The organism is Streptomyces sp. NPDC048295 (assembly GCF_040652135.1).
Classification (GTDB): domain Bacteria; phylum Actinomycetota; class Actinomycetes; order Streptomycetales; family Streptomycetaceae; genus Streptomyces.
Genome location: NZ_JBEZLL010000038.1, coordinates 1 through 57671 on the forward strand (window position 1 = coordinate 1; position 57671 = coordinate 57671).

Genomic DNA, 57671 nt, shown 5'->3' on the forward strand with positions numbered 1-57671 from the left:
GGGGGGCGGGGTGGGGGGGGGCCCCCGCCCCCCCCCCGCGGGCCGCCCCCCCCCCCCCGCCGCCCCCCCACTGCCGATGGCCGCCCAACAATCTACGGAGCCCCCATGTTCCGCACATCGCCCTCGCTCCGACGCGCCGCGCTGCCGCTGCTCGCCTGTCTCTTCCTCGCCGGCTGTTCCTCCGACGCCACGGACGGCTCGTCCGCCGCGATGCCCGGCAGCGGCACCACCGCCACGGTCGGCACTCCGGCACAGGATGGTTCGACGGGGACCGGGAAACCCGGGGACTCCCCGGCGGCCGCCCCCGTCCGCATCAGCATCCCGTCGCTCGGCATCGACAGCGAGCTGATGCGCCTCGGCCTCAACCAGGACGGCACCGTCGAGGTCCCGCCCGCCGAGAAGGGCATGACCGCCGGCTGGTACACCGGCGGTACTGCTCCCGGAGAGCGCGGCGCCGCGGTCATCATCGGACACAACAACACCCGTTTCGGGAAGGCCGTCTTCCACGATCTGAAGAAGATCGGCAAGGGAGCGGACATCGCCGTCCGCAACGACCGCGGCGCGGAACTCCACTTCCGGGTCACCGCGACCGAGACGGTCAGCAAGAAGGCCTTCCCGACCGAGAAGGTCTACGGCGCGACCAACACGCGCACCCTGCGCCTGATCACCTGCGACGGCGCCTTCGACGACCGGGGCCACCCGGTGGACAACCTCATCGTGTACGCGAACCGGAGCTGAGGGCGGGGCCGGGGCCCCCGAGGTGTGCGAGACCGTCTCCGGTCCCACGAGCGGGCCGGGGGCCGGGGCGTCGCAGGGCCAGCGCCGCCAGCGCCCCGGGGGCACCCTTCGGGCCGCGGATGCCCGGGAAGGCGTTGATGTCGACGACGACGGGCTCCCCCTCGCGGTCCAGCAGGTCGACACCGTAGACGTCCAGGCCGAAGACCTCGCCCGTGCGCAGGGCGAGCCGGGTCCAGTCCCGCGGCAGCTCGCGGACCAGCGGCGCGGGCCGCACACCGTCCGGGGGTGCGCCCACCGGAGCGGGGCGCACCGCCGCGAACACCTCTCCCGCGATCACCCAGAGCTTGTGGTCCCAGCCGCTGTTCGCGATGAACTCCTGCAGCACGACGGGCTCGTCGGACCACTCCGCCGCAAGGGACCGGAGCCCGGCCGGGCCGTCCACGCGGGCGACCAGGTCCGCGCGGCGGCTGTGGCGGCTCTTGACCATGAACGGATAGCCGCTGTCCGGCAGTTCCGGGCCGTGGAGGACTTCGGACAGTGAGCCGAGGGTCCGGGTCCGGGGCATCGGCAGACCCGCGCCCTCCGCCACGGCGGCGATCCGGCTCCTGTCCTGGCACAGCTCCGTCGCCGCGGCGGAGTTCACCACCCGGGCGCCGAGCCCTTCGAGGGACCGGGCCAGCGCGAGTGCCCGGGGGGTGTGGGCCTTGAGGAGGTAGACGTCGGCGAGACCGTCCGCGGCCTCCGGTCGCGACGGGGATCCGGTTCCGGCGTCAGGGTCCAGGAACGTCACCCGGTGCTCCGCCCCGGTCAGCACGGAAGCGGCCGCGGCGAGCATCGGATGGTCCGGCTTGTCGGTCAGCACACAGACCCTCATGTCCGCGCGCCTTCCGGTACGGCTGCCGCCATGTCCGCCACGGGCCCGGGGCCGGAGGGGGGCGGACGGTGCCGGCCGTGGGAGATCTCCGGCTGCACGGGAATGCGCGGGGCAGGAGCGATCGCGCCCTTCCGGTGGGAGCCGCCGGTCCTGGCCAGCTCCAGAACGGCGCCGGCCAGCCGGGATGCGGCATCGGGGACGCGGCGGAAGCTCGGGAAGTCGTTGATGTCGACGATCACGGGGCCGTCGGGGCCCAGAACCACGTCGATGCCGTAGAGGTCGAGGCCGAAGACCGCTCCCACCTTCGCCGCCGCTTCGGCCACTTCGGCGGGCAGCGGGACGGCTCTTTCGTCGACCGGTGCGTCCGGGTGGAGCGGGGAGCGGCGCACGGTCGCGTGGAACTCGCCCGCGAGGCAGTAGACCTTGAGGTCGGAGCCCGCATTGGACACATAGGGCTGTGCGATGAGCTGCCCCTCGCCCGGCTGCTCCGCGTCCGCCAGCCGCCCGGGGTCCGACACCAGTCGCACTCCGCGCCCCGAGCTGCCGTCGGCGGGCTTGACCACCAGGGGGAAGAGCTCCTCGGGAACGTCCGCGAACAGCGTGGCCCTCGGTGCCGAATAGGTCACCGGGACCGGCAGCCCGTACTGCCGCGCGATGACCGAGGTGAGAACCTTGTCGCGCACCGCACGGATCGACCGTGCGTCGTTCACCGTGGTCAGCCCCACCGCCGCCGCGGCCTCCAGCAGGGTGAGCCCGGGTCCGCCGGACACGGTCTTGAGTACCCAGGCGTCGTGGGTCCCCGCCCGCACCTCCTCCGATATCCGCAGGAGTGAGCCGCCGGGGCGCACCACGTCCACGTGGTGTCCCCACGACGTCAGTTGCCGGACGACGTCGAGCGGCATGCCGTCATGCCGGTACAGCTCTTCGACGAGGAAGCAGAGCTTCATCCCAAAACCCCTCGGTGCCCCACAGCTGGTGGGGGCACAACGGTGCCTCGCGGTGCTCCTTCGAACACCACCAAAAGGGCAACGCTACGTCACGTCTGCCCCAAAGCAACCTCGGCCGTGGGTTACTGATGGTCCGTTCCTTCGCCGGTGATTGCCGTCAGAAGAAGACCCCGCACCGCAGCAGCACATTCGCGTACGGCCGCGCCTCCCCCGTCCGCACCACCAGCCGGGCACCCGCCGAGAGTGCCTTCAGTTCCTCATGGGGTACATGGGCGAGTTCCGGAAGGCGCTCCGCCAGGAGGCGCGCGGCCTCCGGGTTGGCCTCCCGTACCTCGCGCGCCGCTGTCGCGCCCTCCACCACCAGTTCGTCCAGCAGCCCGTCGAGCACCTCCGCGAACGAGGGGACACCGGCCCGGAAGGCCAGGTCGACGACGCGCGGACCGTCCGGGATGGGCATGCCCGCGTCGCAGACCAGTACGCCGTCGCCGTGGCCCAGTCCGGCCAGCGCTCCGGCCAGACGGCGGTTGAGGATCCCTGCCTTCTTCACAGCGCGGAGACTTCCTCTGCGGTCGGGAAGGACGCCTGAGCACCGCGCCGGGTGACGGCTGCCGCGCCCACCCGGACGGCGAACGCGACGGCGTCGGCGAGCTCCTCGCCCAGGCCCAGCCGCCAGGCCAGGGCGGCGGTGAAGGCATCGCCCGCCCCGGTCGTGTCCACGGCTTCGACCTCGACGCTCGGTACGCGTACGACCTCGTCCCCACGGCTGTCCGCGACCAGTGCCCCCGCCGCGCCCAGCGTGACCACGACCGACCGCGGGCCGAGCGCGAGCAGCGCCCGCGCCCAGTCCTCCGGCGTGGCGCCCGCTGCCCCGCCCAGCATGTAGCGCGCCTCGTGCTCATTGACCACCAGCGGGTCGCAGGCGGCCCGCACGTGGTCGGGCAGGGGCGCGGGCGGGGACGGGTTCAGCACCAGTCGGGTACCCGGTGCCATCGCAGCGGCCACCTCGGCGACCGTGTCCAGCGGGATCTCCAGCTGTACGGAGACGACCCGGGCCGCGCCGAGCAGGTGGCCGGCCGCCCGGATGTCCTGCGGGGTGAGGCGGGCATTGGCCCCCGGCGACACCACGATGCTGTTGTCACCCGAGGGGTCCACGGTGATCAGCGCGACGCCGGTGGGGGCCCCGCCCACGAGGACACCCTCGGTGTCGACGCCCGCCGCCCGCTGCGACTCCAGGAGCAGACGGCCATGCGCGTCGTCACCGACCCGGGCCAGCAGGGCCGTACGGGCTCCGAGGCGGGCTGCGGCGACCGCCTGGTTCGCCCCCTTGCCGCCCGGGTGGACGGCGAGGTCGGAGCCGAGCACGGTCTCGCCGGGGGCGGGGCGCCGCTCGACGCCGACGACCAGGTCGGCGTTGGCGGAGCCCACGACCAGCAGGTCGTACCGGTCGTGGTCGTTATCGCTCTCGTACATGGTTCCTGCTTTCCGTGTTCGGACGGCTGTTCGGGGCGGGCCGGGCCGTGCCCGCGAGTCCCGATCAGCCACGCCGGGGTCCCGTCGGGCCGGGCTCAGGAGAAATCGGCGACGTTGCTCTTGGTGACGACCTTGACCGGCACCATCACCGTGCTGCCGACCTTCTTGCCCTCTGCCGCCTTCACCGCGTTCTGCACGGCGATCCTGCCCAGTTCCTTGGGCTGCTGGGCCACGGAGGCGTACAGCGTGCCCGCGGCAACCGCCTTCAGGCCGTCCGGGGTTCCGTCGAAGCCGACGACGGAGACCGACTTTCCGGCCTTGCCGCCGAGCGCCTTGACCGCGCCGAGCGCCATCTCGTCGTTCTCGGCGAAGACACCGCTGATGCCGGGGTGGGACTGGAGCAGATTGGTCATGACGTCCAGGCCCTTCGTGCGGTCGAAGTCCGCCGGCTGCTCGGCCACGACCTTGATGCCGGGGTACGCCTTGAGGCCTTCGGCGAAGCCCGCGCCGCGCTCGCGGCTGGCCGAGGTGCCTGCCGTGCCCTGCAGGACGGCGATGCTGCCCCTGCCCCCGAGCTTCTCGGCCAGCGCCTTGGCCGCGAGCCTGCCGCCGGCGACGTTGTCGGACGCGACGAGCGTCGCGGTCCGCGCCTTGTTGACGCCCCGGTCGGCGGCGATCACGGGGATGTCCGCCTTGTTGGCGCCCTGGACGGCGGGGCCCGCCGCGTCCGAGTCCACCGGATTGACGATGATCGACTTCATGCCGGAACTCGTGAAGTTCTGGAGCTGGTTGGCCTGCTGCGAGGCGTCGTTCTGGGCGTCGGTGACGGTGAGGTCGACCCCGGCCGCCTTCGCCTCCGCCTGTGCGCCCGCCTTCATCTGGACGAAGAAGGGGTTGTTGAGCGTGGAGAGCGACATGCCCACCTTGGTGTTGCCGCCGGAGGAACCGGAGTTGAAGTACGACACCCCGCCCACGACGACGGCCACGCACAGTGCGGCGATGCCGAACTTGACCGCCCCCGCACCCTTGCGACCGGATCCCGGTGAGCCCGGCGCCGCGGACGAACCGCCCGGTGCGGCGGCTCCGGAACCGGCCTTGCGGCGCAGTGTGTCCAGCAGCACCGCGAGCGCGATGACGACGCCGATGACGACCTGCTGCCAGAACGCGGAGACGGAGAGGAGGTTCAGCCCGTTGCGCAGGACCGCGAGGATGAGTGCGCCGATCAGGGTTCCGGACGCCTTGCCGACGCCGCCGGCGAGACTGGCACCACCGATGACCACCGCGGCGATCGCGTCGAGTTCGTAACCCTGCGCGGCCTGCGGCTGCGCGGAGGTCAGCCGGGAGGCGAGGACGATGCCCGCCACCGCGGCGAAGAGCCCGGACAGGGCGTAGATGGCCAGCTTCTGCCGCTTGACGCGCAGCCCGGAGAGCCGGGCCGCCTCCTCGTTGCCGCCGATCGCGTACATCGATCGGCCGATGTAGGTGCGGGCCAGGATCAGTGCCGCGATCAGCCCCATCACGATCATCACGAGGACCGGGACGGGCAGCCAGCCGCCGAGCGTGTCACCGAGCGCCGAGACCGGGTCGGGGAAGTCGATCGGCTTGCCCTGGGAGATGACCAGGGACAGCCCGCGCGCGATCGACAGCATCGCCAGGGTCGCGATGAACGGCGGCAGTTTCCCGTACGAGACCAGCGCCCCGTTGACGAAACCGCACGCGATGCCGGTGGCGGCGGCGAGGACGAGCGCCAGCCAGACCGGCAGCCCCTCCGAGGTCGCCGTCCAGGCCAGGACGGTCGCCGAGAGCGCGGCGACCGAGCCCACGGACAGGTCGATGCCCGCCGAGACGATGACGAAGGTGACACCGAACGCGAGGATCGCGGTCACGGCGGCCTGCACACCGATGTTCAGCAGGTTCTGGGTGGTCAGGAAGTCGCCGGAGAGCAGCGACATCGCCACCAGCAGGACGACCAGGGCGCTCAGGGCGCCGTTGTCGAGCAGGAGACGGCGGACCGTGTGCCCTGCGGCGCCACTGGCGCCCGTATTGCTCTTGAGCGTGTCAGTGGCCACGGGGGCTCTCCTCAGTCGTCGTGGACGATGCGTCGGAAGGTGTTGTGGGGGGTGTTGTGGGAGGTGCGCTGACGGCGAGGGCCATCACCGCGTCCTGGGTCGCTTCGTGCGCGGCGAGTTCCCCCGCGATCCGCCCCTGGGACATGACCAGCACCCGGTCGCTCATGCCGAGGACCTCGGGCAGGTCGCTGGAGATCATCAGGACCGCATGGCCCGACGCCGTGAGTTCGTTGATGAGCTGGTAGATCTCGACCTTGGCGCCGACATCGATGCCGCGCGTCGGTTCGTCGAGGATCAGGACCCTGGTGTCGGCCAGCAGCCACTTGCCGATGACGACCTTCTGCTGGTTGCCGCCGGAGAGCGTACGGACGTGCTGGCCGAGGCCCGCCATCCGTACGCCGAGCTGTTCGGCGATCCGGGCGGCCGCCGCGCGCTGCCCCTTGAGGTCCACCAGCCCGGAGCGGCTGGCCGAGCGCAGGGTGACCAGGCCCAGGTTCTCCTGCACCGAGGCGTCGAGCACCAGGCCCTGCCCCTTGCGGTCCTCGGGCACGAGGCCGATCCCGGCGCCCATCGCCGCGGTGACGTCGTGCTTGGCCAGCCGCTCGCCGAGCACGTCGACGCTGCCGCCGTCGTAGGGGTCGGCGCCGAAGACGGCGCGGGCGACCTCGGTGCGTCCGGCACCGACGAGACCGGCCAGACCGACCACCTCGCCGGCCCGCACCTCGAAGCTGATGTCATGGAACACGCCGTCGCGGGTCAGACCTCGCACGGACAGCAACGGGCTGCCGGCCTCCGGTCGTTCACGCGGATACTGCTGGTCGATGCTGCGTCCCACCATCAGCTGTACGAGCTCCGCCTCGGGGGTCGAGGCGGGCACCTGGTCGATGCTCCGGCCGTCGCGCAGCACGGTGACCCGGTCGCCGAGTGCCGCGATCTCCTCGAGGTGATGGGTGATGAAGACGACACCGACGCCGTCCGCGCGCAGCTGCCGCACGATCCGGAAGAGCTTGTCTACCTCCTCCGAGGTGAGGACCGCGGTCGGCTCGTCCATGATCAGGACGCGGGCGTCCAGGCTCAGCGCCTTGGCGATCTCCACCATCTGCAGCCGGGCGATGCCCAGTTCGCGGATCCTGGCCCTCGGCGAGACATGCAGGCCGACGCGGCGCAGCAGCACCTCGGCGTCCGCCTCCATGCGACGGCGGTCGATCAGCCCGAAACGGCGAGGCTGCCGGCCGAGGAAGATGTTCTCGGCGACCGTGAGATCGGGGACCAGGTTGAACTCCTGGTAGATCGTGGCGATTTTGAGCCGCTCGGCGTCCTGTGCGCCGTGGATACGGACCTCGCGCCCCTGGGCGAAGATCCGGCCGCTGTCCGGGCGATAGGCGCCGGAGAGCATCTTGATGAGTGTGCTCTTTCCGGCTCCGTTCTCGCCGAGCAGGACATGTACTTCGCCGCTGCGCAGGTCGAAGTCCACGCTGTCCAGCGCGACCACGCCGGGGAAGGTCTTGCGTACGCCTTCGATGCGCAGCAACTCGTCGGGACTGCTCACCAGTTGCTCCTCTGGTCCGAAGTGGGTTCGCCGCAGGAACGGCGTACGACGAGGCGGGCCGGCAGGGTGACGGACTGCGGGGACCGGCCCTCGACGATGTCGACGAGTGCGCGGACGGCGGCGCGGCCGAGCTCACCGGTCGGCTGGGCGATCGCCGTGATCGGCGGGGCGGTGTGGACGAACCACGGGATGTCGTCGAAGGCGGCGAGCCCGATGTCCTGCGGGACACGCAGGCCGGCCGCACGGATGGCGTCCAGCGCGCCGAGTGCCATCAGGTTGTCGGCGGCGAAGACGACCTCGGGCGGTTCGGGAAGTGCCAGGAAGCGCTCGGTGACCCTCCGGCCGCTGTCCGCCTGGAAGTCGCCCTGGCCGATGTAGGCGTCGGGCAGCACGAGCCCGTACGCACGCAGCGCCTCGCGGAAGGCCTCGACGCGCTCGTTGCCCGTGGTGGTGGCCGCGGGGCCCGCGATGATCGCGAGCCTGCGGCGGCCCAGCGCGTGCAGATGGGCGACCAGGTCCCGGATCGCGAGGCGGCCGTCGGCGCGTACGACGGGGACGTCGACACCGGGCATCCACCGGTCCACGAAGACCATCGGGGTGCCGGCGCGTGCCACGTCCGCCATCAGCGGGGAGTCGCCGTCCGCGGGAGAGACGAGCAGCCCGTCGATCCTCCGGTCGAGGAGCGTGCGGACGTGGTGGTCCTGCAGCTCCGGCCGCTCGTCGGCGTTGCCGATGATGACGCTGTAGCCGAGGGCCCGGGCCTCCTCCTCGACGAAGCGGGCCAGTTCGGTGAAGTACGGATTGAGCACATCACTGATGACCAGGCCGAGGGTGCGCGTCTGGTCGGTGCGCAGCGAACGGGCGACGGCGTTGGGCCGGTAGCCGAGGGCGTCGACGGCGGCGAGGACTCGTGTCCGCGCGTCCGGGCTGACGGAGGGATGACTGTTGAGAACACGGGAGACCGTCGCGACAGAGACTCCCGCCTGGGCCGCGACGTCCTTGATGCTCGTCATGTCCGGACCACCTCCTTGTGGTTTCCATGAGCCTCGAAACCAGCGGGCCGGAGCTGTGGACCGGAACCGTGGAATCGATTACAAGGATGATTGGAAACGATTACACAGCCCGATACAAGACCCCACCCGACGTCCGAGACCGGATCGTAACGAGCGTGACGGAGGAGACGGGAGTGAGCCGAGCGCACGATCGGGCACGGCATCAGAGGGAACATCCGGGCGCGGGCCCGCAACGCGAAATGCCGATCGGGAGTAATCCCGACCGGCATTCGACCGATTTCCTACTGGTGTCCGAGGGGGGACTTGAACCCCCACGCCCGATAAAGGGCACTAGCACCTCAAGCTAGCGCGTCTGCCATTCCGCCACCCGGACCAGGTGGTCGGCCCCGGTTTCCCGTGGCGACATGGAAAACAATACCAGGGGTTCGGGGTGGCTCTCACCTGCGTTTCCCGTGGTCAGTGCGGTGCGGCGGACGCACCTGGCACGATCCGGCCCCACATCCGCCGTCGCGACCACCGTCCGCGTTCACGCCCGTACACACAGTGGATCGCCACCGGCCGCCCCATTCCGCGCCGGCCGGGCCGCCCACGCGGCCGAGAGCTGCGGCCGGACCGGCGGAAGGCCCGGCTGCGCGGCCGTCACGACGGCCCTCCCCGCCGCTTCGCGGGGAGGGCCGTCGTGCGTGCGGTGGGTCAGCAGCCCTTGCGACGCAGGGTGTGCAGATATGCGGCCGAGCGGCGGGCCGTGGTGAAGGAGTCGACGATCGGCTGGTCGTGCTCCACCTGCCAGTGGTGGTCACGGCGGCCGCCATGGGTCCTGGTGACGGCACTGAGGAACTTCTTGTAGTCGATGTCGCCGTCCCCGACGTCCACCATGCGGTAGCCGTCGCGGGCCGCTATGTCGTGCTCGCCGTCCTTGACGTGGAAGAGCGGATAACGGTCGGGCTGCTTCAGTACGTAGTGCAACGGGTCGAAGGTGTCGGGGGTGCCGTCGGCCCGCTTCCCGAACCGGAACTGTCCGACGTAGGCCCAGTAGATGTCCATCTCCAGGAAGACCAGATCGGGGTCGGTCTCCGCGAGCAGTACGTCGTAGAGGCGGACGTCGGGCCGGTCGGTGGCGAAGGAGAACTCCTCGGCGTGGTTGTGCTGGTAGAACTTCATGCCACGCTTCCTGGCCGCGGCGCCGTAGATGTTGAACTCCTCGGCGGCGCGCTTCCAGGCGTCGACCGTCGACCCGTAGCGGAACGGTCCCGACGCGGTTCCGACGTGCTTGAGGCCGAGGGCCTGGGCGTCGTCGAGGACCTTGGTCAGGTTCTGCGCGAAGGTGTAGGCGTTGGGGTTGTTGTTGTCGTAGTAGCCGACGTGGCTGCCGATGCCCTTGAGTCCGTGGTCGCGGGTGAGCTGCTTGAGCTGGGCGAGGGTGATGGCACCGGCCGAGCCCTGGGTGTATCCGGCGTACTCGACCTCGTCGTAGCCGTACGCCTCCAGTTCGGCGAAGACCTTGTCGAAGCCGAGGGTCGAGACCTTGTCGCGGAGGGTGTAGAGCTGGATCCCGAGACGGCCGGGCGGCAGCAGCGGGTCGCCCTGGGGCCGGCCCTGGGCGGTGGCGGACGGGGCGGCGGCACCGAGGAGGGCGGCTGCGGTGGCTCCGGCTGCGACGCCGAGCATGGAACGCCTGCTGAGCTTATGGGCGAGTTCGGCGTCGACGGGGGTGCGGCGGCTCATGGCGGAACTCCTTCTGGGGGCGGGACGTTGTCAGTGCAGTCCGGCAAGCTCGAGGAGCAAGGACTTCACTTCGGTGGCCCGGACGGGGCCGGTGAACGCGTGGGGGGTGGAGCACAGGATGAGCGGACCTTCTTCGTCGCTCTGCGGAAGTCGGCCGTGGCTGCCGCGAATAGGTGACGGGTCCAGGGGCACGACCGCCATGCGGTAGCGCATGCCGAGCTTCTTCCGGGCGACGGCCGCGGCGGCCTTGACCCGGACGTACGGGTCCTGGGGGTCCAGGAAGAGTTCGACGGGGTCGTAGCCGGGTTTGCGGTGGATCTCGACGAGCTGCGCGAAGTCGGGTGCGCGGTCGTCGTCGAGCCAGTAGTAGTACGTGAACCAGGCATCGGGGTCCGCGACGGCCACCAGTTCGCCCGAGCGCGGGTGGTCCAGGCCGTGCGCCTTCTTCCCCTCGTCGTCGAGGAGCTGCTCGATGCCCTGAAGGTCCTGGAGGGCTTCGCGGGTCGCTTCGAGGTCCTCGGGGCGGCGTACGTAGATGTGGGCGAGCTGGTGGTCGGCGACGGCGAAGGCGCGGGAGGCCATCGGGTCGAGGTACTCCATGCCGTCCTGGGTGTGGACCTCCAGGAGACCGGCCCGGCGCAGCGCCCGGTTGATGTCCACGGGCCGGTCGACCCGGGTGATGCCGTATTCGGAGAGGGCGACGACGGTGCGGCCCTCGCGGCGTGCGTCGTCCAGGAGGGGGGCCATGGCGCGGTCGAGCTCGGCCGCGGCGCGATGGGAGCGCGGGTCGTCGGGGCCGTAGCGCTGAAGGTCGTAGTCGAGGTGCGGGAGGTAGCACAGGGCCAGGTCGGGGTGGCGGGTGCCGAGGATGTGCCGGGTCGCGTCGATGATCCACTGCGAGGAGACGATGTCCGCGCCGGGGCCCCAGAAGTGGAAGAGGGGGAAGGTGCCGAATTTCTCGGTGAGTTCGTCGTGCAGAGCGGGCGGACGGGTGTAGCAGTCGGGTTCCTTGCGGCCGTCGGCGTAGTAGACGGGGCGCGGAGTGACGGTGATGTCGGTGTCGGCGCCCATCGCGTACCACCAGCAGATGTTGGCGACGGTGTAGCCGGGGTGGGAGCGGCGGGCGGCGTCCCAGAGTTTGTCGCCCGCGACCAGTCCGTTGTGCTGACGCCAGAGCAGGACGTCGCCGAGTTCGCGGAAGTACCAGCCGTTGGCGACGATGCCGTGTTCGGCGGGGGTGGTGCCGGTGAGAAAGGTGGACTGGGCGGCGCAGGTGACGGCGGGGAGGACGGTGCCGAGGGAGGCGTGGGTGCCTGACCGCCCCAGGGCCTTCAGGTGCGGCATGTGGTCCAGGAGCCTCGGGGTGAGACCGACGACGTCGATGACGAGGAGAGGGGTGGGGGTGGTGGGCCCGGTGGGCTGCTCGGCGGTGGTCACGGGAGCTCCTTGAGGCCGAGGTCGACCAGGAGGTCGCGGGCGAGGGTGAGTTCGGCGGCGATGCCGTCGGCGAGCTGGGTGCGGGTACGGGGGCGCTGCGCGGCCGGTAACGCCTGCCAGGTGTACGTCTCGACCTCCAGGTGCCTGGTGAGGGGCCGTGCGCCGCCCACCAGGCGGGTCAGTGCGGATCGGAGCACGGGAAGGGTGGAAGCGAGAGGTGGTGCGGGTGGTGTGTGCAGGGGGACGTGGAAGTGGGCGCGCCAGGGGGCGCCGTCCGGCAGGACCCGGCCGGTGACGGCCTCGCCGAGGTCGTCGGTGCCGCGCAGCCCGGCGGCGGTACGGGTGCGGGTCTGGTGCAGGAAACGGGGCTCCGCGAAGGCGGCGAGTGCGGTGCGCACTTCGGGGAGGTGGGGGTGTTCGGCGTGCAGGGCGGCGGAGAGTTGTGCCTTGGCGATCGGGATGTCCGCTGCGCCGAGCGCGTCGACGGCGGTGCCGGGGTCCTCGAAGGAGGTGGCCAGGTGGCAGGTGTCGATGCAGATGCCGATGCGTGGGTGCCCGACGGAGGTGAGGGGTGCGATGGCGTCGGCGGTGGTCTCGACCGTGCAGCCGGGTTCGGGTTCGAGGCCGATGCGGATGGACTTGCCGGTGAGCTCGGCGAGTGCGTCGAGCCGTTCGCCGAGGGTGGTGAGCGCGGTGTGTGCCGTGCGGGCCGCCTCCGGGTCCGAGTCGAAGGGTGTGCGCCAGGCGATCGGGAGGGTGGAGATGGTGCCTTCGGTGGCGTCGTCGGGGAGCAGGCCGGCCAGGAGCCGGGCGAGGTCGGTGGTGTGGGAGAGCCGCTCGGGGTCCGTCCAGTCCGGCTTGTACACCCGGTACTTGACCTCGTCGGCGCCGAATCCCTCGTACGGGAAGCCGTTGAGGGTGACCACCTCCAGGCCGCGGCGGTCCAGTTCGGCGCGCAGGGAGCGCAGTTCGGCCGGGTCGTTGATCAGGGCACGGGCCGCATCCCGGGCGAGCCAGAGACCGATGCCGAGCCGGTCGCGGCCGAGGCGTCTGCGGACCGGTTCGCAGTGGTCGCGCAGTTGGGCGCGGACGCCGTCGAGCGTTTCGGCGGGGTGGACGTTGGTGCAGTACGCGAGGTGGACGGTGGAGCCGTCGGGGTGGCGGAAGCGCATCGCCTCACTCCCCGCCGCGCAGGATGGAGTTGCCCTCGTGGAGGGGTTCCGGCGCGGCGACGCCGAGCTGGAGACGGCCGCTCTGTCCGTAGAAGGCGACGGGGTTGCGCCAGAGCACCCGGTCGACATCGTCGTCACCGAACCCGGCGGCGAGCATCGCGTCGCCCACCTTGCGGGTCTTGAGCGGGTCGCTCCTGCCCCAGTCGGCGGCCGAGTTGACCAGGATCCTCTCGGTGCCGTGGGTCCTGAGGATCGCGATCATGCGGTCCTCGTCCATCTTGGTGTCGGGGTAGATGGAGAAGCCTGCCCAGCAGCCGCTGTCCAGGGCGTCCTTCACGGTCGTCTCGTTGAGGTGGTCGAGCAGGACCCGTTCCGGGGAGAGGTGGGACTCGCGGATGACGTCGAGGGTGCGGTGCAGCCCGGCGAGCTTGTCCCGGTGCGGGGTGTGCACGAGTGCGGGCAGTTCGTGGTCGGCGGCGAGCTGGAGCTGGGCGGCCAGGGCGGTGTCCTCGGCCGGGGTCATGGAGTCGTAGCCGATCTCGCCGACGGCGACGACGGAGTCCTTGACGAGATAGCGGGGCAGGGCGTCCAGGACGGGGGTGCAGCGCGGGTCGTTCGCCTCCTTGGGGTTGAGGGCGAGCGTGCAGTGGTGGGCGATGCCGTACTGGGCGGCGCGGAAGGGTTCCCAGCCGAGCAGGGCGTCGAAGTAGTCGAAGAAGCTGGCGGGCGAGGTGCGGGGCTGGCCGAGCCAGAAGGAGGGTTCCACGAGGGCGCGGACCCCCGCGTCGTACATCGCCCGGTAGTCGTCCGTGGTGCGGGAGGTCATGTGGATGTGCGGGTCGAAGATGCGCATCAGGACTCCTCCGTGGGGGCGGCGGCACCGGGGGTGGTGAGTGCGAGGACGTGGGTGAGGTCGGCGGGGACGGCGCGGCCCGCTGCGATGCGTTCGGCGGCGAAGTCGCCGAGCATGCGGGCGAGTTCGGCGTCGCCGCGCGCGCGTCGGGCCAGTCCGTCGACGGCGTCGACGGGGACCTCGGTGAAGAGGCACTTGAGGATGGCGTGGCGCCAGTTGTGCGGGTCGAGATGAACGGCGGCGTACGGTCCGACGGCTGCGGCGACCAGCCGGGTGTCATTGGTGCGCAGGGCGTCCTCGACGAGCGGAAGGGCGGTGGGGCCGAGGTCCAGCCGGTGCAGGGTGAGCAGGACGGCGCGCCGCTCGGCGGCGGTGCCCTGTTCGTAGAGCCTGGTCAGGGCGGGCAGCGCGACCCGGGCCTCGATGAGCAGCAGGGCGCGTACGGAGTCGGCGTGTTCGAGTCCGCAGTGCCGGCCGGCCGCGGCGTACCGCAGTTCCCACGACGGGGCGGCATACGGTCCGCCGGGCTGTTCGGCGTCCTGGTGGGCGGCGGAGTGCTCCGCCTCGGCGAGGGCCTCGTCGAGCCAGGCGCGTGCGGCTCCGCCGAGCTGTGCGTCGAGTTCCTTGCGGGTCAGCAGTGGGGGGTTCGTCGGGGACATCGGCATGGCCTCGCTCCCTTCGGCGGTTCAGCGGCTCGACGGGCTGTGTTTCGACCGGCTGTGTCGCGACGGACTGCGGCCCGGCGGGTTGTGGCTCGGTGGGCGGTCCTTCGACGGACTGTGGTCGCGGAGGAATTCGATGGAGGTGCGGGCCAGTTCGGGGCCGGCGTGGGAGTGGCGGGGCAGTTCGACGACGGCGAGGCCGCGGTAGCCGGTGTCCGAGAGGGTGTCGAGTGCTTCGAGCACGGGCGGGAAGTCGATCTCGCCCTCGCCGAACGGGAGGTGTTCATGGACGCCGCGGCGCATGTCCTCGATCTGGACGTGGCGCAGCCAGGGTGCGGCGTCGCGGACGCAGTCGGCGGGCAGGGCGGGCTCCAGGCACTGGCAGTGGCCGATGTCGAGGGTGAGCCCGAGCGGTGCCGGGTCGCCGCTGAGGACGCGCAGATGGTGGAAGTCGGCGAGGTTGGCGAGGAGGTGTCCGGGCTCGGGTTCGATCGCCAGGGGAATGCCGACGCGGTCGGCGGCCTCCAGGACCGGGGTGAGGGAGCCGGTGAGCCGCTGCCATGCGGTGTCGGGGGTGGTGTCCGGCGGGGTGATGCCGCTGAAGCAGTGCACCGCGTGGGCGCCGAGGTCGGCGGCGATGCCGACGGCCCGGACGAGCAGCCGGGTGCGGGCGGCGCGGGCCTCCGGATCCGGGTCGAGGAGGGACGGGCCGTGCTTGCGGCGCGGGTCGAGGATGTAGCGGGCACCGGTCTCCACGGTGACGCCGAGCCCCAGTTCCTGGAGCCTGGCCGCCACGTGGCGGGTGCGGGCGGCTGCGTCCGGGGCGAGGGGGTCGAGGTGCATGTGGTCGAGGGTCAGGCCGACGCCGTCGTAGCCGAGGTCCGCGAGGAGTCCGAGGGCGTCGTTCAGGCGGAGGTCGGTGAGCCCGTTGGTGCCGTAGCCGAAGCGGATCGTCATGTCGGGCTCACCTTCCGGGCGAGGGTACGGGCGATCGGGACGAGTCCCATGACGGCGAGGCCCGTCCCCAGTGCTCCCGCGCGGGCGGCTAGGGCGGCCTGGAGCGGGATCATCGCCCGGATGCCGCCGCCGACGGCGCGCTGGGTGAGCGGTGGGGACGGGTTGAGCGCGGCGTGCAGGAGGGGGACCGCGGCGGTCCTGAAGTAGGAGCCGGTCAGCGCGGTGCGCACGAGACCGGGGACGGTCGGGGCGGGGGACACCGGCGAGCGGTGCGAAGGGTGTGACCGGGGTGGCTCGTTCCTGCTGCCGTCGCCGGTGCGCGGATCCGTCTCCCGGGCTCCGCGCCGTCCACGCTGCTCGTGCACGGCCGCGGCTCCCAGGGCGGCGACGGCGGCGAGCGCGGCGAGGGGTGCGGTGGTGGATCCGCCGTGCGCCTCGTGCCGGGAGACTGCGGTGACGGCGTAGGTGTGCGCACCCAGCAGGCCGGCGGCCGGAAGGGCGGCGCGGACGGAGCCGCGCCCAGCAGGATCCGAACCTCGGGCGGACCCCGTGCCCGGCATCGCCTCCGGACCCGGCCCCCCACGGGCCGCCCCCGTCGTCCGCCGCGCCGCCCCGGTCGCGGTGGCGCCGAGGAGCAGGTCGAGCCCGCGCGCCGCCGCCATGGCCGCCGGACCGGCCGGGGTGTGCTTCAGGCGGAGGTCGTACGCCCATACGGTCGCCGCCAGCCCCGTGGCCACCGCGAGGGCCGGGCGGCCGGCCCGGGCTGCGAGGCCCAGCCCGGCGGCCGTCAGCGCGCCCGCCGCCGCGAGGGCCGCGGCGGGTGCGATCCGGCCCGAGGGGATCGGCCGGTGCGGGCGGTCGATGGCGTCCTCCTCGCGGTCGGCCCAGTCGTTGAGCGCCATGCCCGCCTCGTACAGGCAGAGCGAGGCTCCGACGGCGAGCGCGGTTCCGCGGTCGGGACGCCGGCCGCTCGCCGTCGCCCCGGCGAGCGCGTCACCGGGGACGGTGAAGAGCGCGGAGATCCGTAGCAGCTCCGCCCAGGCGCGTGCGGTCACCGTTCCCCCCGCAGCGTCCCGGCGAAGGCGAGCAGCGCGAGGTACTGCTCGAAGAGCGCGGCCGGGCCGCCGTCCGGGTCCTTGAAGTAGAAGCCGAGCTGGGGAAGCGGGCCGCTCATGCCCCGCTCGTGGGCGCGGGCCACCAGTCTGGCGAGGTCCAGGACCAGGGGAGCGGCCAGCGCGGAGTCACAGCCCTGCCAGGTGGTCTGGAGCACCATCCGCGCGCCGAGGAATCCGTCGAACGCGATGTGGTCCCAGGCGGTCTTCCAGTCGCCGAGGGCCGGTACGTCGTCGATGTGGACCTCGCCCTCGGGGGCGGCGCCCAGGGTGTCGGCGAGGACGCGCTCCTTGCCCGCGTTCTTGGCGGCCGCGGCAGCGGGGTCGGCCAGCGCCGCTCCGTCCCCGCCGCCCAGCAGGTTGGTTCCGGACCAGGCCCGTACGGGCAGGGCGCGCTGCACGAACATCGGGGCGAGCACGGAGCGCAGCAGCGTCTGGCCGGTCTTGCCGTCGCGGCCCGCGTGAGGAAGTCCGCAAGCCGCGACGGCGTCCTGGAGGGCGGCGGTGCGCAGCCCGGTGGAGGGGGTGAAGTTGATGTAGGGGCAGCCGGCCCGCAGCGCCGCCGCCGCGTAGAGCGAGCTGGCGGGCAGCCGCTGTTCGCCGGGGGCCGGGACGGGTTCCGTGGACGCCACATTGACGACGACCGTCCTGGCCAGGCCGTTGCGGTGCCCGAAGCCGGTGAGGTCGGCGGCGAACGCGGTGATGAGTTCCTCGTCGTCGCGGGTGTCGCCGGGCAGTGGCCCACCGGGCCGTATCTCCGCGTCCGCGGCGGCGAGTTCGGAGTGCACCGCCGAGGGCAGGCCGTGCGGCAGCACTCCCCCGGCCGCCAGTGCCTCGGCCCGTTTCGGCAGCGGGCAGCCGGCCGTGTCGTGTCCGCCGAAGACGAGTGACGTCAGTGCGGGCAGCCCGCTGCCGGTGAAGGGCGGGGTCTCGGTGACCATGCCTGCCGCCGGGTGCAGCCCTGCCGCGATCGCCGCGCACCCCGCGGTGGCGGTGGTGGCGACGGAGCCGCGTGCTCCGATGAACCAGACTCCGGTACGTACGGCGGTTGCTGACACGGGCTGCCTCCCTGGCTGGGGGTGCTGGCTGGGCAGAGCGGGTGGCGCTGTACGACAGGGGACCGGGATCGGGCGGGGACGGCGGGCGGGGAGGGTGTCCCTTCCTCGCCCGCCGTCACCGGGACGGGCGCCCTACGCCGAGGGCAGTTCCTTCAGCTGGATGTTGCGGAAGGACACATGGTCGTCGGCACCGTGGTTCTGGATGCCGATGTAGCCGTTCTTCAGGCTCCGCACGGGATCGGTGTTGGTGAAGTCGTTGATCTTCACCCCGTTGAGGAAGACCTGGAGGCGTTCGCCCTGGACCTTGATCTCGTAGCTGTTCCACTGGCCGGGGGGCCGCAGGACCTGGTCACGGGCCTTGGCGTTCGCCGCCTTGAAGGTGTAGACGGAGCCCGTGGTGCGGTCGGGCGCGTCGGTGGCGTCGATCTGGACCTCGTAGCCGTTGTTCACCGCGGACCAGGGGTCGTCGGACTCCGGGAAGCCGACGAAGACACCGGAGTTGTCGTCGCCCTGCATCTTCCAGTCGAGCTTGAGGGAGTACGAGCCGAGCTCCTTGGCCTGGTAGGTGAGCAGGCCCATGCCGCCCTGCGAGCGGAGTTCACCGTCGACGACGTCGAACTTTCCGGGGCCCGCCTGCTTCCAGCCTTCGAGCGTCTTGCCGTTGAAGATCGACCGGTAGCCGGTGTCGGGCTTGCAGTCGGCCTTCACCTGTCCGGCCGCGTACCGCATGCCGCCCTGGAGCAGCTGGCGGAAGGCCGGTTCGGCGTACGACTCCTTGGTGTGGCCGAGGCCGGTGTAGAAGGAGCGGCCGCCCTGGTAGGTCTGGCACCAGGTGATGGGGTGGTCGCCCTTCATGGAGCCGCCGGTGTAGGTCGTCTCGTCGAGTGTCGCGAGGACCTTGGCCTGGCCTCGCGGATTGGTGCGGTAGTTGTACCACTCGTCGGTGCGGTTCCATTCGTCGTCGAGGTGCGCGGTGGCCGGATGCTTGTGGTCCTCGACGCGGACGGTGGCGGGCTGGATGGCGGGGTGCGAGGAGAAGTAGGCCCCGACGAGTCCGCCGTAGAACGACCAGTCGTACTCGGTGTCCGCCGCCGCGTGGACGCCCATGTAGCCGCCGCCGGTGGCCACGTAGTTCTCGAAGGCCTTCTGCTGGTCGGCGTTGAGCACGTCACCGGTGGTCGAGAGGAAGACGACGGCGTCGTAGCGGGCCAGGTTGCTGGTGGTGAACTGGCCTGCCGCCTCGGTGGCGTCGACGGTGATGTTGCTGTCCTTGCCGAGTTCCTTGAGCGCCGCGATGCCATCAGGGATCGCGTCGTGGCGGAAACCGGCCGTCTTCGAGAAGACCAGGACCCGCTTGGCGGTCTTGTCGGGGGCGCTGTTGGAGAGCTCGAAGTCGTCGATGTCGAAGAGCGCCCCGTCACCGCCCTTGAAGACCAGGAAGAGTTCGGTGCTCTTCTGCGGGACGCCGCGCAGCGGTACGTCGATGTCCTGGAAGTTGTCCCAGGCACCGGTCACCGGGACGGGTGCGGAGCCGAGGATCTTGCCGGTCGCCGAGCCGGCGCGCACTTCGAGGAAGCCGCCGGCGCCGCCGGAGGAGATCCGCGCGGTCAGCTTGGTGGAACCGGCCAGGAGGTACGGCTTGAAGGAGATCCAGTCGTCGTTGTGGATGTCGCCGACCGTCTTGCCGCCATGGGCGGTCGCCTTGTTCTGCGGGGCGACGCCCTGGGAGGCGCTGTAGTGCTCGGCCTGCCGGTGGCGGGGCTGGAGCTCGGACTGGTCGTGGCCGGACAGGGGGGCCTGGCCGCCTCCCCCGCCGTCCGTGTACGAGGCGTCGATGACACCGAAGATGTTGGCGTTGGGGTCGTGTCCGCCGTCCATCTCCGTCTTGATGGTGCCGGTGCAGCCGTGCGCCGAGGTGATGGGGTGGCCGTGGCTGTCGTGGCCGAGGATGAAGCGGACCTCGATCTTCGAGCAGTCGATGGTCCCGTCCTCGGGGTCGGTGACGGTCACCTTGAACGGGATGTCGTCGCCGAAGGAGAACAGCTGCCCGTCACCGGGGAGTTCCAGCTTCACCACCGGAGCGGTGTTGCCGACCGTCACGTGGACGTTCGCCGAGCCGGTGCGGCCGGTGGGGTCCGTGGCGGTGACGGTGGCGGTGTAGGTGCCGTTCTTCTTGTACCTGTACGTGGGGTTGGCGGCGGTCGATGTGCCCCCGTCGCCGAAGTCCCAGCTGTAGCTGAGCGTGTCGCCGTCGGCGTCGGTGGTTCCGGCCGAGGAGAAGGCGACCTTGAGAGGTGCGGTGCCCGAGGTCTTGTCGGCACTCGCCTCGGCGATCGGCGAGCGTCCGCCGGTGGCGTTCTCGATGCGGTAGAGCGCCGAGTTCTGGTCGCCGCCGAAGTAGCCGGTGCCGTAGTCGAGTACGTACAGCGCGCCGTCGGGACCGAACGTCATGTCCATCACCTGGGTTCCCGACCACGGGAAGGCGTTGATGGACTTCACCGTGCCGTCGGTGTCCTGGTCGATGCGCTTGATCCAGCGCCGGCCGAACTCACCGGCGAAGAAGTTGCCGTCGTAGGCCTCGGGGAACTTCACGGGCGAGTCGAGGTCGGCGTCGTAGTGGTAGACGGGGCCGCCCATCGGGGACTCGGATCCGGTGCCGAACTCGGGCACCGAACCGCCGTCGTACGGGATCCAGGCGGGCTGGGACGGCGGCAGGTCGACCAGTCCGGTGTTGTACCGGGAGGTGTTCTTGGGCGCGGCGCAGTCGAAGGTCTCGCCGGAGGTCTTGGTCGCGAAGTCGTAGTCGACGAACGGGTCGTTCTTGCCCGTGCAGAACGGCCAGCCGAAGTTTCCGGCCTCGGTGACGCGGGCGAACTCGACCTGGCCGCCGGGTCCGCGCTTGGGGTCGGCCGCGCCGGCGTCGGGCCCGTAGTCACCGACGTACACGATGCCGGTGGGCTTGTCGACGGTGAAGCGGAAGGGGTTGCGGAAGCCCATCGCGTAGATCTCGGGGCGGGTCTTGTCCGTGCCCGGGGCGAAGAGGTTGCCCTCGGGGACGCTGTACGAGCCGTCGTCGGCGACCTTGATGCGGAGGATCTTGCCGCGCAGGTCGTTGGTGTTCCCCGAGGTGCGCCGGGCGTCGAACGCGGGGTTGCGGTCGGGCCGGTCGTCGATCGGGGTGTAGCCGTCGGAGGCGAACGGGTTGGAGTCGTCGCCGGTCGACAGGTACAGATTGCCCTGCGCGTCGAAGTCGATGTCACCGCCGACGTGGCAGCAGATGCCGCGCGAGGTCGGGATGTCCAGGACCTTCTTCTCGCTGGCGGTGTCGAGCGTGCCGTCGTCCTTGAGGACGAAGCGCGAGAGCCGGTTCACTCCGTCGAACTTGGCGAAGTCGGCGGCGGTGCCGTTCTCGGGGGCGTCTCCGGACGGGGTGTCCAGCGGGGGCGCGTAGTAGAGGTAGATCGCCCGGTTCCTGCTGAAGTCCGGGTCGACGCCGACGCCCTGGAGGCCTTCCTCGTCGTGGGAGTAGACGGGGAGGACACCGGCGAGCGTGGTGTCGCCACCGCTGTCGGTGAGCCACAGCTCGCCGCCGCGCGCGGTGTGCAGGACGCTGCGGTCGGGGAGCACCGCCAGCGTCATGGGCTCGCCGGTCTCGGCCACCCCCTTGGCAAGGGTGACCTGCTGGAATTCCTCGGCCGCCGCGTCCGTGGCGGCCGGCGAGGAGGGCCCTGTCGCGGCTGCTCCGGGCGTGGCGCCCAGGGCCAGGGTGGCCGCGGCGAGCAGGCCGCCGGTGAGCAGCGCGAGGGATTTGCGTACGCGGAGCCGTGTTCTGCTCCTGTTTCCGGTTGGGGTTCTGTGCACGAGTGTCCTCCGGAGAGTGCCGGTTGTACGGGCGGGGTGCTGCCGTGCCGTTCTGCGCGGGGACTGCCGCGCGGGTCGTCCGGGGTGTGTGGGACACCAGCGACCCGAGTTATGCCATGTACACGCTGTGGACCGTAGACCTGTTCGTCCGGAACGGAAAGCCCTTGCGCAGCGGTCCGGTGGAACTTTTTCCTGCGTCAGGACAAAGCGGGGTGAGGGCAGGGGTGGGTACGGGGCGGTCGCGGAGCTCTCGCCTCCGGTCCGCCCCTGCCCGGACCGGAGGCCCGGGGACGGTTGGTCCCCGGGCGGGGGTCGGTCAGTCGCCGCCCCCGAACGCCGCGTCGAACGACGCCGACGGCGGCTCGAAGTCGTACCGCTTCAGCGTGGCGAGTGCCTCCGGCGCGCCGGCCAGCCGGTCCATGCCGGCGTCCTCCCACTCCACGGAGACCGGCCCGTCGTAACCGATGGACCGGAGCATCCTGAAGACGTCCTCCCAGGGCACGTCACCGTGCCCGGCCGAGACGAAGTCCCAGCCGCGCCGGGGATCGCCCCAGGGCAGATGCGAGCCGAGCCGGCCGTTGCGGCCGTCGAGGCGCTTGCGTGCCTCCTTGCAGTCCACGTGGTAGATGCGGTCCCGGAAGTCGTACAGGAAGCCGACCGGGTCCAGGTCCTGCCAGACGAAGTGGCTCGGGTCGAAGTTCAGTCCGAACGCCGCCCGGTGGCCGACGGCCTCCAGTGCGCGGTGCGTGGTCCAGTAGTCGTACGCGATCTCGCTGGGGTGCACCTCGTGGGCGAAGCGCACGCCCTCCGCGTCGAAGACGTCCAGGATCGGGTTCCAGCGCTCGGCGAAGTCCTCGTAGCCCCGCTCGATCATGTGCGGCGGCACCGGTGGGAACATCGCGACCAGGTGCCAGATCGACGAGCCGGTGAAGCCGATGACCGTACGCACCCCGAAGGCGGCCGCCGCGCGGGCAGTGTCCTTGAGCTCCTCGGCGGCCCGGCGGCGGACCCCTTCGGGATCGCCGTCCCCCCAGATCCGCGCGGGCAGGATCCCCCGGTGGCGCTCGTCGATCGGGTCGTCGCAGACGGCCTGCCCGACGAGGTGGTTGGAGACCGCCCAGCACTTCAGCCCGTACTTGTCGAGAAGCTGTCGCCGGCCGTCCAGATAGCCGGGGTCGGCCAGCGCCTTGTCGACCTCGAAGTGATCGCCCCAGCAGGCGAGTTCGAGCCCGTCGTATCCGAAGTCCCGGGCGAGCCGGCAGACCTCCTCCAGCGGCAGGTCGGCCCACTGGCCGGTGAAGAGTGTGAAGGGACGGGGCATGGGCAGGGCCTCCTAGAGAACCACGGGGGTGTGTACGGAGTTCTTCTCGGCGCTCTCCTCCACCGCTGCGAGCACCCGCTGCACCTGCAGTCCGTCGGCGAACGACGGTGCGGGGGAGGTCCCTTCGGCGATCGCACGCACCAGGTCGCGGGCCTGGTGGACGAAGGTGTGCTCGTAGCCGAGGGCGTGGCCCGGCGGCCACCACGCCTCCAGGTAGGGGTGTTGGGGTTCGGTGACCAGGACTCGCCGGAATCCTGCCGTGGCGGCGGGTTCGGTGTGGTCGTGGAAGGACAGTTCGTTGAGCCGTTCCAGATCGAAGGCGAGCGAGCCGAGCTCCCCGTTGATCTCCAGCCTGAGCGCGTTCTTCCGTCCGGCCGCCATCCGGGTGGCCTCGAAGGAGGCCAGTGCCCCGGAGGCGAGCCGTCCGGTGAACAGGGCCGCGTCGTCGACGGTCACCGCTCCCCGCCCGGCCGTGTCCGCGGTGCCGGAGAGCCCGGCCGACGGGCCCGCGAGCCGGGGCCGTTCGCGGACGAAGGTCTCGCTGACCGCCGATACCCCGACCAGCGGCTCCCCCGCCAGATACTGGGCCAGGTCGACGATGTGCGCGCCCAGGTCGCCCAGGGCGCCCGAGCCGGCGCGTTCCCGCTCCAGTCGCCAGGTGAGCGGCGATTCGGGGTCGACGAGCCAGTCCTGGAGGTAGGCGGCACGGACATGGCGCAGGGTGCCGAGCCGTCCACCGGCGATCAGCTGCCGGGCGTAGGCGATCGCGGGCACCCGGCGGTAGTTGAAGCCCACCATCGCGACCTGGCCGCGGGCGGCCGCGCGCTCCGCGGCCTCGGTCATCGCCTCGGCCTCGGCGACCGTGTTGGCGAGCGGCTTCTCGCACAGCACGTGCTTGCCCGCCTCCAGGGCGGCGATGGCGATCTCGGCGTGGCTGTCGCCCGGGGTGCAGATGTCGACGAGTTGCACATCGTCCCGGGCGATGAGGGCCCGCCAGTCGGTCTCGGCCGCCGCCCAGCCGTGACGGGCGGCCGCCGCGTCGACCGCTGCCCGGTCGCGTCCGCAGATCGCGGCGAGAGCCGGTCTCATCGGCAGGTCGAAGACGTGTCCCGCGGTGCGCCAGCCCTGTGAGTGGGCGGCGCCCATGAACGCGTATCCGACCATGCCGACCCCGAGCGCCGGCACACTCGGTGCCGGCCGGTGCGTCGGCGGCGCTGCGGCCTGCTGATCCGTCTCTTCCCTACGGGCCATCCGGGCTTCCTCCTCGTCGGTCGTTCGATGGGTACGGCAGGAGGGTCAGCACCCTCCTGCGGGGCGGATCAGCTGAAGCCCGTCGGCAGGTACTGGTCGACGTTCTCCTTGGTGACCACGGCCGAGTAGAGGGTGAGGCTGGTCGGGATCTCCAGCTCGGCCAGGCCGCTGACGCCCTTGCCCTGGGCCAGCGCGCGGGCCAGGTCGATGGCGGACGCGGCCATCGTGGGCGGGTAGAGAACGGTGGCCTTCAGGACACTGTTGTCGGCCTTGATGGCGTCCATCGCGGACTTGGCCCCGGCGCCGCCGACCATCAGGAACTCGTCCCGGCCGGCCTGCTGGATGGCGCGCAGCGCGCCCACGCCCTGGTCGTCGTCGTGGTTCCAGACGGCGTCGATCTTCTTCTGGGCCTGGAGGAGCTGTGCCATCTTCGCCTGGCCCGACTCGACCGTGAAATCGGCGGCCTGACGGGCCACCAGCTCGATGTTGGAGTAGTTCTTCAGCGCGTCGGCGAAGCCCTGGCTGCGCTGTTTGGTGAGCTCCAGATTGTCGATGCCGGCCAGCTCGACGACCTTGGCTCCCGCCTTGTCCTTGAGCTGCTCGCCGATGTACGTACCGGCGTTGAGGCCCATGCCGTAGTTGTCGCCGCCGACCCAGCAGCGGTAGGCCTGCGGGGAGGCGAAGACCCGGTCCAGGTTGACGACGGGGATGCCCGCCCGCATGGCTTCCAGGCCGACCTGGGTGAGCGCCTTGCCGTCGGCCGGGAGGATGACGAGGACATCGACCTTCTTGTTGATGAGGGTCTTGACCTGGCCGATCTGGGCGGCGGTGTCGTTGGAGCCCTCGGTGGTCTCCAGCGTCACCTCGGAGTACGTGGCCGCCCGTGACTTGGCGTTCTCATTGATGGCGTTGAGCCAGCCGTGGTCGGCCTGCGGACCCGCGAAGCCGATGGTGACGGGCTTGCCGGGCTTGTTGTCGGCGGCGGGTCCGGTGCTCTTGGCGGTGTCCTCGCTCTTGGGGTCGTTGCTGGTGCAGGCGGTGAGGAGGGCACCCGCGGAGACGGCCGCGGTGCCGAAGAGCAGTCGTCTGCGGCTGGTTTCTGGCATGGCTGTCAAACCCTTCATCCGGTGCGTGACATGTCACATGAGGCGAACGGGGCGGTGGGTGGGAGGCGGAGCGTCAGGTCTCCCCGTGCGCCGATGTGCGGCGCTGGACCAGGACGGCGGCGACGATGATCGCGCCCTTGGCGATCTGCTGGACGTCGCTCTGCAGATTGTTGAGCGCGAAGATGTTGGTGATGGTGGTGAAGACCAGGACACCGAGTACGGAGCCGACGATGGTGCCGCGCCCGCCGCTGAGCAGGGTGCCGCCGATGATCGCGGCGGCGATGGCGTCGAGCTCGTACAGATTGCCGTTGGTGTTCTGCCCCGAGCCGGACAGGATGATCAGCATGAAGGCGGCGATGCCGCAGCACAGCCCGGAGAGCAGGTAGAGGAAGAGCCGCTGGCGCCGTACGTCGATGCCCGCCAGCCTGGCGGCTTCGGCGTTGCCGCCGACCGCGACCGTGCGCCGCCCGAAGGTCGTACGGTTCAGCACCAGCCAGCCGATGACGGTGACCGCGGCGAACATCATGACCAGCGGCGGGATGCCGAGGACGTAGGAGTCGGGCAGCCCCAGGTCGAGGACCGACTTGACGGTGACGATCTGGGTCTTCCCGTCGGTGATCTGGAGGGCGAGCCCGCGGGCCGACGCGAGCATGGCCAGCGTCGCGATGAACGGCACCATCCGCCCGTACGCGATGAGCAGCCCGTTCACCAGCCCGGTGGCGAGTCCGACGACCACCGCGGTGAACAGGATCCCGGCGAAGCCGTACTCCTGGGTGGCGACCGTGGTCGCCCAGACGGAGGCCAGCGCGACCATCGCTCCGACCGAGAGGTCGATGCCGCCGCTGGTGATGACGAAGGTCATCCCGACGGTGACGACACCGATGACGGACGACTGGGTCAGGATCAGCTGAAGGTTCCCGGTGTCCAGGAAGGCGTCGGGCTCGGTGAATCCGCCGACGGCGACCAGTACCGCGAGGACGCCGAGGAGCGAGAGGTTACGGACGTCCAGGCGCAGGCCCGGGGTGCGGGCGGGTCCGTCCTTCTTCCGGAGATCGGGGACCGGCGAGGGGGCGGCCCCCTTGTCCGGCCCGCCCTGCTGCGCCGAGGAGACGGGCTGCGTCATGACGTCGGGCTCCCTTCCATCACTAGGTCGAGTACGCGGTGCTCGTCGAGCTCCCGGGCGTCCGCCGTATGCACGACGCGGCCCTCGCGGAGCACCAGCACCCGGTCGGCGAGGCCCAGCACTTCGGGCACCTCGCTGGAGACGAGCAGGACGGCGAGGCCTTCGTCGGCCAGCCGGCGGATCACGGCGTACAGCTCGGCGCGGGCGCCGACATCGACACCGCGGGTCGGTTCGTCGAGCAGCAGGACCCGGCAGCCGCGCAGCAGCCAGCGGGCCAGGACCGCCTTCTGCTGGTTGCCGCCGGAGAGCGTGCGGACGGGGGTGTCCGGGTTGTCGGGGCGCAGCGAGAGTTCGCGGGTGGCTTCGCGGGCCGCCCGGCGTTCGGCCGCGCGGTCGATCCAGCCGGCCCTGGAGAAGCGGGACATCGAGGAGACGGAGACATTGCGGGTGACGGATTCGAGCATCAGCAGGGCCTGTGCCTTGCGTTCCTCGGGGGCGAGGCCGATTCCGGCGGCGACGGCCGCACGGACGCTGCCGGGCCTCAGCTGTTTGCCGGCCACGGTCACCCGTCCGGCGCTCGGCCTGCGGGCGCCGTAGACGGTCTCCAGGATCTCGGAGCGCCCCGAACCGACGAGCCCGGCCAGGCCCACGATCTCTCCGGGCCTCAACTCCAGGTCCACCGGATCGAATTCACCCTTCCTGGACAGCCCCTCGACCTTCAGGACGGGCTCCGCGACGGTGGCTTCCGCACGGTCCGCGGTACGGGGCGGGAAGACGTACTCGACGTTGCGGCCGGTCATCATGGCAACGATGTCGCGTGTCGGTGTGGAATCGGCGGCCAGCCCGACGGCCACGGCGCGGCCGTCCTTGAGCACGGTCACCCGGTCGCCGATCCGGCGGATCTCCTCCAGGCGGTGCGAGATATAGACGACGGCGACGCCGTCGGCGGTGAGCGCGGCGACGATGCGGAAGAGGTTGTCGACCTCGTCCGGGTCGAGTGCGGCGGACGGCTCGTCCATGACGATGAGCCGTACGTCGTGCGAGAGCGCCCGTGCCATGGAGACGATCTGCTGCTGCGCGGCGGACAGCTCGCCGACCGGGCGGGCCGGGTCGATCTCCGGGTGGCCGAGCCGCTTCAGCAGCGCCGCGGCGGCGGTGCGGCCCTCGCGGGTGCGGACGACGAAGCGGGCGGTGGTGGGTTCGTGGCCGAGGAAGACGTTCTCGGCGACCGACAGGCCCTCGACCAGGTCGAGTTCCTGGTAGATCGTGGCGATGCCCAGCCGCATGGCCGCGATGGGCGACTTCAGCGCGGCCGGTTCGCCGCGCCAGGTGATCTCGCCGCCGTCGGGCTGGTGGGCCCCGGCGAGCACCTTGATGAGGGTGGACTTGCCGGCGCCGTTCTGCCCGAGGAGACAGTGGACTTCGCCGGCCTGGACCTCCAGGTCCACGCCGTCCAGGGCGCGCACTCCGGGGAACGACTTGGTGATGCCGGACATGGTGAGCAGGGGTGGTTCTGGTGCCATGACGATCCCCTCGGCGAATGGGGTCTCCCCTGCTCGAACGCAGCCGAGAGCTTGGGGAGGGCCGGTGAGCGGGCAGGGCTGTACCAGGTGCGGTGGTGCGGTGGTGCGGGTGTTCCCGGCGCTCCCGGTGTTTCCGGGGGCGCCCGTACATGGCCGGCCCGGGGTCAGGCCGGTGAGAAGAGGTGGTCGCTGATGAGGCGGGCGGCGCCGATCACTCCGGCGGCCGGTCCCAGCTCACCGAGCACGATGGGGAGATTCCCGGTGGCCAGCGGCAGCGACTGCCGGTAGACCTGGGTCCGGACACTGGCCAGGAGCGTGTGGCCGAGGCCGGTCACGCCGCCCCCGATCACCACCAGGCCGGGGTTGAAGAAGCTGACGAGTCCCGCGATGACCTGGCCGACCCGGTTGCCGCCTTCGCGGATCAGGTCGAGCGAGGTGGCATCACCGGCCGCCGCGGCGGCGGCCACATCGGCGGCGGTGAGTCTCCCGGCGGCCTCCAGCCGGCCGGCGAGCTCCGCCGACCGCCCGGTGCGCGCCGCGTCCTCGGCGTCGCGGGCGAGCGCGGCACCGCTGAAGTGGGCCTCCAGGCAGCCCCGGTTGCCGCAGGCGCAGGCGCGGCCCTCGGGTTCCACCTGGATATGGCCGATGTCCCCGGCGCTGCCGGTCGTACCGCGATGGACGTCACCGCCGACGACGATGCCGCAGCCGATGCCGGTGCCGATCTTGACGCAGAGGAAGTCGCCCACGGAGCGTGCGACGCCCGCGTGCTGCTCCCCCATCGCCATCAGGTTCACATCGTTGTCGACCATGACGGGGCAGCCCAGTTCCTGGCTGAGCGCCTCGCGGACCGGGAAGCCGTCCCAGCCGGGCATGATCGGCGGTGCGACCGGGACGCCTTCGGGGAAGCGGACCGGTCCGGGTACGCCGATGCCCGCGCCGTCGAAGCCCTCGGCGAGCCCGGAGGCCCGGAGCTTGGCCGCCATCGACAGCACCTGCTCGAAGATGGCGACGGGGCCCTCGCGTACGTCCATCGGATGGTTGAGATGGCCCAGGACCTCCAACTCGGCGTTGGTGACGGCCACATCGACGGATGTGGCACCGATGTCGACTCCGAGAAACCGGAGTTGTGGCGCGAGCCGGATGTTGTGCGAGCGGCGCCCGCCGCGGGACGCGGCGAGTCCGTCGGCCACGACGAGCCCGGTCTCCAGCAGTCGGTCGACCTCGACGGCGAGCTTGGAGCGGGAGAGATCGATCTGATCCCCCAGCTGTGCCCGTGAGTTGGGCCCGCCGTCGCGCAACAGCCGGAGCAGTCGCGCCTGATGCGCATTCGCGGGTCGTGCCGTCATACGTCTCACGCGCCCCTCCCCGCCACATCGGCCTGTCCGTCGGGCTTTCGAGGGGAACGTAGCAGCGGTTGCCGGGAGTGGGAAGAAGTTGCGCAGGAATCCACTACAACTTTCTCCACACCGAGGACAAAGCCGGTCGGCCGTGCGGTGGGGGGGCCGGCCCGTTCAGCGCAGGATTCCGGCCTCCCGGGCGGCCCGCAGCCAGGACGGGAACTCTGACAGGACCCTGTCGTACAGCTCCTGGTCGGAGATCCTCTCGATGTCGTCGACGGCGAAGAAACCGACGTTGTCGACGCGGCGGCCCGGCATGGTGTCGAACCGTTCGAGCACGCCGTACCGAGAGCTGCCCAGGCCGACGAACTGCCAGAACACCGGCTCCTCGGCGGCCGCCCGCAGCTCCTGCTCGATCTCCCTGTTGCGGTGCACACCTCCGTCCGAGAAGAACAGGACCAGCGTGGGGTCGGGCACCGGGTGCGCCCGCACGAAGGTCCGCACCTCGGCGATGACCTTCTGTTCCTCGTTCTGGATCCCGACCGTACGCATGTCGATCTGGCCGGGTTCCAGTTCCCTGGGCGGCTTCCTGCGCCCGAACCCGAAGGTCTGTCCCACGCGTACGTGCAGCCTGAGCCACTCGGGCAGGTCGCCCACGGCGAGATCGGGAAGCCGGGCGGGGTTGCTGGCGAACGTCCACGCCTGCATCCGGCCGTCGTCGTCGAGCTGCGCCGCGACGGCCACCATCCGCTCGGCGACACCCGCGACCGTGCCGCGCCGGTAGAGACCGCCCATCGAACCCGACGCGTCGAGGACGAGGACCACCCGTGCGTGCAGCTCCGGTACGCCGTGTTTACCCAGGCTGACCAGGACCTGCTGCTTGCGCAGCGACAGGCGCTTGCGCATGTCCACGGGCAGGTGCTCCTCGCCCTTGGTGAGCCGGGGCCCGGGCTCTCCCTGGACGCGCCCCGGCGCGGGGGCACCGGCCGGCGGCACAGGGGCGTGGAACGAGGGCGCCCGGGTCGGGTACGGAGGCGTCACGGGCCGGGAGCCGGGCCCGGCCGCGGGCCGGTCCTCGTCGACACTGATCCCGAAGTCGGTCGCCAGTCCCGCCAGCCCGCTGGCGTAACCCTGACCGACCGCACGGAACTTCCAGCCGCCGTCGCGCCGGTAGAGCTCGCCGCCGACCAGGGCGGTCTCCGTCGCGGCAGTGATGTCGAAGCGGGCCAGTTCGGTACCGGACACCGAATCGAGCAGTCGCAGACACAGCCCCGGCACCTGACCGAAGGTGCCCCCGTCGGCGGAGGCGCAGAGCGCGACGCGTTCGACGTCCGGCCCCAGCGCGGCCAGATGGACGTCCAGCGAGTCGCCACCGGACCGTTTGCCGGCGTGACTCACCGCGCCCGAGGCGTGCCTCGGCTGGTTGTAGAAGACGAAGTCGTCATCGGATCGCACCCGTCCACCGCTGCCCAGCAACAGGGCGCAGGCATCCACGTCCGGCACTCCGGCCCCTGCCGACCAGTCGAGTACGGCCCTGACCGCGGGTGCCGCGACAGGCACGTTGGCGCCTTTGCTCAGTATCGTCACACCGGCAAGTCTGCCTGCTGCCCGTCACACCCGTACCGACGCCCGCGCGGCTCCCTGCCCACCGGACGCGGCCGGATCGCGCCCTACCGCGCCTCACGGCCTGCCCGCACCCTTTGACCATGGGGGTTTCCGGAACGCCGCGGACCGCTGAGGAATGGACCGATCTCCAACACTCGACCGATCACGAGCAGGGCCTCCGGGACGGGGCGCTCCCCGGCCCGGAACCCGCGCCCGACTGCCCGGACTGCGGGCTCACCGTCGATATCCGCCCCACCCACTACCGGTGGTGGGTCCGCCTCGAACCGGCCGGCCCCGCCCCGCTCCTCGCGCACACCGTGCCGCCCGGACAGCGGTGGCACCTCGACCGGGACGGCACGGCGTGGAACGCCCAGGACCGCGAACCGGGCCCCGGGGAGTGCTGCCGGATCAGCCACCACCTGGTCTGCCCACGCGCCGCTCCGTCACCGGGCCGGCCCGGTGGCCGACTCCGGTCCCGGCGCCAGATCCTGTCCCCTCGGCCGTGAACGGAGCCCCGACGCATCGACTGCGGACAGCCCTGCCCCGAGGACCGAGCCGACCGGAGTCCGTTGTCGGCCGACAGCCGAGAGTGTCGTACGCCCCGCCGCAGCGCCTCCCGCCCCGGCCGACGAGGCGCCCCTTGCCTGTTGTCCACGGTCCACCGGGCGCGCGATGCCCGCTAGGGGCAGCGGATCACCTGGCCCGCGTAGGAGAGATTTCCGCCGAAACCGAAGAGCAGGACCGGCGCGCCGCTGCGGACCTCGCCGCGTTCCACCAGTTTGGACAGGGCCATCGGGATCGAGGCCGCGGACGTGTTGCCGGAGTCCACGACGTCCCTGGCGACGACCGCGTTGACCGCGCCGATCTTCCTGGCGACGGGTTCGATGATCCTCAGGTTGGCCTGGTGCAGCACCACCGCTCCCAGCTCCTCGGGCGTCACACCTGCCTTCTCGCACACCTTGCGGGCGATGGGCGGCAGCTGCGTGGTGGCCCAGCGGTAGACGGACTGCCCTTCCTGGGCGAACCTCGGCGGCGTCCCCTCGATCCGTACCGCGTTCCCCATCTCCGGCACCGAGCCCCACAGGACGGGACCGATACCGGGCCGGTCGCCCCCGTCCGGCTCCGCGACGACGACCGCCGCACCGGCTCCGTCGCCGAGCAGTACGCAGGTGCTGCGGTCGGTCCAGTCGGCGATGTCCGCCATCTTGTCGGCGCCGATGACCAGGACGCGCTCGGCGGCCCCGGCCCGGATGGCGTGGTCGGCGGTGGCGAGGGCGTGGGTGAAGCCGGAGCAGACCACGTTGATGTCCATCACCGCGGGCGAGCCCATCCCGAGCCGGGCGGCGACGCGCGCCGACATGCTCGGCGAGCGGTCGATCGCGGTCGAGGTGGCGACCAGGACCAGATCGACCTCGGCCGGCCGCAGCCCCGCGGCGGCCAGCGCCTTGCCCCCCGCGTGCGCGGCCATCTCGTCCACCGGCTCGTCCGGCCCCCCGACGTGGCGGGTCCTGATGCCGACGCGGCTGGTGATCCACTCGTCGCTGGTATCGACCATGGCCGCCAGGTCGTCGTTGGTGAGCACCTTGGCGGGCTGGTAGTGGCCGAGCGCCACGACACGTGAGCCGGTCATGTACGGGATCCCCTCGCTACGTATGGCAGGAACCATCCAGTCTTGGTCGCTACTGCCCGGTACAGGGGCACGTGTTCCCACAGGAATAGCGCCCGGCCGTTGGAGGCTTGACAACATGGCTTGACGACAGCGTTGACAGCTCGCGGGGAATCCGTGGACAGTATTGCGTCGACTTGCCGCCGTTTGCGGCACCTCGCCGGGTCCGCTCCGTACAGGACAATGAGATCCTCAGAGGCCGGTTCGGCCTCCCACACGGACAGAATCGGGTTCAACCACCATGGGACGGGTCACCGAGCGCCGCCGCACCATCCGCATCCGGGACGGGGCCGTCTCCACCCGCCCCGACACGCTCGTCGCCGAGGAGCCCCTGGAGATCCGGCTCGACGGCAGGCCGCTCGCCATCACGATGCGCACTCCGGGCGACGACTTCGCCCTGGCGGCGGGGTTCCTGGTGAGCGAGGGCGTCATCGGTGACGGCTCCGAGGTGCAGTCCATCGTCTACTGCGCCGGAGCGACCGCCGACGGCGTCAACACGTACAACGTGGTGGACGTGAAGCTCGCCCCCGGTGTCCCGGTCCCCGACATCACGCTCGAACGCAATGTGTACACCACCTCGTCCTGCGGGCTGTGCGGCAAGGCGAGCCTCGACGCGGTGCGCACCACGACCCGGCACCCGGTCTCCGACGCTCCCCCGCTGCGGGTCGAGCCCGCCCTGCTCGCCGCCCTCCCCGACCGGCTGCGCGCCGCACAGCGGGTCTTCGACCGGACCGGCGGTCTGCACGCGGCAGCGCTGTTCTCCGAGGCGGGCGAGCTGCTCGACGTCCGGGAGGACGTCGGCCGGCACAACGCGGTCGACAAACTGGTCGGCCGGGCCCTCACCGACCACCGGCTGCCGCTGTCCCGGGCCATTCTGCTGGTGTCGGGGCGGGCCTCGTTCGAGCTGGCCCAGAAGGCGGTGATGGCCGGGATCCCGCTGCTCGCGGCGGTCTCGGCACCGTCGTCCCTCGCCGTCGACCTGGCGGCCGAGACCGGACTGACCCTGGTCGGCTTCCTGCGGGGTCCTTCGATGAACGTGTACGCGGGCGAGCACCGCATCGCCCTGGAGACGCCGGTCGGCCGCGGCTGAAGCCCCTCGGGCCGCCCCGGCCCCCGCCCCTCCCGGCTCAGCCCACCGCGGCGGCGGGCTCCCGTGACACCGCTGCGCTCGCCGGGCTCTCCTGCTCCGCGTCGCGCGAACGGCGCTTGGCGATCACGGCGCACACCATCAGCTGCATCTGGTGGAAGAGCATCAGCGGCAGCACGGCGAGCGAGGCCTGCGCCCCGAACAGCACGCTCGCCATCGGCAGTCCCGAGGCCAGGCTCTTCTTCGAACCGGCGAACTGGATGGCGATCCGGTCCTCCCGGTCGAAGCCGAGCCGCTTCGCCCCGTACCAGGTCAGCATGAGCATCAGCGCGAGCAGCAGCGCTTCGGCGCCGAGCAGCGCCCCGAGCCGGGCGGGGGTGACCTGGTGCCAGATGCCCGCGACCATGCCCTCGCTGAAGGCCGTGTAGACGACGAGCAGGATCGAGCCGCGGTCGACGTAGCCGAGGACCTTCTTGTGGCGGGTGATGAAGCCGCCGATCCAGCGGCGCAGCAATTGCCCGGCGACGAACGGCAGCAGCAGCTGGACGCCGATCCTCAGCAGTGCGTCCGCCGAGAATCCGCCGCCGTCGTTGCCGAGCAGGGCGGCCGCGAGCAGTGGGGTGAGGAAGATCCCGGCGATCGACGAGAAGGATCCCGCACAGATGGCCGCGGGCACATTGCCCCGGGCGATCGAGGTGAAGGCGATCGACGACTGGATGGTCGACGGGACGAGGCAGAGGAAGAGGAAGCCGCTGTACAGCTGCGGCGTCAGAACGTACGGAACCAGTCCCCTGCCCGCCAGCCCGAGCAGCGGGAAGGCCACGAAGGTGCAGATCAGCACGGTGAGGTGGAGCCGCCAGTGCCTGAGCCCGTCCAGGGCCTCGGTGGTGGAGAGCCTGGCGCCGTACAGGAAGAAGAGAAAGGCGATCGCACCGGTGGAGGCACCGCCCGCCACATCGGCCGCGGCCCCCGAGGCGGGCAGTATCGCCGCGAGCACGACGGTGCCGATCAGCGCCAGGATGTACGGGTCGAGCGGCAGCCAGGACGGCAGTTTCAGGGTGCGGCGGCTCATGTGCTCCACATGTTCTCTTGGTTCCGGTCGTGCCCGCCCCATGCTGCTCCCGATCAGGGCGATCGGGAATCCCGCACACCGCTCTCACTGTCATCACGGAGCGCGATAGCCTGGTACTCATGTACGACCCCGCACAGCTCCGTACCTTTCTCGCCGTCGCCCAGACGCTGAGTTTCACCCGGGCCGCCCGGCGGCTGGGGGTGCGGCAGTCCACGGTGAGCCAGCATGTGCGGCGACTGGAGGAGGCGGCGGGGCGGCAGTTGTTCACCCGGGACACGCACCGCGTCGATCTCACCGTGGACGGCGAGGCGATGCTCGGCTTCGCCCGGACGATACTCGCGGCCCATGAGCGGGCCGCGGCCTTCTTCACCGGCACCCGGCTGCGTGGGCGGCTGCGGTTCGGCGTCTCCGAGGACTTCGTGCTGACCCGGCTGCCGGAGATCCTGGAGTCGTTCCGCCACGACCATCCGGAGGTCGAGCTGGAACTGACGGTGGAGCTCTCCGGGACGCTCCAGCAGCGTCTCGCGGCCGGCCGTCTCGATCTGGTGCTGGCCAAGCGGCGCACCGGTGACACGCACGGCGAGCTGGTCTGGCAGGACGCGCTGGCCTGGATCGGCGCACCGCAGCTGCGGATCGACCCGGACCGTCCGGTGCCGCTGATCGTCTTCCCGCCGCCGGGCATCACCCGGGCCCGCGCCCTGGAGGTCCTGGAGGAGCACGGCCGGTCCTGGCGGATCGCCTGCACGAGCACCAGCCTGAGCGGGCTGGTCGCGGCGGCCCACGCGGGGCTGGGCGTGATGGTCCACAGCCGGGGCCTGATCCCGCCGGGCCTGGTGCCGGTGCCGGCCAGGGCGGGGCTGCCGGAGCCGGGCGGGGTGGACTTCGTCCTGTCGCACGGCCGCCGTCGCGACGGGGCGCACGAGGCCGCCGACGCGCTGGCCACGGCGATCCTGGCGGGCGGCGACCGGCTGATCCGCGGCGTCGGCCCCCTCGCCCCGGTCAACGGCCGCGACGGCGCACTGCCACACGCATGACCCCCCGCACGCACGGGAGCCCCGGAAACACCGGCGGTCGCACACACGTCCGCCCGATCGCGGCGAATGCGGATGAACCACCGCGCACGCCCCCGTAATGGGAGTGGCAGTGGCGTACAGATTCGGTGGAGATTCCGGCGCCCGCCCTTCGCTCCGCGGTCCCGGTCATGCCCGAGCCTTGCCCATCTGGCCGGATTTCGGTGGCTGACCTGTGCATATGCCACATTGTCCGCCGGTTCGGGGCCCTCCCGCCGCGCCGCCCGGTGGGGTAGCGTCACGGCGCTGTGCGGAGCGCCACAAGGAGCAGGTCATTGCGCGAGTTCACTGTCCCACCCATGGCGGCCGCGCCCCTCGTGGGCGGGCTGGCCGACGTGGTCTTCGACCATGCCGAGGAGGACCCGCACCGGGTCGCGCTCGGCCGCAAGGACACGAACGGAAACTGGCGGGATGTCACCGCTGCGGCCCTTCGTGACGAGGTGCTGGCGCTCGCCAGGGGTCTGATCGCCCACGGCGTCAGATTCGGCGACCGGGTGGCCCTGATGTCGCGCACACGTTACGAGTGGACGCTCTTCGACCTCGCGCTGTGGACGGTGGGCGCCCAGTCCGTACCGGTCTACCCGACCTCCTCGGCCGAGCAGGTGCTCTGGATGCTGCACGACTCCGGGGTGTCCGCCGTCATGGTCGAGCACGAGGACCACGCGATGACGATCGCCTCGGTGATCGACCGGCTGCCGGGCCTCAAGCGGCTCTGGCAGCTGGACGCCGGCGCGGTGGCCGAGCTGGTCGAGGCGGGGGCGGACGTCGAGGACGAGGTGGTGCACCGCCACCGCCGCGCCGTGACGCCCGAGTCCGTGGCCACCGTCATCTACACCTCGGGGACGACAGGACGCCCCAAGGGCTGTGTGCTCACCCACGCCAACTTCATGTTCGAGACGGACACCATGGTCGCCCGCTGGAAGTCGGTGTTCCGCTCCCGGCCGGGTGACGAGGCGGCGACGCTGCTCTTCCTGCCGCTGGCCCATGTCTTCGGCCGGATGGTCGAGGTCGCGGCGATCCGGGGCCGGGTGAAACTGGGCCATCAGCCGGAGCTGTCGGCCAAGGCACTGATGCCGGATCTGGTGTCCTTCCGGCCGACGTTCATCCTGGCGGTTCCGTACATCTTCGAGAAGGTCTTCAACGCCGCCCGGCGCAGGGCCGAGGCGGAGGGCCGGATCGGGCCGTTCGACAAGGCCGTGGACATCGCGGTGAAGTACGCCGAGGCGCTGGAGGCACGGGCGTTCGGGACCGGCCCGGGGCCGTCGGCCGGGCTGCGGATGCAGCACCAGTTCTTCGACAAGGTCGTGTACAAGAAGGTGCGCGACGCGATGGGCGGCCGGATCCGCCACGCCATGTCCGGGGGATCCGGGATGGAGCGGCAGCTCGGGCTGTTCTTCGAGGGTGCGGGCGTCACGGTGTACGAGGGGTACGGGCTGACCGAGTCGACCGCTGCGGCCACGGCCAACCCGCCGGAACGCACCAGGTACGGCACGGTCGGGCTGCCGATCCCGGGGACGACCGTGCACATCGCCGAGGACGGTGAGGTGTGGGTGCACGGCGACAATGTGTTCGCGGGCTATCTCGGCGCCCCGCAGGCCACCGGGGCGGTGCTGCGCGAGGGCTGGCTGGCCACCGGGGACCTGGGCTCGCTCGACGAGGACGGGTATCTGACGATCACCGGTCGGAAGAAGGAGATCCTGGTGACCTCGGGCGGCAAGAGCGTGGCGCCGGCCGGTCTGGAGGAGCGGGTGCGGGCGCATCCGCTGGTCGCGCAGTGCATCGTGGTCGGCAACGACCGGCCGTACATCGCGGCGCTGGTCACGGTCGACCAGGAGGCGGTGGACCACTGGCTCGAGATGCAGGGCCGGACGCCGCTGAAGCCGGAGGACCTGGTGCGCGATCCGGAGCTGGAGATGGAGGTCCGGCGGGCGGTGGTGGCCGCCAACACGGCGGTCTCCCAGGCGGAGTCGATCCGCACGTTCCGGATCCTGGCGCACCCCTTCAGCGAGGAGCACGGTCTGCTCACCCCGTCGCTGAAGCTGAAGCGCCGGGCGATCGAGACGGCGTACGCGGCGGAGGTCGACGCGCTGTACCGCTGAGGCCCGGCGTGCCCCGGCGGTACAGCGCGTACGGCGTCCCGCGCTACGTGATCGAGACGCGGAACAGCTTGTCCGAGCCGTCGGGCTCGTTGCCCTTGTTGTCGCAGTTGGTGGTGGAGAGCCAGAGCTGGTCCTGGCCGGGCACCTTGGTGACGGTGCGCAGCCTGCCGTACGTCCCGACGTAGTACGCGCTCGGCGTGCCGAGGTTCTCGGTGTCACCGGTGATCGGCACCCGCCACAGCCGTTCGCCCTTCAGCGCGGCCATGTAGATGACGTTGCGGACGATGGCGATCCCGCTGGGCGAGGCCTCGGAGATGTTCCAGGTCTTCTTCGGGTTGGTCATGCCGTCGGTGGTGCAGGTCCCCTCGCAGACCGGCCAGCCGTAGTTCTTGCCCGGCTTGATGAGGTTGAGCTCGTCCTTCTTGCTGTCGCCGAACTCCGCCTCCCACAGCCGGCCGTTGCGGTCGAACGTGAGCCCCTGCGGGTTGCGGTGGCCGTAGCTGTAGACGTAGTTGCCGAACGGATTGCCCGGGGCGGCCTTGCCGTCCGGCGTCATCCGCAGGATCTTGCCGTTCAGCGAGTTCTTGTCCTGGGCCAGGTCGGGGGTCTGTGCCTCGCCGGTCGACACGTACAGATAGCCGTCGGGGCCGAACAGCAGCCGTCCGCCGTTGTGGTACCTGCTCTTCTTGATCCCCTGGAGCAGGACCGTGTACCCGCCGAGCGAGCTGCCGTCGTAGGTCATGCGTGCCACGCGGTTGCCCTCGGACGCGGTGTGCATGAAGTACACGTAGTGGTTGGTGGACCACTTCGGGTCGACGGCGACGCCGAGCAGACCGCCTTCGCCGTCGGTCGTGACGGCGTTGGGCACGGTCCCGATCTGGGTCCTGGCGCCGTCGGGGGTGGCCTTGAGGACCTTGAAACTGTCCCGTTCCGTGACCAGCGCGCTCTTGCCGTCGGGCATCCAGTAGGTGCCCCAGGGGATGGACCAGCCGCCGGAGACGGTGGCGATGCCGGACGGCACACCGCCGTCGGTGGCGCAGTCCGGGGTGGTGAAGGTGACCGTGTTGCTCGGCGGTGAGGTGTTGCCCGCCGCGTCCCGGGCGACGACGTCCAGGCTGTACGGGCTGGCGCAGGCGAGCCCGGTGAGGGTGGTCGTGGCGGCCGGCGGGGTACCGGTCACGGTCTTGTAGACGGTGCTCCCGCTGCGTACCTCGTAGGCGGTGACGGCCTTGTCGTCCGTCGAGGCCCCCCAGGTCAGGGCGACGCTGTTCGCGGTGAGGCCGGAGGTGGACAGGGTGCCGGGTGCCGAGGGCGCGGTGGTGTCGGAGCTGCGCAGGGTGGTGCAGTCCACGATCGGGCTGACCGACGACACGTTGCCGGCCGCGTCACGTGCGAACACCGTGAGGTTGTAGGTGGTGTCGGGGGTGAGCCCGGTCAGGTTCTTCGTGGTGGCGGTGCCGGGTGCCTCACCGAACTTGTTGCCGTGTTCGTAGATGTCGTACGCGGCGACTCCCACGTTGTCCGTGGCGGCGCCCCAGCCGAGTGTGAGGCTGTTCTCGGTGATCCCCGAACAGCTGGGTGCCGTGGGCGCGGTGGGCGCCTCGGTGTCCGAGGAGGTGACCGTCACGTCGAGATAGTCGAGGTTGGGCAGCCCGTTGGCCGTCGTGGAGGTCAGCCGGATCTTGTTGCTGCCCGCCTTGACCGGAGTGGTCAGGGTGGAGGTGGCCCAGGTGTTCCAGTCGGTGGTCGCGTCGAAGGCGCGGGCGGCCGAGACCACCGTGCCGTTGACCGCGACATCGGCGGGCCTGGCGTCCGCCGTGCCGTTGGAGTAGCGAACGGCTATCTTCCCGGTGCCGGCGAAGGCCGTGTCGACGGTGAACTCCACATAGCTGCCGACGACGTTGTCGCCATTGACGAATCCGGTGCCCGAGTAGCCGGAGTGGTTGGACTCGGCGGCGCCCTTGACGATCGTCGCGGACTCCGCCTCGTAGCGGGTGGCGGCCGCGGAGGCCGTCTGCGGGACCACCTGCACCAGGGCGGTACAGAGCAGTACAGCGGCAAGGGCCGCCACTCTTCCTCGTGATGTGGTGAGCGTACCGGTGTGCATCTGCCCCTCCATCAGGGAACCCAGTAGTTGCCGGACGCGACGATCATCGACTGGAGCTGGACGCTCCCGCCGTAGTAGAGATCCGGGTCGATCGGGGTGGTGGCGAGCTTGTTCCAGAGTGCGTCGAGCCAGGCCTGGGAGCCGGGGTCGGTCAGCGCGGTCACGGCGAACGGGGCGGTGAACGCCATGTCGTTGCCGCTGTCGAACACCGAACCGTTCAGGTGGTAGCCACTGGCGATCCTGCCCGGGTCGCCGCCCGTCCTGGCCTTGATCCAGGTGTTCAGCTTGCGGGCTGCGGCGAGCGAGGCGCTGTCCCCGCTGGTGACGGCGTCGGCGCCGATGCGCCACGGGTCGCGGCAGGCGTTCCAGGAGTAGTCGCCGTCGTTGGGGCTTTCGAGCACCTCGCCCGGGGCGGGCTTGGCCGTGGTGTTGGTGTTGACGACGAAGTCCGCCAACAGCCCTGTGCCGGATGCGTACTTGGACTGCTGGGAGGTGATCAGGTTCTGGTGCGCGGTGCGGACGGTGTCCCAGGTGCTGTCACCGGTGGCGGCCCTGAACGCACGGAAGTGGTCGATCATCCAGTCGGAGGAGCGGGTCATCCAGTAGTGGGACTCCCCCGAGTCCGACCAGTCGCCGAACAGCATCAGGTGCGTGGTCGGGTTGACCTCGCTCTTCTTGATGGCGTTGATGTGTTTGACCGCGAGGTCCTTGTAGTTGTACGTCCCGGTGGAGCCCCACTGCCTGTCGGCGAGGAGCAGCCCGTAGGCGACGTCCAGGTCCCCGTCGGTCGCCGAGTCGGAGCCGTCGACGCTCTTGCAGGAGGCGTCCTGTTCGGCGGCGAGGAGGTTGGCGTTGTTCACCGAGGGGTGCGCGAGCATGTACTTGACCAGGCCGTCGAAGACGGTCTTCGCCTCCGGGTCGGCGCCCGCCATCGTCGCGGTGACGACCATCCCGTAGCCCTGGGCCTCGGCGACGTAGGGGTGGTCGGCGTCCGGCGAGATGACCTCGTACCAGCCGTTGCCGCAGTTCTTCTTCACGAAAGCGGACTTCCAGGCGTTGTACGTCTTGACCACGGCCTGGTCGAGTGCCGACTGCGAGCCCGAGGGCTTCAGCGTCCCCGCGGCGTACGGGATGGTGTGGCTGCCGAAGGGAACGGCGGGACCGCCGGTGGCGGGGATCGCGGTGTCGAGGCGGTCGAGGTTGGGACCGCCGTCGGCCGTGGTCGCGGTGGCCCGCACGGTGCTGGTTCCGGCGGGGAGCTGTGCGCTGATGTTCTTCGTCGCCCAGGTGTCCCAGGATCCGGTGGAGCCGAATGAAACACCGGAGGCGACGACCGTGCCGTTGACGCTGATGTCCAGTGGGCGGTCGGTGGTGGTTCCATTGGCGTAGCGGATGGCCAGCGAGTTGCCGGCCGCAGTGGCGTTCACCGTGAACTCCACGAAGGATCCAGCGACGTTGGTGTAGTCGACGAAGCCGGTTCCGGAGTAGCCGGTGTGGTTGGTCGCCACGGCCGCCTGGGAGAGCTTCGCGCCCTCCGCCTCGTATCGGGTGTCCGCCGCGGCGGCCGACGGCGCGCCGAGCAGTGGCATCAGCAGTCCGGCGGCGGCGAGTGCCGCTCCGGCGAGGGTCACTCTGCTCGTGGTGGTACGCATGGGGTCTCCTCAGCCCTTGTACTGGACGACGATCTTGGTGAATTCGTACGGGGACTGGGACACCCCGCTGCAGGTGTCCCCGTCGCTGCCGGAGCCGCAGGAGCGGTCCCGGTTGACCGACCAGAAGGCGAAGCGCGCGATGTGGTGCTGCTGCGCGTAGCCGAGGATCGTACGGAAGTCCTTGGTGGTGACGGTCTCGTCCGGCTCGTCCGTCTTCCCGTTCATCGAGGAGACCCCGATGTGCCGGTAGGCGGCGTCGTCGCTGTAGCCGTAGGCGCTCTTCACGGCGGACTTCAGCCCGTCCAGCGCACCGACCGTGGCCGCGCCCATCGTGCCGGTGTGCCCGCCGAAATCGAAGGGCATGACGACCCAGCCGTCGTTGTCGAGCCCTGCGGCGGCGCCCCGGCCGATGAGGTCCTTGCCGGCGGCGTCGGGACCGGTCGGGGTGGTCCCCATCGTCACGTACGTCACGAGGCCGGGGTTGGTGTTCCTGACGATCTTCAGGGCGTCGACCACCCGCTGCCGCACGGCGGCCCTGGAGAACTCGGTGTCCTCGATGTCGATGTCCAGCGCCTTGAGGCGGTAGGCGTCGATCACCTTCTGGTAGGCCCCGGCCAGCGCGGCGGCGCTGGTGCACTTCTCGCCGAGCTTGTCACCGCTCCAGCCGCCCACCGAGACGACGACGTCACCCCCGGCCGCACGGATGGAGTCGATGGCGGCCCGGTCCGGGCCGCCGTTCAGCGGCCGGTCCCCGTCCCACTTCGGATTGCAGGTGCCGTCCGAGAGGACGAACGCGAGCGTGAACCACTTCACGCCGGTGGCCGCCATCACATCGGCCGGTCTCTGCGGGTCTCCCCAGCCGAGGTATTCGTACGGGGCCGCGGCCATGGCGCCGGGAGCCGCGGCGGTCGCGCTCGTGGCCGGGGAGTCGTGGGCGCCGGCGGCCTCGTCCGCGGCGGCGTAGGCCTTCGGCAGATGGCCCAGCAGGGGCAGGAGCAGACAGCTGAGTCCTGCGAGGGCTGCCGCCAAGCGGCGTGGGGGTGCGGCAGGGTGCACGGTGATCCCTTCCCGTTCGGTGTTAGGAAAGGTTCCTAACCGACACTGCATAGGATTCCCTGCGGAGCTTTCTGTCAATGCCCCTCGCGGGCCCAAATCCCGGGCGACGTAGGCGGGTTGGGTGGAGCGCGGGCAGCCCTCGGGGGCGGCGGGGCACACCCCGCCGCCCGGCCGTGCCAGGGCGTTCCGCCTCCTGTTCCCGGGACCGGTCAGACCAGCTGGTACCCGCGCATCCCGGTGAGCAGCAGGTGGGTGTCCTGCAGCGATCCGGAGGTGTCGCCGAGGGACCGGTAGATGCCCCACTTGGGCCGGACCCGGTCGGCGAGAAGGGTGTCGACGCCGGACTTCGACCTGTCGACGACGGTGGTCGCCCTGTCCTTCAGGATCCAGCGGACCGAGCCCGACGCACCGTCGCCGATCGTGATCCGGAAGTCGACGTCGATCCACTTGTCCTGGAGCGGCACGAGGTCGGTGCGGCCGACCAGGACGTCGGCGAGCGGCAGCTTGAGCTCGATGGTCTGCACCCCGTCCACCCGGCGCAGGGACTGCACGACGATGGGCGAGGTTCCGTTGCCCGGCTGCTTCATCTGCATGATGTGGGTGAAACTGGTGGTCGCCTTCAGCGAGCCGGGGATGTACATGCGGTACGCGACCCGCCAGGCCTCCCCCGGCAGCCACTTGAGGTACGAACTGCCACTGGTGCGCAGCCCGGTGACTTCCTGGCGCTGGCGGTCGGCCGAAGTGTCCCGGTCGACGGTGTGCATGTTGAACCGGAAGTTGTCACCCTCGGCGAGGATGTGCGGCCGGGCCGCCGGATGGGAGCCGGCTCGGTCGTCCTCGACGGTCTCGAAGGCGCCGAGTCCGCCACGGCTCGCCGAGGGCGACCAGCGCAGTTTCCAGCTCGCCGCGTGGGCGGCGGCGGGGAGCCCGGCGGTCACGGCGACGGCGCCGCCGATGGCCGCACCCAACAGCGCCCGCCTGGAAGGGTTCGTCATGTCGACCTCGCTCGGAGTCGCTCGCCGTGATCCCGAAGTGCACGTTCACAAGAGTGTCCGGTGTTCAGTGACGTGCTCCAGAGTTGCGTGCTGACCGGACGCGGTCAATGCCCTGGACGGATGAGGTCTGCGGGGAATGCCCGGCGGCCGGTGATCGTTGTCCCTGGGAGTACCAACCGACGACGTAAGGATCGACCGCTCGTGAGCCAGGTCCCCTCCATCACCCTCAACAACGGTGTCGCGATGCCGCAGCTCGGTTTCGGTGTCTGGCAGGTGCCGGACGACGAGGCCGCGAAGGCGGTCACCACGGCCATCGAGTCCGGGTATCGGAGCATCGACACCGCCGCGATCTACGAGAACGAGCAGGGCACCGGCCGGGCGATCGCGGCCTCCGGGGTCGCCCGCGAGGAATTGTTCGTCACCACGAAGCTGTGGAATTCCGAGCAGGGCTACGACTCGACCCTGCGCGCCTTCGACGCCTCGCTCGACAAGCTGGGGCTCGACTACGTCGACCTGTACCTGATCCACTGGCCGGTGCCGGCCAAGGACGCGTACGTGGACACGTACAAGGCCCTCGAGAAGATCCACGCCGACGGCCGCGCCAAGGCCATCGGCGTCTCGAACTTCCTGCCCGAGCACCTGGAGCGCCTGCTCGGCGAGACCTCCGTGATCCCGGTGATCAACCAGATCGAGCTCCACCCGCAGCTCCAGCAGGCCGAGTCACGCGCGTTCCACCGCGAGCACGGCATCGCGACCGAGGCCTGGTCGCCGCTGGGGCAGGGCAAGGGACTCCTGGAGGTCCCGACGGTCGTCGCGATCGCCCGGAAGCACGACCGCACGGCCGCCCAGGTGGTGCTCCGCTGGCACATCCAGACCGGCAATGTGGTGATCCCGAAGTCCGTGACGCCGTCGCGCATCGCGGAGAACCTCGATGTCTTCGGCTTCGAACTGGACGCCGACGACCTCGCCGCGTTCGCCGCACTGGACGAGGGCAGGCGTCTGGGCCCGAACCCCGGCGAGTTCAACGCCGGCGCCTGAGAGGCTGCCGGGTGGCCTCGGACCGGAGAGCGGACGCGGTCCGGGGCGGAGGAGGGAGTCAACGCGGAGCGTTGGCAACCGACGACAACGCCGGAAGCGCGCGTGCCGGGGCGTGGCCGCCCGGTCGGAGGTCACCCGGCAGCCTCTGAGCCCAGCCGTCACGCGGTTGACCCACACGGACCGCCGCCCGGCTGCCGAGCCGGGCGGCGGTCCGCCCCGCGGGAGGCGACCGGAACGGCAGCAGCCACTGGTGACAGTGGGAGCCGATGCGGGAACACCCCGGCGGGGCATGGACCGGACACGGGCCGGCACGGGGACCTGTGCTGATGCGTACGGATGTGTACGGACCAGAACTTCGAACGGCCCTTCGACGCCGTGCCGTCAAGGCCATCACCCACCCGGGCCAGTACGACCCGTCGGCCCCCTGACGGACGGGACATGGGCGGCGTCTGCCACGCCGACGCCATGTTCTGCCGCCCGGTTGCCGGGCCCCGTCGAGGGCCGCGGGCCGAGAAACGAATCCGGAAGCCGAATTCCGGAACCCGGACCGAAAGGCGCCGACCCGACATCGGCAGCCGCGTGCGGCGCGGCCGCTCCAGTCGACTGGCAGTGCCTCACCGTCCGGATTTAGTATGACCTGGCAGGTGTTTGAGAGTGTCAGTCGTCGATCAGGAGCGGTTATCCGACCGGATCACTCCAGTCGGATACCCTGACTGGAGCCCCGGCCCGATTACGGCGGGCCGGGGCTCACGTCAACCTGGTGACTCGGTCACCAGTCCCGGCCACCGCCCTCACGGCCCTCGTCGAAGTGACGCTCGATGACGCGGAAGCTGCCCACGACACCGTTCTTGACCCACACGCCGCCCTTGACGTGACCGGGGAACACCCCGTCGCTGGAGCTGTGCGGACCGACGGTGGCGATGGGGGCGCCGTTGTCGCAGGTGGCGCCGCGGAAGACCTCAACGGTCCGGCGGCTGTCGTTGCGGATGTTGAGGCTGTTGGAACCGAGGCCGCTGACCACGGTCACGCAGCCGCCGAGCTCGTCGGCGTACGTCCGCTCGTTGATGTGGATGCGGCCCTCGTAGTGGCCACGGCCCTCGCCGCCGCCACGGCCGCCCTCGTTGCCGCCACGGCCGCCCTCGTTGCCCTTGCCCTCGTTGCCCTTGCCGACGTCGCCGCCGCCGAGAGCCGAAGCGGGAACGGCCTGCTGGACGGCCTGCTGGACGGCCTGGGTCGACTGGGCCGGCTCCGAGGTAGCGGCCGAGGCGTAGGTGATACCGGTGGCGGCCAGGGCTGCAGCGGCCGCAACGGCGGCGGTGACGACGGTGGAACGCGTAATCATTTCGCTTCTCCTGTCTCAGATAGGTCGGCTGAGCAGTCGACCCGTGGATGAAATTACTGAAGATCTTCATACGTGTCATATCGGACACGACGAAGGTCGGCACCCACACTCCGATCGAGGTACATAAATGCGCCATATGCGATATTCGCATAATTTGATGAGCTGCCAATTGCCCCCATTTTTAGGCGAATTGATCCGCGATTAGACCGCACAGGGGACTTCCTGATGCCCGCTCACCCTGGCAGCAGCGTGTCTTTTCTTGACACGGCCCGAGCAGCGGCCTGAGCCCGTGAATATCCGTCACCCGCGACCCGCCCGCACTTCTCCTACACGGGCCGTGGCGGGGCACGGGAAGGCCCGGGAATGCGCCCCCGAACGGGCCCGAAGCCCTGATGGGAGCCGGGCTCGACCCGACTCCCGTCCGATGCGGCCGCGCGCGGTCAGCCCCGTCGGCCCAGGTGCACGGTGCGCGCCGAGAGCAGGTGGACATCGGGGCGCCGACGCAGCCCCGCCGGGTCGTCGGGGTCGAGCAGCCGGTCCAGCACGGCGATGTCCTCCGCCGTGAGCTCCTCCTCGAACATCTGGCGCCGCCGGGCGAACTCGGTGACGACATGGTCCCGGGCCCGGTCGGAGAGCGGCGCCGGAAGGTCGAGCAGGAAACTGCGGGTGCCCTGCGGGGCCAGTCCGACCGCGGTGAACAGGGCGCTCCAGTCCTCGGTCTCCCGCGTGGTGCCGGGCAGTGCCGCCCGCATGTCCTCGAACCGGGCCGTGTTGATCGCTTCGAGCCTGGCCTCCAGACCGGGCCGCCCGATGCCGATGTCGCGCGGGAGCCGACGGGGCTGCAGCCCGCCCTCGACCAGGGCGACGGTCCCGCCGGGGCGCAGCAGTGCGGCGAATCCGGCCAGGGCGGCGCGCTGGTCGCCCATGTGGTGCAGGGCATTGCCCACCCAGATCAGGTCCGCCTCCGCCAGTTCGCCGAGGCCTTCGGGGAGGTCCGCCTCGTGCGTGCGGACCCGGTCGCCGAGACCGAGGCGCTCGGCGTGGCTCCGGGTGCGTTCCAGGAGTGCCGGGGTGCCGTCGACGGCGACGACCTCCGCCTCGGGGAACACCTCGGCGAGCAGGCAGGTGATCACACCCGGTCCGCTGCCGATGTCGAGCACGCGGCGGACCTTCGGGGCCGTGGGGAGCCCCGCGATCCAGCGGGCCGCCGCCTCGTACTGCGGGCGGCTGATCTCGGCTTCCTGTTCCAGTTGCGGCCCCATCACATCCCAGTCGATGTCACCGGCGTCGTGCTGATGACCGTGGGTCCGGTCGCCGTGCCGGCCGTGGGCCGCGTCCGGGCGGTGGCTGTGGGCGGTGTTCTGGTGATGACCGTGTCCGGTGTGCTGGCTCATGGAAACAGCGTCACCACCGGACCGACTGAATGGCAAGTTTTATTGCCGGTTCGGCAAGTCATTCTCCCGGGCGGCGCGCACGCCCGGCACCCGCCCGAGTCCGGACACATCCCACTCAATGGACACCGGCATATTGCCGGTACGCCGCCGGGCCCATAACTTGCGTTTATGGAGCTGGAGTTACGCCATCTGCGAACCGTACGTGCCATCGCCGACACCGGGAGCCTGACCAAGGCGGCCGCGACGCTCGGGCTCGCCCAGCCGGCGTTGAGCGCACAGTTGCGAAGGATCGAGAAGGCGCTCGGCGGCCCGCTCTTCGACCGCGACCACACCGGCGCCCGGCCCACGCTCCTCGGCGAGCTGGTGCTCGAACGGGCCCGGGTGGTGCTGCCCGCCGTGAGCGAGCTCCAGGAGGAGGCGGTGCGGTTCGCCAACGCGTGGGGGACGATGGAGCGCTTCCGGCTGGGCGGTACGCACGGCCCGCTGCTGGGCGGCCTCGTGGACCGCCTGGTCACCGCGCACCCGACCGCGCCCGTGTCCACGTACACCTCCTGGTCGGTCGGCGAGATCGCCTCGCAGCTGGTGGACGGAAGACTCGACTTCGCCCTCATCGGGACCTGCGGGGAGAGCCCGCCGCCCGGCAGCGACCGGCTGACATGGCAGGTGATCGGCGTCGACCCGGTCTTCGTGATGCTGCCGGACTCCCACCCGCTCGCCGGTGAACAGGAGCTCGACCTCTCCGCGCTGGCGGACGAGTGCTGGGCGGACGTGCCGGGCGAGGGCTGTTTCGCCGACTGTTTCATCGGCGCCTGCGCACGGGCCGGATTCAGCCCGGTCTCGGTGTACGAGACGGATACGGCCTCCGTCGTCCATCTGGTGCAGGTGGGGCGGGCGGTCGGGCTCTGCCGGGCGACGTTCCCGCCCACCCCTGGGGTGGTCACCCGGCCGATCACCGGCTCACCGCTCAGCTGGCGCCACCTGCTGGGCTGGCATCCCCGTTCGACGGCGGCCGGCGCGGCGGCGGGTGCGGTGAGCGGGTACACCCGGGCGGCGTACACGGAGGCGGTGGAGCGCAGCGAGAGCTATACGCGCTGGCTCGCCGCGCATCCGCGGTTCGGCGCGGCGATGTGATCTGCCGCCCGGGCCGCCGTGGCTACCGCACGCCGTGCCCGTCGGCGATCGCCGCCACCCGCGCGGCCAGGTTCAGATCGTTCTCGGTGACCACACCGCCCGCGTCGTGCGTGTTCACGGAGAGGGAGACGGTGTTGTATCCGAGGGTCAGATCGGAGTGGTGGTTCAGTTCGTCCTGGATGGCGGCGACGTGCACGGTCAGCCCGAGGGCGGCGAAGTGGGTGTGGAGCCGGTACGTACAGGTGATCCGGTCCCCTTCCAGCGACCAGCCGGGCAGTCCGGCCAGACGGTCCTCGATCTCTTCCTGCGACAGCGGTGCGGCGGGCATACGGCGACTCCCTCGTCGGCGATCGGTGCCGGTCGGCGGTGCCGGTGACGTTACGGTCTGGGTATGACAACTGTCGCGCTTGACACGGGGGTAGGGCCGCTGCTGCGCAGCTGGCGTGAGCAGCGCCGGATCAGCCAGCTGGAGCTGGCACTCCGTGCCGATTCCTCCGCCCGGCACATCTCCTTCATCGAGACCGGACGCTCCCGCCCCAGCGAGGAGATGATCCTGCGGCTGGCCGAGCATCTCGACGTCCCGGTCAGAGAACGCAACGCCCTTCTGCTGGTGGCCGGTTACGCACCCCGCTACGCACAGACCGCGTTCGACGACCCGGCCCTGGACGCGCTGCGTGAGGGGATGGATCGGCTGCTCCAGGCGTACGACCCGTATCCGGCGCTGGTGGTCGACGGTACGTACAACGTGGTGGCGGCCAATCGGGGCATGGCGACGCTGCTGGAGGGAGTGGCCGATCACCTGCTCGTACCGCCGCTGAATGCCATGCGGATCACGTTGCACCCGGAAGGTCTGGCCCCCCGCATCCGCAATCTGCGGGAGTGGCGGTCCGATCTGCTGGACCAGATGGACCGCCAGATCGCCCTGGCCCGTTCGACACAGCTGCGTGAGCTGTACGAGGAGGTCGCGGGCTATCCCGTACCGGAGGGCACCGGCCCCGGTCCCGGCCCCTCGCTGCCCTTCGCACTGCCCCTGCTGATCGAGCACGACGGGCGAGTGCTCTCCTTCGTCTGCTCCATCGCGACGTTCAACACACCGATGGATGTGACGGTGGCCGAACTGGCGATCGAGACCTTCCTGCCCGCCGACCGGGCCACCGCCGACCATCTGCGCGCCCTCGCCTCCTGAGACGCGTGACCACGGGCCGCGCGGTCACCGGGCTGCGGGTGCGGGGCCGTCGTACCGCTCGTCGGTGACCTTCTCCAGCCGGGCTGTCCGCGGCCGGCCGCCGTCCGGGGCAGTGTGTTGCCGCGGCGCGATCCCGGCGACGACAGGCACGGCCGACCGGCCGGCCGGCCGGACAGCACGACCTCGCCCGCCGCCTCTTCCTCCACCCCGCCGCCCCGGACCCGTTCACCGACCGGGAGAACCGGATCCGGTGCCGCGTCGCCCGGCTGCGCGCCCTGGCCGAGACCTCCCACCGCCCCACGGCCGGCGCCCGAAGCGGACTCCGAGCGCCGGCGCCGATCCGGAGCGACCGATTCCACGACGTCAGACGCGTGCTCCGTTGTCGAGGGGATCCCGGCGTGCCCGCCCCGTGCCGGAACGGCGTCCCGGTGACCGTTTGCGGGCCGGTGGCGGGGCCTTGCTGCTGCGCTCAAGGACGAGGGCGGCCGGTACCGCGGTCAGCACCGAGGAGTACGTGCCGACGCAGATGCCGATGAGCAGGGCGAGGGCGAAGTCCGCGAGGGAGTCACCGCCCAGCACCGCGAGTGCGACAAGGATGAAGAGCGCACCCATTCCGGTGTTGACCGTTCGCGGGACGGTCTGGAGAACGGCCCGGTCGGCGATGGTGGCCAGCGGTGCACGGCGGGCCTTCGCCCAGAGTTCCCGCACCCGGTCGAAGACCACCACCGAGTCGTTGACGGAGTATCCGATGACGGTGAGGAGCGCGGCCAGGAAGATGCCGTCGACGGTGCGGCCGAGCCAGGCGAAGGCGCCGACCAGGATGATCACGTCGTGGATCAGCGCCCCGACCGAGGCCACGGCGAACGTCCAGCGGAACCGGACCGCGAGGTAGGCCAGCTGCACGAACACGGCGATGCCGAGCGCGATCAGGGCGTTGCGCCGCAGTTCGTCGCCGAGGCTGGGGCCGATCAGCTCGTCGCGGACCTTGGTCGTGCTGCCGCCCTCCTTCGCGAGGGCGGCGCGCAGGGCGTGTTCGCCGTCGTTGTCGAGCTCGCCGGTCCGTACGGAGAGGTCGCCCGCCCCGGCCGTGGTGACCTCGGCGTCGCCGAAGCCCGCGCCGGCCAGCGCGGTGCGGGCCCGCTCCACGTCGACGGGCCGGCTGGTCGAATACTCGATGAGCCGGCCGCCGGTGAACTCGACGCCCAGGCTCACACCGCGTACGACGATGCCGAGGACCGCGACGGCCACCAGCGCGGTGGAGACCATCAGCCAGCGGCGCGGGAACCGCATCAGCCGGGGGTCGCGGCGGGTCAGCCAGGTGCGTACCCGGCCGGGGAACGCGATGCCGTTGACGCCCCGGTAGGCGCTGACGAACCGGGAGCCCGCGGCGATCTCGGTGAGTGCGCGGGCGACGACGAGGGCGGAGAACATGGAGGCGATCACACCGATGGCGAGGGTGATACCGAACCCCTTCACCGGTCCGGAGCCGAGGAAGAAGAGCAGCCCGGCCGCGATCAGCGTCGTCACGTTGGAGTCGGCGACGGCGCTCCAGGCGCCCTTGAATCCGGCAGTCAGCGAGGAGCGCAGGGAGCGGCCCGGATGCTGTGCGTGTTCCTCCCTGGCACGTTCGAAGACCAGTACGTTGGCGTCGACCGCCATCCCGATGGCCAGGACGAATCCGGCGAGGCCGGGCAGGGTGAGGGTGACGCCGAGGCCGACCAGAGCCGCGTAGGAGATCAGTCCGTAGGCTGCGAGCGCGACGGCGGCGAGTGCGCCGAAGAGCCGGTAGACGACGGTGATGAAGAGGGCGGTGGCGGCGGCACCGATGAGGGCGGCGCGGGCGCTGGCGTCGATCGCTGCGGCACCGAGTGTCGGTCCGACGGTCCGCTGCTCGACGATCTCGACGGGGAGCGGCAGGGCACCACCCTTGATCAGCAGGGCCAGTTCGCGGGCCTCGTCCGCGCTGAACGATCCGGTGATCTGGGTGGATCCGGAGGGCAGGCCGGCGTTGCAGGCGACCGTCGGGGAGACCTGCGGCGAAGAGATGATCTGCTGGTCGAGGACGATGGCGACGCGGCGGCGGTCGTCCTGGACCGGGTGGCAGGCGGCTTCGCCGGTCAGCCGGGTCCAGTCCCGGCCGGCCTTCTTGTGGAAGTCCAGGGACACGGTCCAGCCGGCGCCCTGCTGGGCGTCGAACGCCGCGGCGGCGTCCTTGACGCCCGCGCCGGAGAGCCTGGCCGGTCCGAGGTCGAGGGCGCGCCCCTGTTCGTCGGGGAGGGCCGGCCCCGCGCCGGCCCTGTCTTCGCCGCCGCTCCCCGGGCCCTGGACCGCGTGGAAGCTGAGCTGGGCGGTTCTGCCGATGACCTCGGCTGCCTTGCGGGGGTCCTGGACGTCCGGAAGTTCGACGATGATCCGGTCCTCGCCGGAGCGGGTCAGCGTGGGTTCGGCGACGCCGAGCGAGTCGATGCGCTGGCGCAGTACTTCGAGGGTGCGGTCGGTGCTCTCCCGGTCCGCCTTCGCGGTGTCCGAGTCCTTGGCCTGGAGCACCATTCTGGTGCCGCCCTGAAGGTCGAGGCCGAGTCTGGGCGACATGGTCAGCGTGATGAGCACGGAGACGAGCAGCACGGCGGCAGCCAGCACCGCTCGCACCGTGGTGGCGCGAGTCATGGGGTTCCTCCGAGGGGGCGCCGGGCGCCCTCACCTCGGCGGGGGCGGCACGGCGGTTCTGTGGGACGGGACCGGTGGCAGGACCGGTGGCCGGTGGACGGCCGTCCGTGGAGGCCCGCGTACGCCGGGGAGCGCGATGCGCGCGTGGTCGGTGGCACGAGGGGGTGCGGTGGGGGCCGGGCGGTCGGCCCGGTGGTGTGTGTGGACGCCGGGCGTGCCGGGAAGCAGGGCGTCGGTGCCGGGCGGCGGGAGGTGGTGCGCGGTGCGGGCCTGGTCGCTGCCGGCCCGGGGCTGGGGGCGGGGCGCGGTCGGCGGCCCGGACCGGTGGTGGTCGGTGGCCGTGGCCGTGCGGGTACGCCGCGTGTCGTGGGTGGTGCCCGTGCGAGCGGTCCGGTCGGTGTGCGGGGTGGGCTGGTGGGCGCCCGGGGTGTACGCGGCGGACGGCGGCACGCCGGCGAACGGCCGGGCCGGCAGTGCGGATCCGGCGGCTGCGGGGGTGGTGCCGACGACAGTGAGGACGGCGAGCAGGAGGGCGGCGAGGAGCCGCCGGGCCGCCCGCGCGGTGCCGTGGTGTGCCGGGTGGCCCGGCCGTTCGCCCGGGCCGGTCCGGCCCCGATCCTTCGGACAGGCCCCGGGGGGCACGTTCCCCGGGGGCGGCCCCGGGAGGGGGGTCACCCGGTTCGGCCGGTCAGGGCCGGGGCCGCGCCGGCCCGGCGGAGCACGGAGTCGAGGACCATCCCGGCGCCGCGTACGACGGCGGTCGCCGGGTCGTCGGCGAGACGCACGGGAACCCCGAGGCGGACCGCGATCCGGTTGGTGATGTCGGGGCGGGCCGCGCCGCCTCCGGTGAGCAACGGGCCCCTGCGCAGGGCCCCGAGGACGGCGCCGTGCCGGTCCTGCTTCCACATCTCCATGATCATGTCCAGGACGGTGCGGACCACCGCGGTGGGCGGCTGTGCCGGGGCGAGGTCGCCCAGCCCCGTCTCGGCCTGGCGGGCGTCGCGGACCTGCCCGTCGACGAGCAGGGTCGCCTCGGTCAGTTCGGCGCCGATGTCGACGACGAGCAGCGGGCCGCCGTCGCGCGGTCCGGCGTATGCGGCGGCGGCCCTCGCGCTGTCGAGGGCGATGACGGTCGTCGGTCCCAGGGCCGCGATCAGTTCCCTCGCCTCGGCGCGCTGGCGGGCTCCGGCGAGGACGGGGTGGCTGAGGACGATCACGGTGCCGGTGCGGTCCGCGCCCAGTGCCGTGTCGGCGATGCGGCCGAGTATCCGGCCGCAGGAGGCAGGGTCGACGATGCGGCCCCGCCGGACCGGGCGGCCGTGCCCGGCGCCCGTACCCGCTTCGCCGCAGACCTCGGTGTCGGCCAGGACGCCGTGTCCGGGCACCCAGACGCGGGTGCGGGAGCTGCCGAGGTCGAGGGCGAGGCCACGGGTGACACCGCGGTGGTCCCGGTGTACGGAGGAGCCGAGTCGTCGCCCCTCGTGCAGAGAACGCATCGCCCCTCCCACCGGCCGGCCGTCGCGGCCGCGCACACACCCATGAACCCGCTGATAGCGAGGCATGGCCGAGCCCTCACTATGCAATAGGGAGGCAAAGAAAGCCACTCCCGGGCAAAATCCAAGGGCCGGCCACGCGGCGCCGTGCCTCAGACCTCCGACGGCAGGAACACCGCGACCAGTTCGGCGAACTCGTCCGGCGCGGCTATCCGGATACCGAGATCCTCCGCCTTGGTGCGCTTGGATCCGGCCTTCTCCCCGGCGACCAGGAGCGAGGTGCGCTTGGAGACGCTGGACGAGGACTTTCCGCCGGCCCGCTCGATCAGCTCGTTCATCTCGTTCCGGGAGAGCTTCTCCAGTGCGCCGGTCATGGCACCGGTGACCACCACCGTCATCCCGTCCAGCGGCAGGGCGCCGCTCTCCCCGTCCGTGGCGGCCGCCTCCGCGTCCTGCTCCCCCGGCTCGGGCGGCGGCGTGGCGCCGGGCTCCGTCATGGTGACCCCGGCGGCCACCAGCTTCTCGATCAGCGGGGCCAGCTCCACCAGCTCCGCGACGACACCCGCGGCCTTCTCCTTGCCGATGCCGTCGACCCGCTGGAGCTCCTCGGCGTCGGCCGCCCTGATGCGGTCCATGTGCGCGAAGTACCGGGCGATCCGCCGCGACATGGAGCGCCCGGTGCCGCGCACCCCCAGCGCGCAGAAGACCCGGGAGAGCGGCTGGGCCCGTGCCGTCTCGATGGCGGCCAGGAGGTTGTCGGTGCTGGTCTCGCCCATCCGCTCCAGGCCCAGCAGCTGCTCGCGCTCCAGGGTGAAGAGGTCGGCGAAGTCGGCCACCAGACCGGCGTCGACGAGCTGGACGACCCGGGTCGCGCCGAGACCCTCGATGTCGAGCTGGTCGCGGCCCGCCGCGTACGAGATGGAGGCGACGAGGCGGCAGTCGCGGCCCCGGACACAGCGCCAGCGCTGCTCGCTGGTGTCGATCTCGGAGCCGCACTGCGGGCACGACTCGGGGAAGTCGATCGGCTTCTCGTCACCGGTCCGCAGATGGGCGACGGGCGCCTCGATGCGGGGGATGATGTCGCCCGCCTTGTAGACCATCACCCGGTCGCCCAGGCGCAGATCGCGGCGGGTGATGTCGGCGGGGTTGTGCAGTGTGGCGTAGCTGACGGTCGAGCCGTCGATCTCCACCGGTTCCAGCACGGCGCGCGGCGCGATGATGCCGGTGCGCCCCACGTTCCACTCGACGCCGAGGAGCCGGGTGACCTTCTCGACGGCCGGGAGCTTGTAGGCGATGGCCCAACGCGGCGCCCGGCTGCCGGAACCGGCCTCGCGCTGGTCGGCCGCGAGATCGGCCTTGATCACGATCCCGTCGATGCCGAACGGCAACGAGGCGCGCAGGGCGGCGACTTCCCCGACCCGGCTCTGCGCCTCCTCGACGGTGGCGACGGTGCGCGGCGCCACATCCGTGTCCGCGGCGGTGTGGACGCCGAGGCGGGCGACGTACGCGAGGACCTCGCTGTGCGGGAGTTCGGCGAGGGTGTCGGTGAGCCCGCCGGAGTGGGGCAGCGGCAGGGCGCCGTAGGCGAAGAACGTCATCTCCACCGTGTACGCGCGGTCCTTGGCGCGCAGGGTGCCCGCCGCGCCGTTCCTCGGGTTGGCGAAGGGGGCGCCGCCGTGTTCGGTGCGCACCGCGTTGGCCTGCTCGAACTGCTCGGTCGTCATCAGGATCTCGCCGCGCATCTCGATCGTCACCGGCTCGGCGAGCTGCTCGGGCAGCCCCACCACGGTGCCGATCGCGTGGGAGACGTCCTCGCCCGCGGTGCCGTCGCCCCGGGTGATCAGCTGCTCCAGGCGGCCCGCCCGGTAGCGGGCCGCGACGGCCAGGCCGTCGAGCTTCGGCTCCACGCTCCAGGCCGCGACGGGCCTGCCTATCCGGCGTTCCAGCGACGCCGTCCAGGTGACGAACTGATCGGCCGAGAACACATTGTCCAGCGAGAGCATCGGCACCGTGTGCGGTACGTCGCCGACCGCGGCGCCGCCCGCCACCTTGCCGGTCGGGGAGGCGTCCAGCACCTCCTGCGGGTGCTCCTGCTCGTATGCGGCGATCCCCCGCACCAGCCGGTCGTAGGCGTCGTCGTCGAGCGTGCTCTCGCCCGTGGCGTAGTACGCGGCGGCCGCCTTCGTCGCTTCTTCGACCGCGGCGGCGTAGGCGGCGGTGTCGGCGAGCACAACAGCTGAGTTCGTCATGGCCCCCATCCTGCCGTCCACCACTGACAACGCCCCTCAGCCGGCGGCCCGGACCGTGCCGTCCGCTTCGTCGGCGCCACCGGCCCCGCCCGGCACCGACAGGGGAATCTGCGGGCCCGGGCACTCCCGCAGCCAGCGGCGCAGCACCTTGTGCACCTGTTCGGCGCCCACCAGCTCCGTGCCGGGTGCCACCGGTGCGGACAGCTGGGACGGCCACAGCAGGAACGGGTGGGACTGCTCGCCGCCCAGGCCGCCGTGCGAGCCGATCTGCTCCTCGAAGGCGTGCACACGGCCCGTGGCGCCGTCGTACATCGAGTTGACCATGATGTCGGCGACGTGCGGGAAGGTGTCCGTCCGCCGCACCGCCGCGGCCGCCCCGGGCCCGAACGGGGCCAGCGGCCCTTCCCCGTCGGCCAGCTCCGAGACCGGGATCTCCGCGCCGCCGCGGCCCAGCACCACCGATCCGTGGCGCTCGCTGCGGACCAGCAGGAAGCCGATGCCGGGGTGGTTGGCGAGGGTGCCGAGCAGGGCGGGGTGGCAGTGGTCGAGCTGTTCGCGCGAGGCCCGCCCCTGGATGTCGGGGAAGGAGATCAGGCCGAGGTTCCCGGAAGCGAGGACCACGGGGTCGGACGGCTTCGCGAGGTGCTCCGCCACCCCCTCGTCGACCGGCCGGTGCAGGGCGATCCGTACCGCGTCGCGCGCCTCCGAGCCACTGCGGGTGCGCTGCGCCCGACGGGGCACGGGCAGCCCGCAGCCCGCCCGCACCAGGTCCTTGAGGGTCAGCCCGTACGCCCCCGCGAAGGTCTCCCCGGGGCTCTGGCCGTGGTCGGAGAGGAGCACGATCCGGTAGGTGCGCGGGGTGTGTTCGGCGACCTTGACGATCAGGGCCAGCGAGCGGTCCAGGCGCGCGAGCACCTTCTCCGCGTCGCGGCTGTCCGGTCCGGAGTGGTGCGCCACCTCGTCGTAGGCGACCAGGTCGGCGTAGACGGCGGTGCGGCCGGCGAACATGTCCCCGATGACGGCGGCGACCACCACATCGCGTTCGACCACGGTCGCGAAGGCCCGGATGAAGGGGTACAGCCCGCCGCGCTTGATCCGGGGCGTGACCTTCCGCATCCGTGCCCGGGTCGACTGGCCGATCTCGCGGCAGACCTCGGCGGCGAACGACACCGCGGTGCGCACGGCGTTGGCCGGGTCGGAGAAGTACGCGAAGTACCCGGCCCTGGAGCGGCGGCCCTTGCCGAACCGGGCCGCCATGGACAGGACGAGCGCCAGCTGGTCGGCGCCGCCGCTGAAGAGGTTGCCTCGGCTGGCGCCGTCCCGCGTGAGCAGTCCGCCGTCGTGGGTGCGCGCGACGGCCCTGCGCTGGAGTTCGAGTGCGCTCGCGGGCCTGCTGGAGACCATGACGTCGCCGGTCTCCTTCTCGTACCAGCGGAAGGCGGGGACGTCGTGGTTGCTGCCGTGCAGGATGCCGAGCTGACTGGCCCCGGTCTGGCTGGACCAGTCGGTGCGCCACGGGGTGAGCCGGTGCCCGTCCCGGTCCGCCAGCCATTGCGCGACGGTCGGCATCAGCCCCTCTTCGGCGGCGCGGGCGAGCACGTCGT

45 protein-coding genes and 1 tRNA gene (1 of these 46 running past the window's edge) are annotated in these 57671 nt (G+C 71.3%); 8 read left to right on the forward strand and 38 right to left on the reverse strand.

Annotated features, from left to right (window positions below; all coding sequences use genetic code 11):
- Positions 1 to 105 precede the first annotated feature (105 nt).
- Complete coding sequence (locus tag AB0D53_RS37055; RefSeq protein WP_362453762.1) at positions 106 to 738, forward strand: class F sortase; 633 nt, start codon at positions 106 to 108, stop codon at positions 736 to 738.
- Here the strand turns inward: AB0D53_RS37055 and AB0D53_RS37060 are convergent.
- The 24 genes from AB0D53_RS37060 to AB0D53_RS37175 all read right to left on the reverse strand — a co-directional run bounded on the left by AB0D53_RS37060 (position 713) and on the right by AB0D53_RS37175 (position 30745).
- Positions 713 to 1612 carry an alpha-L-glutamate ligase gene (locus AB0D53_RS37060; RefSeq protein ID WP_362453763.1) on the reverse strand — a complete coding sequence of 300 codons (900 nt, stop codon included), beginning with the start codon at positions 1610 to 1612 and terminating at the stop codon, positions 713 to 715. The genes AB0D53_RS37055 and AB0D53_RS37060 overlap by 26 nt on opposite strands.
- Entirely contained in the window at positions 1609 to 2559 is a 951-nt protein-coding gene (locus AB0D53_RS37065) for a hypothetical protein (protein WP_362453764.1), read from the reverse strand. The genes AB0D53_RS37060 and AB0D53_RS37065 overlap by 4 nt, the downstream gene beginning before the upstream one ends.
- Before the next feature lie 157 nt (positions 2560 to 2716).
- A complete protein-coding gene (rbsD, locus tag AB0D53_RS37070) occupies positions 2717 to 3106 on the reverse strand; it encodes a D-ribose pyranase (RefSeq protein WP_362453765.1) in 390 nt (129 codons plus the stop codon).
- A complete protein-coding gene (locus AB0D53_RS37075; protein ID WP_362453766.1) occupies positions 3103 to 4029 on the reverse strand; it encodes a ribokinase in 927 nt (308 codons plus the stop codon). The genes rbsD and AB0D53_RS37075 overlap by 4 nt, the downstream gene beginning before the upstream one ends.
- A gap of 95 nt (positions 4030 to 4124) precedes the next feature.
- A complete protein-coding gene (locus tag AB0D53_RS37080) occupies positions 4125 to 6098 on the reverse strand; it encodes a substrate-binding domain-containing protein (RefSeq protein WP_362453767.1) in 1974 nt (657 codons plus the stop codon).
- Positions 6088 to 7647: a sugar ABC transporter ATP-binding protein gene (locus AB0D53_RS37085; protein WP_362453768.1), complete on the reverse strand. Its 1560-nt coding sequence runs from the start codon at positions 7645 to 7647 to the stop codon at positions 6088 to 6090. The genes AB0D53_RS37080 and AB0D53_RS37085 overlap by 11 nt, the downstream gene beginning before the upstream one ends.
- A complete protein-coding gene (locus AB0D53_RS37090) occupies positions 7644 to 8660 on the reverse strand; it encodes a LacI family DNA-binding transcriptional regulator (RefSeq protein WP_362453769.1) in 1017 nt (338 codons plus the stop codon). Before AB0D53_RS37090 ends, AB0D53_RS37085 begins: the two co-directional genes overlap by 4 nt.
- Positions 8661 to 8945: 285 nt before the next feature.
- Positions 8946 to 9033, reverse strand: a tRNA-Leu gene (locus tag AB0D53_RS37095).
- A 320-nt stretch (positions 9034 to 9353) separates the two neighbouring features.
- On the reverse strand, positions 9354 to 10385 hold the full coding sequence (locus AB0D53_RS37100) for a sugar phosphate isomerase/epimerase (RefSeq protein WP_362453770.1): 1032 nt from the start codon (positions 10383 to 10385) through the stop codon (positions 9354 to 9356).
- 30 nt (positions 10386 to 10415) lie between these two features.
- A complete protein-coding gene (locus tag AB0D53_RS37105) occupies positions 10416 to 11822 on the reverse strand; it encodes a nucleotide pyrophosphatase/phosphodiesterase family protein (protein ID WP_362453771.1) in 1407 nt (468 codons plus the stop codon).
- On the reverse strand, positions 11819 to 12994 hold the full coding sequence (gene eboE, locus AB0D53_RS37110; protein ID WP_362453772.1) for a metabolite traffic protein EboE: 1176 nt from the start codon (positions 12992 to 12994) through the stop codon (positions 11819 to 11821). Before eboE ends, AB0D53_RS37105 begins: the two co-directional genes overlap by 4 nt.
- 4 nt (positions 12995 to 12998) lie before the next feature.
- On the reverse strand, positions 12999 to 13847 hold the full coding sequence (locus AB0D53_RS37115) for a TatD family hydrolase (RefSeq protein WP_362453773.1): 849 nt from the start codon (positions 13845 to 13847) through the stop codon (positions 12999 to 13001).
- The gene (locus AB0D53_RS37120; protein WP_362453774.1) at positions 13847 to 14512 is read right to left on the reverse strand and encodes an EboA domain-containing protein; all 666 of its coding nucleotides are present in this window, start codon (positions 14510 to 14512) and stop codon (positions 13847 to 13849) included. Before AB0D53_RS37120 ends, AB0D53_RS37115 begins: the two co-directional genes overlap by 1 nt.
- 21 nt (positions 14513 to 14533) lie before the next feature.
- Positions 14534 to 15466 (reverse strand): sugar phosphate isomerase/epimerase family protein, encoded by a 933-nt coding sequence (locus AB0D53_RS37125; RefSeq protein ID WP_362453775.1) that lies wholly within the window; start codon positions 15464 to 15466, stop codon positions 14534 to 14536.
- Positions 15463 to 16521 (reverse strand): SCO3242 family prenyltransferase, encoded by a 1059-nt coding sequence (locus AB0D53_RS37130; protein WP_362453776.1) that lies wholly within the window; start codon positions 16519 to 16521, stop codon positions 15463 to 15465. Before AB0D53_RS37130 ends, AB0D53_RS37125 begins: the two co-directional genes overlap by 4 nt.
- The gene (locus AB0D53_RS37135) at positions 16518 to 17636 is read right to left on the reverse strand and encodes an inositol-3-phosphate synthase (protein ID WP_362453777.1); all 1119 of its coding nucleotides are present in this window, start codon (positions 17634 to 17636) and stop codon (positions 16518 to 16520) included. The genes AB0D53_RS37130 and AB0D53_RS37135 overlap by 4 nt, the downstream gene beginning before the upstream one ends.
- 132 nt (positions 17637 to 17768) lie before the next feature.
- Positions 17769 to 21497, reverse strand: a complete 3729-nt coding sequence (locus AB0D53_RS37140; RefSeq protein ID WP_362453778.1) for a ThuA domain-containing protein — start codon at positions 21495 to 21497, stop codon at positions 17769 to 17771.
- Positions 21498 to 21813: 316 nt separating this feature from the next.
- Positions 21814 to 22818 carry a sugar phosphate isomerase/epimerase family protein gene (locus AB0D53_RS37145; RefSeq protein ID WP_362453779.1) on the reverse strand — a complete coding sequence of 335 codons (1005 nt, stop codon included), beginning with the start codon at positions 22816 to 22818 and terminating at the stop codon, positions 21814 to 21816.
- A 12-nt stretch (positions 22819 to 22830) separates the two neighbouring features.
- Positions 22831 to 24069: a Gfo/Idh/MocA family oxidoreductase gene (locus AB0D53_RS37150; protein ID WP_362453780.1), complete on the reverse strand. Its 1239-nt coding sequence runs from the start codon at positions 24067 to 24069 to the stop codon at positions 22831 to 22833.
- 68 nt (positions 24070 to 24137) lie between these two features.
- Positions 24138 to 25175 carry a substrate-binding domain-containing protein gene (locus AB0D53_RS37155; protein WP_362453781.1) on the reverse strand — a complete coding sequence of 346 codons (1038 nt, stop codon included), beginning with the start codon at positions 25173 to 25175 and terminating at the stop codon, positions 24138 to 24140.
- 73 nt (positions 25176 to 25248) lie between these two features.
- Positions 25249 to 26298, reverse strand: coding sequence for an ABC transporter permease (locus AB0D53_RS37160; protein WP_362453782.1), 1050 nt, complete (start codon positions 26296 to 26298; stop codon positions 25249 to 25251).
- On the reverse strand, positions 26295 to 27821 hold the full coding sequence (locus AB0D53_RS37165; RefSeq protein WP_362453783.1) for a sugar ABC transporter ATP-binding protein: 1527 nt from the start codon (positions 27819 to 27821) through the stop codon (positions 26295 to 26297). Before AB0D53_RS37165 ends, AB0D53_RS37160 begins: the two co-directional genes overlap by 4 nt.
- Before the next feature lie 164 nt (positions 27822 to 27985).
- Positions 27986 to 29167, reverse strand: a complete 1182-nt coding sequence (locus AB0D53_RS37170) for an ROK family transcriptional regulator (RefSeq protein ID WP_362453820.1) — start codon at positions 29165 to 29167, stop codon at positions 27986 to 27988.
- 165 nt (positions 29168 to 29332) lie between these two features.
- Complete coding sequence (locus tag AB0D53_RS37175; RefSeq protein WP_362453784.1) at positions 29333 to 30745, reverse strand: VWA domain-containing protein; 1413 nt, start codon at positions 30743 to 30745, stop codon at positions 29333 to 29335.
- 119 nt (positions 30746 to 30864) lie between these two features.
- Here AB0D53_RS37175 and AB0D53_RS37180 point away from each other — a divergent pair, with 119 nt between their 5' ends.
- The gene (locus AB0D53_RS37180; RefSeq protein WP_362453785.1) at positions 30865 to 31269 is read left to right on the forward strand and encodes a DUF6083 domain-containing protein; all 405 of its coding nucleotides are present in this window, start codon (positions 30865 to 30867) and stop codon (positions 31267 to 31269) included.
- Positions 31270 to 31442: 173 nt separating this feature from the next.
- Here the strand turns inward: AB0D53_RS37180 and AB0D53_RS37185 are convergent, their stop codons facing one another.
- Positions 31443 to 32393 (reverse strand): beta-ketoacyl-ACP synthase III, encoded by a 951-nt coding sequence (locus AB0D53_RS37185; protein ID WP_362453786.1) that lies wholly within the window; start codon positions 32391 to 32393, stop codon positions 31443 to 31445.
- 277 nt (positions 32394 to 32670) lie between these two features.
- Between AB0D53_RS37185 and fdhD the strand changes: the two genes are divergently transcribed.
- Positions 32671 to 33519 (forward strand): formate dehydrogenase accessory sulfurtransferase FdhD, encoded by an 849-nt coding sequence (gene fdhD / locus AB0D53_RS37190; RefSeq protein WP_362453787.1) that lies wholly within the window; start codon positions 32671 to 32673, stop codon positions 33517 to 33519.
- A 37-nt stretch (positions 33520 to 33556) separates the two neighbouring features.
- Here the strand turns inward: fdhD and AB0D53_RS37195 are convergent, their stop codons facing one another.
- Entirely contained in the window at positions 33557 to 34588 is a 1032-nt protein-coding gene (locus AB0D53_RS37195) for a bile acid:sodium symporter family protein (protein ID WP_362453788.1), read from the reverse strand.
- Between the two features lie 110 nt (positions 34589 to 34698).
- On the opposite strand from AB0D53_RS37195, the gene AB0D53_RS37200 reads away from it, so the two are divergent.
- Both AB0D53_RS37200 and AB0D53_RS37205 read left to right on the forward strand, forming a co-directional pair.
- Positions 34699 to 35622, forward strand: a complete 924-nt coding sequence (locus AB0D53_RS37200) for a LysR substrate-binding domain-containing protein (RefSeq protein WP_362453821.1) — start codon at positions 34699 to 34701, stop codon at positions 35620 to 35622.
- A gap of 335 nt (positions 35623 to 35957) precedes the next feature.
- Complete coding sequence (locus AB0D53_RS37205; protein WP_362453789.1) at positions 35958 to 37757, forward strand: AMP-dependent synthetase/ligase; 1800 nt, start codon at positions 35958 to 35960, stop codon at positions 37755 to 37757.
- A gap of 43 nt (positions 37758 to 37800) precedes the next feature.
- On the opposite strand, the gene AB0D53_RS37210 is transcribed toward AB0D53_RS37205, so the two are convergent.
- The 4 genes from AB0D53_RS37210 to AB0D53_RS37225 form a co-directional block, all read right to left on the reverse strand.
- Complete coding sequence (locus tag AB0D53_RS37210; protein WP_362453790.1) at positions 37801 to 39864, reverse strand: PQQ-dependent sugar dehydrogenase; 2064 nt, start codon at positions 39862 to 39864, stop codon at positions 37801 to 37803.
- A gap of 11 nt (positions 39865 to 39875) precedes the next feature.
- Positions 39876 to 41516, reverse strand: coding sequence for a glycosyl hydrolase family 8 (locus tag AB0D53_RS37215; RefSeq protein WP_362453791.1), 1641 nt, complete (start codon positions 41514 to 41516; stop codon positions 39876 to 39878).
- A 9-nt stretch (positions 41517 to 41525) separates the two neighbouring features.
- The gene (locus AB0D53_RS37220; RefSeq protein WP_362453792.1) at positions 41526 to 42545 is read right to left on the reverse strand and encodes a chitinase; all 1020 of its coding nucleotides are present in this window, start codon (positions 42543 to 42545) and stop codon (positions 41526 to 41528) included.
- Between the two features lie 236 nt (positions 42546 to 42781).
- Positions 42782 to 43567, reverse strand: a complete 786-nt coding sequence (locus tag AB0D53_RS37225) for a Tat pathway signal sequence domain protein (RefSeq protein WP_362453793.1) — start codon at positions 43565 to 43567, stop codon at positions 42782 to 42784.
- A 201-nt stretch (positions 43568 to 43768) separates the two neighbouring features.
- Here AB0D53_RS37225 and AB0D53_RS37230 point away from each other — a divergent pair, with 201 nt between their 5' ends.
- Positions 43769 to 44605 (forward strand): aldo/keto reductase, encoded by an 837-nt coding sequence (locus tag AB0D53_RS37230; RefSeq protein WP_362453794.1) that lies wholly within the window; start codon positions 43769 to 43771, stop codon positions 44603 to 44605.
- A gap of 769 nt (positions 44606 to 45374) precedes the next feature.
- Here AB0D53_RS37230 and AB0D53_RS37235 read toward each other — a convergent pair.
- Together AB0D53_RS37235 and AB0D53_RS37240 are read right to left on the reverse strand one after the other, a co-directional pair.
- Positions 45375 to 45947: a hypothetical protein gene (locus AB0D53_RS37235; protein WP_362453795.1), complete on the reverse strand. Its 573-nt coding sequence runs from the start codon at positions 45945 to 45947 to the stop codon at positions 45375 to 45377.
- Positions 45948 to 46387: 440 nt separating this feature from the next.
- Positions 46388 to 47341: a class I SAM-dependent methyltransferase gene (locus tag AB0D53_RS37240; RefSeq protein ID WP_362453796.1), complete on the reverse strand. Its 954-nt coding sequence runs from the start codon at positions 47339 to 47341 to the stop codon at positions 46388 to 46390.
- Positions 47342 to 47509: 168 nt separating this feature from the next.
- Between AB0D53_RS37240 and AB0D53_RS37245 the strand changes: the two genes are divergently transcribed.
- On the forward strand, positions 47510 to 48472 hold the full coding sequence (locus AB0D53_RS37245; RefSeq protein ID WP_362453797.1) for a LysR family transcriptional regulator: 963 nt from the start codon (positions 47510 to 47512) through the stop codon (positions 48470 to 48472).
- A gap of 22 nt (positions 48473 to 48494) precedes the next feature.
- On the opposite strand, the gene AB0D53_RS37250 is transcribed toward AB0D53_RS37245, so the two are convergent.
- The gene (locus AB0D53_RS37250; protein WP_329817508.1) at positions 48495 to 48800 is read right to left on the reverse strand and encodes a 4a-hydroxytetrahydrobiopterin dehydratase; all 306 of its coding nucleotides are present in this window, start codon (positions 48798 to 48800) and stop codon (positions 48495 to 48497) included.
- Between the two features lie 63 nt (positions 48801 to 48863).
- Between AB0D53_RS37250 and AB0D53_RS37255 the strand changes: the two genes are divergently transcribed.
- Positions 48864 to 49658, forward strand: a complete 795-nt coding sequence (locus tag AB0D53_RS37255) for a helix-turn-helix transcriptional regulator (RefSeq protein ID WP_362453798.1) — start codon at positions 48864 to 48866, stop codon at positions 49656 to 49658.
- A gap of 363 nt (positions 49659 to 50021) precedes the next feature.
- Here the strand turns inward: AB0D53_RS37255 and secD are convergent, their stop codons facing one another.
- From secD to AB0D53_RS37280, 5 genes are all read right to left on the reverse strand, one after another.
- Positions 50022 to 52325, reverse strand: a complete 2304-nt coding sequence (gene secD / locus AB0D53_RS37260; RefSeq protein ID WP_362453799.1) for a protein translocase subunit SecD — start codon at positions 52323 to 52325, stop codon at positions 50022 to 50024.
- Positions 52326 to 52355: 30 nt separating this feature from the next.
- Entirely contained in the window at positions 52356 to 52967 is a 612-nt protein-coding gene (locus tag AB0D53_RS37265) for a hypothetical protein (protein WP_362453800.1), read from the reverse strand.
- A gap of 29 nt (positions 52968 to 52996) precedes the next feature.
- Positions 52997 to 53821 (reverse strand): rod shape-determining protein, encoded by an 825-nt coding sequence (locus AB0D53_RS37270; protein ID WP_362453801.1) that lies wholly within the window; start codon positions 53819 to 53821, stop codon positions 52997 to 52999.
- Positions 53822 to 53970: 149 nt separating this feature from the next.
- Complete coding sequence (ligA, locus tag AB0D53_RS37275) at positions 53971 to 56076, reverse strand: NAD-dependent DNA ligase LigA (RefSeq protein ID WP_362453802.1); 2106 nt, start codon at positions 56074 to 56076, stop codon at positions 53971 to 53973.
- Positions 56077 to 56103: 27 nt separating this feature from the next.
- On the reverse strand, positions 56104 to 57671 hold the 3' portion of the coding sequence (locus AB0D53_RS37280) for an alkaline phosphatase family protein (RefSeq protein ID WP_362453803.1). Its footprint extends 493 nt past the window's final position; 1568 of the gene's 2061 nt are visible here — the last part of the coding sequence; its start codon lies off the right edge, out of view; the stop codon is at positions 56104 to 56106.

Excerpts from the sequence above, each read along its gene's own strand:
- AB0D53_RS37055 (WP_362453762.1), top strand. The coding sequence starts at position 106 with ATGTTCCGCACATCGCCCTCGCTCCGACGCGCCGCGCTGCCGCTGCTC.
- AB0D53_RS37165 (WP_362453783.1), bottom strand. The coding sequence starts at position 27,821 with ATGGCACCAGAACCACCCCTGCTCACCATGTCCGGCATCACCAAGTCG.
- AB0D53_RS37250 (WP_329817508.1), bottom strand. The coding sequence starts at position 48,800 with ATGCCCGCCGCACCGCTGTCGCAGGAAGAGATCGAGGACCGTCTGGCC.
- eboE (WP_362453772.1), bottom strand. The coding sequence starts at position 12,994 with ATGCGCTTCCGCCACCCCGACGGCTCCACCGTCCACCTCGCGTACTGC.
- fdhD (WP_362453787.1), top strand. The coding sequence starts at position 32,671 with ATGGGACGGGTCACCGAGCGCCGCCGCACCATCCGCATCCGGGACGGG.
- AB0D53_RS37215 (WP_362453791.1), bottom strand. The coding sequence starts at position 41,516 with ATGCGTACCACCACGAGCAGAGTGACCCTCGCCGGAGCGGCACTCGCC.
- AB0D53_RS37075 (WP_362453766.1), bottom strand. The coding sequence starts at position 4,029 with ATGTACGAGAGCGATAACGACCACGACCGGTACGACCTGCTGGTCGTG.
- AB0D53_RS37210 (WP_362453790.1), bottom strand. The coding sequence starts at position 39,864 with ATGCACACCGGTACGCTCACCACATCACGAGGAAGAGTGGCGGCCCTT.
- AB0D53_RS37180 (WP_362453785.1), top strand. The coding sequence starts at position 30,865 with ATGGGGGTTTCCGGAACGCCGCGGACCGCTGAGGAATGGACCGATCTC.
- AB0D53_RS37160 (WP_362453782.1), bottom strand. The coding sequence starts at position 26,298 with ATGACGCAGCCCGTCTCCTCGGCGCAGCAGGGCGGGCCGGACAAGGGG.
- AB0D53_RS37255 (WP_362453798.1), top strand. The coding sequence starts at position 48,864 with ATGACAACTGTCGCGCTTGACACGGGGGTAGGGCCGCTGCTGCGCAGC.
- AB0D53_RS37240 (WP_362453796.1), bottom strand. The coding sequence starts at position 47,341 with ATGAGCCAGCACACCGGACACGGTCATCACCAGAACACCGCCCACAGC.
- AB0D53_RS37115 (WP_362453773.1), bottom strand. The coding sequence starts at position 13,847 with ATGCGCATCTTCGACCCGCACATCCACATGACCTCCCGCACCACGGAC.
- AB0D53_RS37090 (WP_362453769.1), bottom strand. The coding sequence starts at position 8,660 with ATGACGAGCATCAAGGACGTCGCGGCCCAGGCGGGAGTCTCTGTCGCG.
- AB0D53_RS37245 (WP_362453797.1), top strand. The coding sequence starts at position 47,510 with ATGGAGCTGGAGTTACGCCATCTGCGAACCGTACGTGCCATCGCCGAC.
- AB0D53_RS37185 (WP_362453786.1), bottom strand. The coding sequence starts at position 32,393 with ATGACCGGCTCACGTGTCGTGGCGCTCGGCCACTACCAGCCCGCCAAG.
- AB0D53_RS37125 (WP_362453775.1), bottom strand. The coding sequence starts at position 15,466 with ATGACGATCCGCTTCGGCTACGGCACCAACGGGCTCACCGACCTCCGC.
- secD (WP_362453799.1), bottom strand. The coding sequence starts at position 52,325 with ATGACTCGCGCCACCACGGTGCGAGCGGTGCTGGCTGCCGCCGTGCTG.
- AB0D53_RS37205 (WP_362453789.1), top strand. The coding sequence starts at position 35,958 with ATGGCGGCCGCGCCCCTCGTGGGCGGGCTGGCCGACGTGGTCTTCGAC.
- AB0D53_RS37145 (WP_362453779.1), bottom strand. The coding sequence starts at position 22,818 with ATGCCCCGTCCCTTCACACTCTTCACCGGCCAGTGGGCCGACCTGCCG.
- AB0D53_RS37170 (WP_362453820.1), bottom strand. The coding sequence starts at position 29,167 with ATGACGGCACGACCCGCGAATGCGCATCAGGCGCGACTGCTCCGGCTG.
- AB0D53_RS37120 (WP_362453774.1), bottom strand. The coding sequence starts at position 14,512 with ATGCCGATGTCCCCGACGAACCCCCCACTGCTGACCCGCAAGGAACTC.
- AB0D53_RS37065 (WP_362453764.1), bottom strand. The coding sequence starts at position 2,559 with ATGAAGCTCTGCTTCCTCGTCGAAGAGCTGTACCGGCATGACGGCATG.
- AB0D53_RS37195 (WP_362453788.1), bottom strand. The coding sequence starts at position 34,588 with ATGAGCCGCCGCACCCTGAAACTGCCGTCCTGGCTGCCGCTCGACCCG.
- ligA (WP_362453802.1), bottom strand. The coding sequence starts at position 56,076 with ATGGGGGCCATGACGAACTCAGCTGTTGTGCTCGCCGACACCGCCGCC.
- AB0D53_RS37155 (WP_362453781.1), bottom strand. The coding sequence starts at position 25,175 with ATGCCAGAAACCAGCCGCAGACGACTGCTCTTCGGCACCGCGGCCGTC.
- AB0D53_RS37060 (WP_362453763.1), bottom strand. The coding sequence starts at position 1,612 with ATGAGGGTCTGTGTGCTGACCGACAAGCCGGACCATCCGATGCTCGCC.
- AB0D53_RS37150 (WP_362453780.1), bottom strand. The coding sequence starts at position 24,069 with ATGGCCCGTAGGGAAGAGACGGATCAGCAGGCCGCAGCGCCGCCGACG.
- AB0D53_RS37100 (WP_362453770.1), bottom strand. The coding sequence starts at position 10,385 with ATGAGCCGCCGCACCCCCGTCGACGCCGAACTCGCCCATAAGCTCAGC.
- AB0D53_RS37225 (WP_362453793.1), bottom strand. The coding sequence starts at position 43,567 with ATGACGAACCCTTCCAGGCGGGCGCTGTTGGGTGCGGCCATCGGCGGC.
- AB0D53_RS37235 (WP_362453795.1), bottom strand. The coding sequence starts at position 45,947 with ATGATTACGCGTTCCACCGTCGTCACCGCCGCCGTTGCGGCCGCTGCA.
- AB0D53_RS37270 (WP_362453801.1), bottom strand. The coding sequence starts at position 53,821 with ATGCGTTCTCTGCACGAGGGGCGACGACTCGGCTCCTCCGTACACCGG.